Origin of the sequence: Mesorhizobium sp. 1B3, from assembly GCF_050958605.1 — a bacterium.
Lineage (GTDB): Bacteria > Pseudomonadota > Alphaproteobacteria > Rhizobiales > Rhizobiaceae.
In genome coordinates this window covers 511128-567165 of the sequence record NZ_JBJHDO010000001.1, presented here as the reverse complement: position 1 = coordinate 567165, position 56038 = coordinate 511128, and the positions used below count along the sequence as shown (strand labels likewise).

General features: G+C 63.8%; 53 protein-coding genes (1 of these 53 running past the window's edge). 27 read left to right on the top strand and 26 right to left on the bottom strand.

What is annotated here, in order from left to right; genetic code table 11:
* The first annotated feature begins 84 nt into the window (after positions 1-84).
* The 12 genes from aztA to ACCO56_RS02575 all read left to right on the top strand — a co-directional run bounded on the left by aztA (position 85) and on the right by ACCO56_RS02575 (position 14089).
* On the top strand, positions 85-903 hold the full coding sequence (aztA, locus tag ACCO56_RS02630; RefSeq protein ID WP_433637336.1) for a zinc ABC transporter ATP-binding protein AztA: 819 nt from the start codon (positions 85-87) through the stop codon (positions 901-903).
* Between the two features lie 4 nt (positions 904-907).
* Positions 908-1774, top strand: coding sequence for a zinc ABC transporter permease AztB (gene aztB / locus ACCO56_RS02625; RefSeq protein ID WP_433638315.1), 867 nt, complete (start codon positions 908-910; stop codon positions 1772-1774).
* Between the two features lie 14 nt (positions 1775-1788).
* The gene (gene aztC, locus ACCO56_RS02620) at positions 1789-2721 is read left to right on the top strand and encodes a zinc ABC transporter substrate-binding protein AztC (RefSeq protein WP_433637334.1); all 933 of its coding nucleotides are present in this window, start codon (positions 1789-1791) and stop codon (positions 2719-2721) included.
* A 105-nt stretch (positions 2722-2826) separates the two neighbouring features.
* Complete coding sequence (gene aztD / locus ACCO56_RS02615) at positions 2827-4023, top strand: zinc metallochaperone AztD (RefSeq protein ID WP_433637332.1); 1197 nt, start codon at positions 2827-2829, stop codon at positions 4021-4023.
* An 8-nt stretch (positions 4024-4031) separates the two neighbouring features.
* On the top strand, positions 4032-5213 hold the full coding sequence (gene zigA, locus ACCO56_RS02610; RefSeq protein ID WP_433637331.1) for a zinc metallochaperone GTPase ZigA: 1182 nt from the start codon (positions 4032-4034) through the stop codon (positions 5211-5213).
* A gap of 106 nt (positions 5214-5319) precedes the next feature.
* Positions 5320-6114 carry a 3-oxoadipate enol-lactonase gene (gene pcaD, locus ACCO56_RS02605; protein ID WP_433637329.1) on the top strand — a complete coding sequence of 265 codons (795 nt, stop codon included), beginning with the start codon at positions 5320-5322 and terminating at the stop codon, positions 6112-6114.
* A gap of 56 nt (positions 6115-6170) precedes the next feature.
* Positions 6171-8255, top strand: a complete 2085-nt coding sequence (locus ACCO56_RS02600; protein WP_433637327.1) for a 3-hydroxyacyl-CoA dehydrogenase NAD-binding domain-containing protein — start codon at positions 6171-6173, stop codon at positions 8253-8255.
* A gap of 56 nt (positions 8256-8311) precedes the next feature.
* The gene (locus ACCO56_RS02595) at positions 8312-9940 is read left to right on the top strand and encodes an AMP-binding protein (protein ID WP_433638313.1); all 1629 of its coding nucleotides are present in this window, start codon (positions 8312-8314) and stop codon (positions 9938-9940) included.
* Between the two features lie 10 nt (positions 9941-9950).
* Positions 9951-11135 (top strand): acetyl-CoA C-acyltransferase, encoded by a 1185-nt coding sequence (locus ACCO56_RS02590; protein ID WP_433637325.1) that lies wholly within the window; start codon positions 9951-9953, stop codon positions 11133-11135.
* Between the two features lie 37 nt (positions 11136-11172).
* Positions 11173-12375, top strand: coding sequence for a pimeloyl-CoA dehydrogenase large subunit (gene pimC, locus ACCO56_RS02585; RefSeq protein WP_433637323.1), 1203 nt, complete (start codon positions 11173-11175; stop codon positions 12373-12375).
* An 18-nt stretch (positions 12376-12393) separates the two neighbouring features.
* Positions 12394-13542, top strand: coding sequence for an acyl-CoA dehydrogenase family protein (locus tag ACCO56_RS02580; RefSeq protein ID WP_433637321.1), 1149 nt, complete (start codon positions 12394-12396; stop codon positions 13540-13542).
* A 208-nt stretch (positions 13543-13750) separates the two neighbouring features.
* Positions 13751-14089: a TIGR01244 family sulfur transferase gene (locus ACCO56_RS02575; RefSeq protein ID WP_433637319.1), complete on the top strand. Its 339-nt coding sequence runs from the start codon at positions 13751-13753 to the stop codon at positions 14087-14089.
* Between the two features lie 24 nt (positions 14090-14113).
* Here ACCO56_RS02575 and ACCO56_RS02570 read toward each other — a convergent pair whose 3' ends face one another.
* Positions 14114-14581: an Lrp/AsnC family transcriptional regulator gene (locus tag ACCO56_RS02570; RefSeq protein WP_433637317.1), complete on the bottom strand. Its 468-nt coding sequence runs from the start codon at positions 14579-14581 to the stop codon at positions 14114-14116.
* Between the two features lie 224 nt (positions 14582-14805).
* Entirely contained in the window at positions 14806-15681 is an 876-nt protein-coding gene (locus tag ACCO56_RS02565) for an MBL fold metallo-hydrolase (protein ID WP_433637315.1), read from the bottom strand.
* Positions 15682-15757: 76 nt separating this feature from the next.
* Here ACCO56_RS02565 and ACCO56_RS02560 point away from each other — a divergent pair, with 76 nt between their 5' ends.
* Positions 15758-16225 carry a MarR family winged helix-turn-helix transcriptional regulator gene (locus ACCO56_RS02560; protein WP_433637313.1) on the top strand — a complete coding sequence of 156 codons (468 nt, stop codon included), beginning with the start codon at positions 15758-15760 and terminating at the stop codon, positions 16223-16225.
* A 10-nt stretch (positions 16226-16235) separates the two neighbouring features.
* Here ACCO56_RS02560 and ACCO56_RS02555 read toward each other — a convergent pair whose 3' ends face one another.
* The 4 genes from ACCO56_RS02555 to ACCO56_RS02540 all read right to left on the bottom strand — a co-directional run bounded on the left by ACCO56_RS02555 (position 16236) and on the right by ACCO56_RS02540 (position 20431).
* Positions 16236-16739: an HPP family protein gene (locus ACCO56_RS02555; protein WP_433637311.1), complete on the bottom strand. Its 504-nt coding sequence runs from the start codon at positions 16737-16739 to the stop codon at positions 16236-16238.
* A gap of 124 nt (positions 16740-16863) precedes the next feature.
* The gene (gene tdh / locus ACCO56_RS02550; RefSeq protein ID WP_433637309.1) at positions 16864-17898 is read right to left on the bottom strand and encodes an L-threonine 3-dehydrogenase; all 1035 of its coding nucleotides are present in this window, start codon (positions 17896-17898) and stop codon (positions 16864-16866) included.
* Between the two features lie 59 nt (positions 17899-17957).
* Complete coding sequence (locus ACCO56_RS02545) at positions 17958-19148, bottom strand: glycine C-acetyltransferase (RefSeq protein ID WP_433637307.1); 1191 nt, start codon at positions 19146-19148, stop codon at positions 17958-17960.
* A gap of 80 nt (positions 19149-19228) precedes the next feature.
* Positions 19229-20431, bottom strand: coding sequence for an acyl-CoA dehydrogenase (locus ACCO56_RS02540; RefSeq protein ID WP_433637305.1), 1203 nt, complete (start codon positions 20429-20431; stop codon positions 19229-19231).
* 155 nt (positions 20432-20586) lie between these two features.
* Here ACCO56_RS02540 and ACCO56_RS02535 point away from each other — a divergent pair, with 155 nt between their 5' ends.
* The 5 genes from ACCO56_RS02535 to ACCO56_RS02515 all read left to right on the top strand — a co-directional run bounded on the left by ACCO56_RS02535 (position 20587) and on the right by ACCO56_RS02515 (position 24652).
* Positions 20587-21474 (top strand): alpha/beta hydrolase family protein, encoded by an 888-nt coding sequence (locus ACCO56_RS02535; protein WP_433637303.1) that lies wholly within the window; start codon positions 20587-20589, stop codon positions 21472-21474.
* Positions 21475-21634: 160 nt separating this feature from the next.
* Positions 21635-22096 carry a preQ(1) synthase gene (gene queF / locus ACCO56_RS02530; RefSeq protein ID WP_433637301.1) on the top strand — a complete coding sequence of 154 codons (462 nt, stop codon included), beginning with the start codon at positions 21635-21637 and terminating at the stop codon, positions 22094-22096.
* Between the two features lie 132 nt (positions 22097-22228).
* Positions 22229-24088, top strand: a complete 1860-nt coding sequence (mutL, locus tag ACCO56_RS02525; RefSeq protein ID WP_433637300.1) for a DNA mismatch repair endonuclease MutL — start codon at positions 22229-22231, stop codon at positions 24086-24088.
* 77 nt (positions 24089-24165) lie between these two features.
* On the top strand, positions 24166-24399 hold the full coding sequence (locus ACCO56_RS02520) for a DUF2093 domain-containing protein (RefSeq protein ID WP_433638311.1): 234 nt from the start codon (positions 24166-24168) through the stop codon (positions 24397-24399).
* A gap of 67 nt (positions 24400-24466) precedes the next feature.
* Complete coding sequence (locus ACCO56_RS02515; RefSeq protein WP_433637298.1) at positions 24467-24652, top strand: hypothetical protein; 186 nt, start codon at positions 24467-24469, stop codon at positions 24650-24652.
* Between the two features lie 62 nt (positions 24653-24714).
* Here the strand turns inward: ACCO56_RS02515 and ACCO56_RS02510 are convergent, their stop codons facing one another.
* From ACCO56_RS02510 to ACCO56_RS02455, 12 genes are all read right to left on the bottom strand, one after another.
* Positions 24715-25155 carry a DUF2267 domain-containing protein gene (locus tag ACCO56_RS02510; RefSeq protein ID WP_433637296.1) on the bottom strand — a complete coding sequence of 147 codons (441 nt, stop codon included), beginning with the start codon at positions 25153-25155 and terminating at the stop codon, positions 24715-24717.
* Between the two features lie 245 nt (positions 25156-25400).
* Positions 25401-26429 (bottom strand): tetraacyldisaccharide 4'-kinase, encoded by a 1029-nt coding sequence (gene lpxK / locus ACCO56_RS02505; protein ID WP_433637294.1) that lies wholly within the window; start codon positions 26427-26429, stop codon positions 25401-25403.
* Between the two features lie 15 nt (positions 26430-26444).
* A complete protein-coding gene (gene waaA / locus ACCO56_RS02500) occupies positions 26445-27767 on the bottom strand; it encodes a lipid IV(A) 3-deoxy-D-manno-octulosonic acid transferase (RefSeq protein ID WP_433637292.1) in 1323 nt (440 codons plus the stop codon).
* Positions 27764-28522 carry a lysophospholipid acyltransferase family protein gene (locus ACCO56_RS02495; RefSeq protein WP_433637290.1) on the bottom strand — a complete coding sequence of 253 codons (759 nt, stop codon included), beginning with the start codon at positions 28520-28522 and terminating at the stop codon, positions 27764-27766. Before ACCO56_RS02495 ends, waaA begins: the two co-directional genes overlap by 4 nt.
* Before the next feature lie 34 nt (positions 28523-28556).
* Positions 28557-28799, bottom strand: coding sequence for a DUF4170 domain-containing protein (locus ACCO56_RS02490; protein ID WP_433637289.1), 243 nt, complete (start codon positions 28797-28799; stop codon positions 28557-28559).
* A gap of 77 nt (positions 28800-28876) precedes the next feature.
* Entirely contained in the window at positions 28877-29683 is an 807-nt protein-coding gene (locus ACCO56_RS02485) for a 3'(2'),5'-bisphosphate nucleotidase CysQ (RefSeq protein ID WP_433637287.1), read from the bottom strand.
* Positions 29670-31013, bottom strand: coding sequence for a TldD/PmbA family protein (locus ACCO56_RS02480; protein ID WP_433637285.1), 1344 nt, complete (start codon positions 31011-31013; stop codon positions 29670-29672). The genes ACCO56_RS02485 and ACCO56_RS02480 overlap by 14 nt, the downstream gene beginning before the upstream one ends.
* A gap of 263 nt (positions 31014-31276) precedes the next feature.
* Positions 31277-32137, bottom strand: coding sequence for a patatin-like phospholipase family protein (locus ACCO56_RS02475; protein ID WP_433637283.1), 861 nt, complete (start codon positions 32135-32137; stop codon positions 31277-31279).
* A 5-nt stretch (positions 32138-32142) separates the two neighbouring features.
* The gene (locus ACCO56_RS02470) at positions 32143-33495 is read right to left on the bottom strand and encodes a M16 family metallopeptidase (RefSeq protein WP_433637281.1); all 1353 of its coding nucleotides are present in this window, start codon (positions 33493-33495) and stop codon (positions 32143-32145) included.
* Positions 33496-33504: 9 nt separating this feature from the next.
* The gene (locus ACCO56_RS02465; RefSeq protein WP_433637279.1) at positions 33505-34893 is read right to left on the bottom strand and encodes a M16 family metallopeptidase; all 1389 of its coding nucleotides are present in this window, start codon (positions 34891-34893) and stop codon (positions 33505-33507) included.
* Positions 34894-35010: 117 nt separating this feature from the next.
* The gene (gene rsmD / locus ACCO56_RS02460; protein ID WP_433637277.1) at positions 35011-35568 is read right to left on the bottom strand and encodes a 16S rRNA (guanine(966)-N(2))-methyltransferase RsmD; all 558 of its coding nucleotides are present in this window, start codon (positions 35566-35568) and stop codon (positions 35011-35013) included.
* Complete coding sequence (locus ACCO56_RS02455; protein ID WP_433637275.1) at positions 35549-37435, bottom strand: pseudouridine synthase; 1887 nt, start codon at positions 37433-37435, stop codon at positions 35549-35551. The genes rsmD and ACCO56_RS02455 overlap by 20 nt, the downstream gene beginning before the upstream one ends.
* Before the next feature lie 76 nt (positions 37436-37511).
* On the opposite strand from ACCO56_RS02455, the gene ACCO56_RS02450 reads away from it, so the two are divergent.
* Complete coding sequence (locus ACCO56_RS02450; RefSeq protein ID WP_433637274.1) at positions 37512-37964, top strand: nucleoside deaminase; 453 nt, start codon at positions 37512-37514, stop codon at positions 37962-37964.
* 10 nt (positions 37965-37974) lie between these two features.
* Here the strand turns inward: ACCO56_RS02450 and ACCO56_RS02445 are convergent, their stop codons facing one another.
* From ACCO56_RS02445 to ACCO56_RS02430, 4 genes are all read right to left on the bottom strand, one after another.
* Positions 37975-38727, bottom strand: coding sequence for a hypothetical protein (locus tag ACCO56_RS02445; protein ID WP_433637272.1), 753 nt, complete (start codon positions 38725-38727; stop codon positions 37975-37977).
* A gap of 165 nt (positions 38728-38892) precedes the next feature.
* Positions 38893-41859, bottom strand: coding sequence for an isoleucine--tRNA ligase (gene ileS, locus ACCO56_RS02440; protein WP_433637270.1), 2967 nt, complete (start codon positions 41857-41859; stop codon positions 38893-38895).
* A 258-nt stretch (positions 41860-42117) separates the two neighbouring features.
* Positions 42118-43107 carry a bifunctional riboflavin kinase/FAD synthetase gene (locus ACCO56_RS02435; RefSeq protein WP_433637268.1) on the bottom strand — a complete coding sequence of 330 codons (990 nt, stop codon included), beginning with the start codon at positions 43105-43107 and terminating at the stop codon, positions 42118-42120.
* A gap of 9 nt (positions 43108-43116) precedes the next feature.
* A complete protein-coding gene (locus tag ACCO56_RS02430) occupies positions 43117-43977 on the bottom strand; it encodes a TIGR01459 family HAD-type hydrolase (RefSeq protein ID WP_433638309.1) in 861 nt (286 codons plus the stop codon).
* A gap of 337 nt (positions 43978-44314) precedes the next feature.
* On the opposite strand from ACCO56_RS02430, the gene ACCO56_RS02425 reads away from it, so the two are divergent.
* Positions 44315-44947 carry a LysE family translocator gene (locus ACCO56_RS02425; RefSeq protein WP_433637266.1) on the top strand — a complete coding sequence of 211 codons (633 nt, stop codon included), beginning with the start codon at positions 44315-44317 and terminating at the stop codon, positions 44945-44947.
* A gap of 6 nt (positions 44948-44953) precedes the next feature.
* Here ACCO56_RS02425 and ACCO56_RS02420 read toward each other — a convergent pair whose 3' ends face one another.
* Genes ACCO56_RS02420 through ACCO56_RS02410 form a run of 3 tightly spaced genes read right to left on the bottom strand, consistent with a single transcriptional unit; the run spans position 44954 to position 48165 of the window.
* On the bottom strand, positions 44954-46489 hold the full coding sequence (locus ACCO56_RS02420; protein ID WP_433637264.1) for a DHA2 family efflux MFS transporter permease subunit: 1536 nt from the start codon (positions 46487-46489) through the stop codon (positions 44954-44956).
* A gap of 51 nt (positions 46490-46540) precedes the next feature.
* Positions 46541-47689 (bottom strand): HlyD family secretion protein, encoded by a 1149-nt coding sequence (locus ACCO56_RS02415; protein WP_433637262.1) that lies wholly within the window; start codon positions 47687-47689, stop codon positions 46541-46543.
* Positions 47686-48165, bottom strand: a complete 480-nt coding sequence (locus ACCO56_RS02410) for a MarR family winged helix-turn-helix transcriptional regulator (protein ID WP_433637260.1) — start codon at positions 48163-48165, stop codon at positions 47686-47688. The genes ACCO56_RS02415 and ACCO56_RS02410 overlap by 4 nt, the downstream gene beginning before the upstream one ends.
* A 409-nt stretch (positions 48166-48574) precedes the next feature.
* On the opposite strand from ACCO56_RS02410, the gene groES reads away from it, so the two are divergent.
* The 3 genes from groES (at position 48575) to ACCO56_RS02395 (ending at position 51253) form a co-directional block, all read left to right on the top strand.
* On the top strand, positions 48575-48871 hold the full coding sequence (gene groES, locus ACCO56_RS02405; protein ID WP_106772100.1) for a co-chaperone GroES: 297 nt from the start codon (positions 48575-48577) through the stop codon (positions 48869-48871).
* 64 nt (positions 48872-48935) lie between these two features.
* Positions 48936-50579: a chaperonin GroEL gene (gene groL, locus ACCO56_RS02400; protein WP_433637257.1), complete on the top strand. Its 1644-nt coding sequence runs from the start codon at positions 48936-48938 to the stop codon at positions 50577-50579.
* A 152-nt stretch (positions 50580-50731) separates the two neighbouring features.
* Positions 50732-51253 (top strand): class I SAM-dependent methyltransferase, encoded by a 522-nt coding sequence (locus ACCO56_RS02395; protein ID WP_433637255.1) that lies wholly within the window; start codon positions 50732-50734, stop codon positions 51251-51253.
* Positions 51254-51261: 8 nt separating this feature from the next.
* Here the strand turns inward: ACCO56_RS02395 and ACCO56_RS02390 are convergent, their stop codons facing one another.
* Complete coding sequence (locus ACCO56_RS02390) at positions 51262-51855, bottom strand: TetR/AcrR family transcriptional regulator (RefSeq protein WP_433637252.1); 594 nt, start codon at positions 51853-51855, stop codon at positions 51262-51264.
* A gap of 98 nt (positions 51856-51953) precedes the next feature.
* Between ACCO56_RS02390 and ACCO56_RS02385 the strand changes: the two genes are divergently transcribed.
* The 4 genes from ACCO56_RS02385 to hisG form a co-directional block, all read left to right on the top strand.
* Complete coding sequence (locus ACCO56_RS02385) at positions 51954-52715, top strand: NIPSNAP family protein (protein WP_433637250.1); 762 nt, start codon at positions 51954-51956, stop codon at positions 52713-52715.
* A gap of 112 nt (positions 52716-52827) precedes the next feature.
* Positions 52828-54348, top strand: a complete 1521-nt coding sequence (hisS, locus tag ACCO56_RS02380; protein ID WP_433637248.1) for a histidine--tRNA ligase — start codon at positions 52828-52830, stop codon at positions 54346-54348.
* 25 nt (positions 54349-54373) lie between these two features.
* Entirely contained in the window at positions 54374-55492 is a 1119-nt protein-coding gene (locus ACCO56_RS02375; protein WP_433637245.1) for an ATP phosphoribosyltransferase regulatory subunit, read from the top strand.
* Positions 55489-56038 carry the 5' portion of an ATP phosphoribosyltransferase gene (gene hisG, locus ACCO56_RS02370; RefSeq protein WP_433637242.1) on the top strand. The gene runs 149 nt beyond the window's last position, so the window shows 550 of its 699 coding nt (coding positions 1-550); the start codon lies at positions 55489-55491; its stop codon lies off the right edge, out of view. The genes ACCO56_RS02375 and hisG overlap by 4 nt, the downstream gene beginning before the upstream one ends.

Genomic DNA, 56038 nt, shown 5'->3' with positions numbered 1-56038 from the left:
ACAGGCGCGATCTCGGCTTGACAGATGTTATGGTATTACATATCCAGAATTCGGGGATGGAGCCCTCAAACCGAGACGGTCCCGATGACCAATGCCTGTCTGACTTTTCGTGACCTGACGCTCGGCTACAACAGCCATCCCGCGGTCCATCATCTCAGCGGTACGGTGAAGTCCGGTTCGCTGACGGCCGTGGTCGGCGCCAATGGTTCGGGCAAATCGACCTTGATCAAAGGTATCGTGGGCTCGTTGAAGCCGATGGCGGGCGCCTGCGCGATCGCGAAGGATGTGCGCATCGCTTATCTGCCGCAGCAATCCGAACTCGATCGCAGCTTCCCGGCCCGAGTCGTCGATCTTGTCTCGCTCGGCCTATGGCCGAAGCGGGGCCTGCTCGGACGGATCACCAGGGAAGACCGCGCCGAGCTGGCCAAGGCGCTGACGGCGGTGGGGCTGGAAGGCTTCGAAAACCGGCCGATCGACACCCTGTCCGGCGGCCAGTTGCAGCGCGCGCTTTTTGCCCGGGTGCTGCTGCAGGATGCCGAACTGATCCTGCTCGACGAACCGTTCAATGCCATCGACAGCAAGACCGTCGGCGATCTGATCGCGCTCATCAAGAGATGGCACGCCGAGAACCGCACGGTCATGGTGGTCGTTCACGATCTCGATCTCGTGCGCAAGCATTTCCCGGAAACGCTGCTGATGGCACGCCGGCCCATCGCCTGGGGCGGCACCGCCGAAACATTGCGTCCGGAAAACCTGTTGCGCGCCCGTCGTTTCGACGAGGCCTGGCACGACGACGCACCCTGGTGCGAGACCGATGGACCTGGCCACGATCCTGCCCACGGTCACCGGCACGGGCACCAGCATGGGCATCATCACGGCCACGACCATTCGCCGGCGGCCTGAACCCATGTACGATCTGTTGATTTCCCCTTTCGTCGAGTTCGGGTTCATGCAGCGCGCGCTGCTGGGCTCGCTGCTGTTGTCGCTCAGTTCCTGCCCCGTGGGCGTTTTCCTGATGCTCCGACGTATGAGCCTGACCGGTGACGCCATGGCACATGCCATCCTGCCCGGCGCCGCCACCGGCTTCCTGCTCTACGGCCTTCAGATCGTGCCGATGACGGTGGGCGGCCTGATCGCCGGCGTCGTGGTTGCGCTCGGCGCCGGCGCGGTGTCACGCCTCACCGTCCAGAAGGAGGACGCATCGATGGCGGCCTTCTATCTGATCTCGCTGGCGCTCGGCGTGCTGATCGTATCCCTGCGCGGGTCGAGCGTCGATCTCATGCATGTGCTCTTCGGCACGGTTCTCGCGCTCAACGACGATGCGCTGCGCCTCATCACGCTGATCACCGGCACCACCCTCGTCGCACTCGCTATTTTCTGGCGCGCCCTCGTCGCGGAATGTCTCGATCCGCTTTTCCTGCGTTCGGTCAGCCGCCTCGGCACGCCCGTCCATTTCATTTTCCTCGGCCTCGTCGTGCTCAATCTGGTCGGCGGCTTCCAGGCGCTGGGGACGCTGCTGTCGGTCGGGCTGATGATGCTGCCGGCCGCGGCGGCGCGTTTCTGGACCAGCCGTGTGGAAACCATGTGCGCGCTCGCGATCGCTATCGGCTTCTCTGCCTCCGTCGCCGGCCTGCTGCTTTCCTACCACGCGTCGCTGCCGTCAGGCCCGGCAATCATCCTGTCGGCCGGCGCCGTCTATCTTCTTTCCATGATCTTGGGCACACGCGGCATCCTTCGCGCACGCTTCGTCCGACACCGTCATCGCACCGCGTAAATACGGAGACACTCATGCTCAAAACCCTCAAGCTTGCGGCGCTCGCGAGCGTTATAACATTAACCCCCTTCAGTCTGTCGGCCGCGTCCGCTGAAGGGCTGAAGGTCGTGGCGAGCTTCTCCATCATTGGCGATTTCGCGAGGAATGTCGGCGGCGACCGGATCGACCTCACGACGCTGGTCGGCCCTGACGGCGACGCCCATGTTTACGAGCCCAAGCCCGCCGACGCCTCGACGATGGCCGAAGCGCAGGTGGTCCTCGTCAACGGGCTCGGCTTCGAAGGTTTCCTGTCGCGGCTCGTCGAGGCGAGCGGCACCAAGGCTACCGTCGTGGAGCTCACCAAGGGCATCGAGCCGCTCAAGATGCGGGAAGACGAGCATCATGGCAACGAACATGAAGAGCATCATCACCATGGCGACTATGATCCCCACGCCTTCCAGTCCATCGCCAACGCGAAGATCTACGTGAAGAATATCGCCGACGCTTTCTGCGCCGCGGACGCTGCCGGCTGCGACATCTACCGAGCGAATGCTACAGCCTACAGCGGAAAGCTGGATGCGGCCGACGCCGAGGTGAAGGAGGCGATCGCATCCATCCCTGGGGATAAGCGGGTAGTCATCACCTCGCACGATTCCTTCGGCTACTTCGAACACGCGTACGGCCTCACCTTCCTTGCGCCGGAGGGCATCTCGACCGAGGCCGAAGCATCGGCGGCGGACGTCGCAAAGCTGATCCGGCAGGTCAGGGAAGACAAGGCGTCCGCAATCCTGCTCGAAAACGTCACGAACCCGCGGCTGGTCGAGCAGATCGCGAATGAGACGGGCCTCAAGATCGGCGGGACGCTTTATTCGGACGCGCTGTCGCGCCCCGAAGGCGACGCCGCAACCTATATCGACCTGATGCGCCACAACGTCTCGACCATCAAGGGCGCGATCCTCGGGAGCTGAGATACCGCTCGGACGCGGCTGACGGCAAAGCTCCGCCGAAAGGTGGGGCGGAAGCCCATCTAGCTTGGCCGATCAATGTTACGTTATTACATTAAGGAGACCATCATGCTCGATATTTCCAGGGCAACTCTCTGCCTGGGCATCACGTTGGCAGCAACCCAGGCGCTCGCCGACGAAAACACCACCTGGCGTCTCTTCGTCGCCGATCACGCCCAGCCGCTTGTGCAGGCGATCGACGCTACGACCGGCAAAACGCTCGACCGCTTCGAGATCAAGAGCCCGGCGCGGCTTTATTCAAGCGAGAGCGGCAGCACGGTTTTCGCCGTTCAGCGTGACGCCGACGTCGTCTCCGTCATATCGAGCGGCATCTCGCTCAGCGACCATGGGGACCACGGCGACATAACGATCGAGGGACCGCGGCTTCTGTCTTCAGAAATCGCCGGCAAAAAGCCGGTCCATTTCTTCGACCGAAAGGGAGAGATCGCCATCTTCTTGGACGGCGAGGGTGCCGCCCGCATCGTCACGGAAAAGTCAATGATCGAGGGAACACCCGACATTCGAGAGGTGACGGCGCCGTCGCCACATCACGGTTTCGCCGCCGCTTTTGGCGACCACGTACTCGTGACCGAACCACACCGGGACAAGCCGGCTGACGAGTTGCCCATCGGCTTGCGGGTCCTCGATGAAGCCGGCGCGACGGTCGGCGAACTTCATGAATGCCCCGACCTGCATGGAGCGGCTGCCTCCGGCAATCTCGTGGCGGTCGCCTGCTCCAGCGGGTTGCTGATCGTCAGATCCGGCGCACAAGGGCCGTCGTTCAATTTTCTGCCCTATGGAAAGGACTTGCCCGAAGGCAAGTCTACGACCTTGGTCGGTGGCAAGGGACTGCAATATTTCCTCGGCAACTACAGACCCGATGCCGTGGTCCTCGTCGAGCCCGAAAGCGAACAGCCTTTCCGGCTCATCGAACTGCCGACCCGGCGGGTGCATTTCGCGGTCGACCCGATCCGGCCGAAATTCGCCTATGTGTTCACCGAGGACGGCAAGCTTTCGCGCGTCGACGTCGTCGCCGGTAAGATCGCCGGAACGCTCCAACTCACCGACCCCTACAGCATGGACGGCCATTGGAACGACCCGCGTCCGCGGATCGCGGTAGCCGGCGACAAGATCGCGGTGACCGATCCCCTCAAGGGCGTCATTCACCTCGTCGACGCCGCGACCTTCGCAAGATCCGGAGAGATCGCCGTCGAAGGAAAGCCCTACAACGTCGTCGCAGTCGGCGGCTCGGGCGAAGCGCATTAGGAGCCGACATGACAAGACTACCGGTAACCGTTCTCTCCGGCTTCCTGGGCGCCGGCAAGACCACCTTGCTCAACCATGTCCTCAACAATCGCGACGGCCGGCGTGTCGCGGTCATCGTCAACGACATGAGCGAAATCAACATCGACGCCGAACTGGTGCGCGACGGGACAAACCTTTCAAGGACCGACGAGAAGCTCGTAGAGATGTCGAATGGGTGCATTTGCTGCACCTTACGCGACGACCTGCTGAAGGAAGTCCGTGCGCTCGCCGAGCAAGGGCGTTTCGACTATCTGCTGATCGAGTCAACGGGTATCTCCGAGCCCCTCCCGGTCGCCGCGACCTTCGAGTTCCGCGACGAGAGCGGCGCGAGCCTCTCGGATGTCGCGCGTCTCGACACCATGGTCACGGTCATAGACGCCATGAACCTCCTGCACGACTATTCCTCGGCCGACTTCCTGCGCGATCGCGGCGAATCGCTGGGGCCCGGCGACGAGCGGACGCTGGTCGATCTCATCGTCGACCAAATCGAATTCGCCGACGTGGTCGTGCTGAACAAGATCGCGTCGGCGACGCCGGACGACCTGATGGCCGCCCGCAAGATCGTGCGTGCGCTTAATCCCGATGCCGATCTCGTCGAGGTCGACTTCGGCAAGGTGCCGCTTGACAGGGTACTCGGCACAGGGCGGTTCGACTTTATCAGGGCAGCGGAGCACCCGCTCTGGTTCAAGGAGTTGAATGGCTTCCGCGACCATGTGCCGGAGACCGAGGAATATGGAATCCGCTCCTTCGTCTACCGGGCCCGCCGCCCCTTCGAGCCGCTAAAGTTCCGTGCCTTTCTGGATCGGGAATGGCCCGGCGTCGTACGCGCCAAGGGCTTCTTCTGGTTGGCCACCCGGCCGCACCATGTCGGCGAAGTGAGCCAGGCCGGGCCGTCGGTTCGTGTGGAGCGGCGCGGTCTGTGGTGGTCGTCCGTACCCAGAGAGCGATGGCCCGACAATCCGGCCTGGATGGCCGCGATCGCCGACAATCTCGATCCGGTCTGGGGCGATCGCCGCCAGGAGATTGTCTTCATCGGCTGCCATCCGATGAACGAGCTCCGTCTGCGGGCGGAATTGGACGATTGTCTCGTCGATACGCCACGTTTCCAGCCGGAGCTGTGGAAGGATCTGCCCGACCCGTTCCTCCACTGACGTAATCCGACGAAAATGCCGCTGCGGAAATTCCGCGGCGGCGATTGACCGGCCTTCGCGATTGCAACATACTCGGTAGTATGTAGCATTACAGGAGGGCTCCAGCATGGCTTTTGCACGCGTCAACGGAGTGGTACTTCATCACGAAGTTCGCGGCGCGACAGGCAAGCCGTGGTTGGTCTTCTCCAATTCGCTCGGTACCGATTTCCGAATCTGGGACGCTGTCGTCGGACAGCTTCAGGCGGACTACCGGATCGTGCTCTACGACAAGCGTGGGCACGGGCTTTCGCAGGCCACGCCAGCGCCCTACCGCCTTTCCGACCATGTCGACGATCTGTCCGCGCTGCTCGATCATCTCGGCGTCGTTCGAGCGGCTGTCGTCGGCCTTTCGGTCGGCGGTCTCATCGCGCAAGGCATCGCAGCCTTGCATCCGGACAAGATCGCTGCCCTCGTCCTTTGCGATACGGCCCACAAGATCGGGACCGCCGCGATGTGGAACGATCGGATTCGGGCGGTCACCACCAATGGCATTGCCTCGATCGCCGACGCCGTCATGCAGCGTTGGTTTACCGAGGCCTATCGCTCGCCCGGCAATCCAGACTTCGTGGGCTATACCGCCATGCTCACACGCACGGACGTCGACGGCTACGCCGGCACTTGTGCAGCCTTGCGCGATGCCGATCTGACTGAATCGACACGGGCGCTCAAACTGCCGACGTTGGTGATGGTCGGCGACGAGGATGGCTCCACCCCGCCTGACCTCGTGCGCTCCACGTCGGACCTTATCCAGGGATCCGATTTCAGGATCGTCGAAGGCGCCGGCCATCTGCCCAACATCGAAAAGCCGGACGTGGTCGCCAGCCTCATTGCCGGTTTCCTGAAATCCGCCAGCTACGCATGATCCAATAACCGAAGCGGCCCCGGCCTTCGCGCCGTGGCGCCGACAGGGAGGAGAGAATGAATCAACCGGTCACGGTCAGCCGCGACGCCGATATAGCCGTCATCACCCTGGACAATCCGCCGGTCAATGCACTCAGTCACCGGCTGCGCGCTCCACTGATGGAAGCCCTGGAGAAGCTGGGCGACGACGCATCCGTCTCGGCCATCGTACTCACCTGCGCCGGACGCACTTTCGTCGCGGGTGCCGACATCACCGAGTTCGGCAAGCCCATGCAGCATCCTATTCTCGGCGAAATCATCGCTGCCCTGGAAAAGATCGCGAAACCGACCGTGGCGGCGATCCACGGCACGGCCCTGGGCGGTGGGCTCGAACTGGCGCTCGGCTGCCATTTCCGCGTGGCGCTTCGCGATGCGAAGCTGGGGCTGCCGGAAGTGAAGCTCGGTCTTCTTCCGGGCGCCGGGGGAACAGTTCGGCTACCCTACCTGCTCGGCCCGCAAAAGGCGCTGAAGGTCATCGTCTCCGGTACCCCCGTCGATGCAGCAACGGCCCTGGAGGGAGGTCTGGTCGAGGCGGTCTATGACCGGGATCTGGTCGCCAATGCGATCGCTTTCGCCCGCGAGAGGGTAGCAGCGGGCGGGCCTTTCAGGCCAGTCCGCGACCGAAGGGAAAAGATCGAGAATACCGATCTTGCACGCTTCGACACGGAGGCCTCCGAGCTTGCGAAGAAGGCGCGCGGGCTCGAAGCGCCGATCGCCTGCGCCCAAGCCGTGCGCAACGCGATCACGCTGCCCTTCGACGAGGCGCTCGCCGCCGAGCGCGAAGCCTTCATGCGCCTGGTGTCGGGCGAACAATCGCGCGCGCAGCGCCATCTCTTCTTCGCCGAACGGGAAGCCGCCAAGGTCGACGGTGTCGGCAAGGACATCAAAGCCCGTGAGATCCGTCGTGCCGGCATCATCGGGGCAGGCACCATGGGTGGCGGCATCGCCATGTCCTTCGTCAATGGTGGCATTCCGGTAACGCTCCTGGAAATGAGCAGGGAAGCGCTCGATCGCGGCCTTGCCACTATCGATAAGAACTATTCGATCTCCGTCTCGCGCGGCTCTCTCTCGGAAGACGCCAAGTCCCAGCGAATGGCGCTCTTCACCGGCACGACCGACTATGCCGATCTCGCCGGCTGCGACATCATCGTCGAGGCAGTGTTCGAGGAGATGTCGGTCAAGAAGGACGTGTTCGGCAAGCTCGACAAGATCGCCCGGCCAGGCGCGGTGCTTGCCACCAACACCTCGTACCTCGACGTCGACGAGATCGCCGCAGCGACATCTCGACCGCAGGACGTGGTGGGCATGCATTTCTTCTCGCCCGCCAACGTCATGAAGCTGCTTGAGATCGTGCGCGGCAAGCACACCGCGCCGGACGTTCTGGCCACGGCCCTCGCCGTCGCCAAGCGCATCGGCAAGGTGCCGGTGGTCGTCGGCGTCTGCCATGGCTTCGTCGGCAACCGCATGCTCGCGGCGCGCTCGGAGGAAGCGGAAAGCCTGCTGCTCGAAGGCGCAAGCCCGGCCGAGGTCGACAAGGTGTTCACCGACTTCGGTTGGCCCATGGGGCCGTTCCAGATGGGCGACCTCGCTGGTCTCGACATCGGGTGGCGAAACCGCAAATCGCTCGGCAAGAAGGCGATCATCGCCGATCCGCTCTGCGAACAGGGCCGGTTCGGCCAAAAAACCGGCAAGGGCTACTATCTCTATGAGAATGGCCGGACGCCCAAGAGCGATCCCGAGGTGCTGAAGCTGATCGAGGAGAAGGCGCGCGAACACGGCATCGAACGGCGCACGATCTTATCCCAGGAGATCATCGAGCGCTCGCTCTACCCGATGATCAACGAAGGTGCGCGCATCCTCGAGGAAGGCATCGCCGCCCGGGCTTCCGACATCGATATCGTCTGGGTCAATGGCTACGGCTTCCCGATCGGCAAGGGTGGGCCGATGTTCTGGGCCGAGAAGGAAGGGATCGCGAAGATCGTCGAGCGGCTCGACCATTGGCACAGCCGAACCGGGAAGGCCGTGTTCGGGCCAGCGCCACTGCTGCGCAAGCTCGCCGCCTCCGGTGGATCCTTCGCCGATGCCCGCGAGGCGGCCGCGTGACCGGCCCGCGGGGCTGCTCCGGGCCTTGGCCCTGGGCGAAGTCCTACCCGTCGGGCATGTCGCCCGACCGCGAACTCGGCACCTGGGCGGTCGGATCGCTCATTGACCGTTCAGCCGAGCGTTTCGGCAACAAGGCCGCTTTTGTCTTCAGAGACCATTCGATCAGCTACGGCGAACTGCGGGAGGAAGCCGACCGAGCCGCGGCGGCTTTCCTTGCGGCTGGTCTCGGTCCGGGCAGCCGTATCGCGCTCTTCCTGCCCAACACGCTCTACCATCCCTATGCCTTCTTCGGCGCCATGAAGGCAGGGGCGACCATCGTCCATCTGAGCCCGCTCGACAGTCCCCGCATGCTTACCCACAAGCTTTCGGACAGCGGCGCGCGGACTCTCGTCACCACCAATATCGGCGACCTTGCCGTCAAGTCCGCCGCTCTTCTTCGCGAAGGCCTCATCGATCGCGTGATCATCGGCGACGATGCCGCCTTCGGGCCCTCGCCGCTGACGGGCCCGATGCCATCCGGCGTCGGCATGACGCGCTGGTCCGATTTTATCGCCTCTTGCCCGCCCGTCGCGGAGTTGCCTCCGGTCGCCGTCGATGATCTGGCGCTTCTGCAATATACCGGCGGCACGACCGGCCTGCCGAAAGCCGCCATGTTGACTCACGCGAACCTGTCGGCCGCGGTCTCAGCCTATGACGCCTGGTCGCAAGCCGAGGACCTCTCGCGTCCCAGCGAGGAACGCGTCCTGCTTTTCCTCCCCCTCTTCCACATCTACGCGTTGGTTTCCGTAACGCTGCGCTCGCTGTTCGACGGGCAGACACTGGTCATGCACACACGTTTCGACGCAGAGACCGCGCTCAACGAGATCGAACAGGGCGCTACGATCCTTGCCGGCGTTCCAACGATGTGGATAGCGATCTGTTCGCTGCCCGGTTTCGAGGAACGCGATCTGTCCAGCCTGCGTTACTGCGCCTCCGGCGGCGCGCCTCTGCCAGTCGAAGTCGCCCGCAAGCTCAAGGCGCTCACGGGCCTCGAGCTTCTCGGAGGCTGGGGCATGACGGAGACCTCCCCGGCCGGGGCCAACATCCCCAAGAACCGGCCAGACAAGCTGGGGACGATCGGCCTTCCCCTGCCCGGCATCTATCTGGACATTGTCGCGCTCGACGATCTCAAGCGCGTGCTTCCTCCCGGCGAGGTCGGCGAGATCCGCGCCTTCGGCGCCAATGTGACAAGAGGCTACCTCAACCGCGAGGAAGAGACCCGTGCCTCCTTCTCCGACGGAGGATTCCTGACCGGCGACATCGGCTACATGGATGAAGACGGCTTCTTCTTCATCGTCGACCGCAAGAAGGACATGATCATTTCGGGCGGCTACAACGTCTATCCCCAGATGATCGAGCAGGCCATCTACGAACATCCGGATGTCGAGGAAGTCCTGGTCATCGGGATTCCCGACGACTATCGCGGCGAAGCGGCCAAGGCCTTCGTCAAGCTATGCGATGGCGCGCCCGTCCTCACGCTCGAGGCGCTCTCGGTTTTCCTCGAAGGCCGGCTCGGACGCCATGAGATGCCAAAGGCACTGGAAATCCGCTCCGCCCTGCCGCGCACTTCGGTCGGCAAGCTTTCGAAACTCGAACTGAAACAGGAAGAGGCCGCCCGCGCAAAGGTGGCAAAGATCTCTTCATAAGGAGAAGAACATGGCAGACGCCGTCATCGTATCCACCGCCCGCACGCCGATCGGCAAGGCCTATCGCGGCGCGCTCAACGACACTACCGGCGCGACTCTCGGCGGCCATGCCATCGCCCATGCGCTCACCCGCTCCGGCCTCGAAGGCGGTGAGATAGAGGATGTGGTGATGGGCTGCGCCATGGAGCAGGGAACGACCGGGCTCAATGTCGCGCGACGGGCGCTCCTGACCGCCGGCCTTCCTGTCACTGTCGCGGGAACCACGATCGACCGGCAATGTGCCTCCGGACTGCAGGCCATGGCATTGCTCGCCAACGCTATCCGCAATGACGGCGTCAAGGCAGGCATAGCCGGCGGCCTGGAATCGATCAGTCTCGTCCAGAACGACAAGCAAAACAGCTTCAAGCTGATAGACGAACGGCTCATGAAGGTGAAGCCGGAGGTTTATATGCCGATGATCGATACGGCCGAAGTCGTGGCGAAGCGGTACGGCATCTCCCGCGAGCGCCAGGACGAATATGCGCTGGAAAGCCAGCGCCGTGTCGCCGCCGCTCGCGAGGCCGGCCGCTTCGACGCGGAGATCGCGCCGATCCGCACCGTGATGGCGGTCGTCGACAAGGAGACCCAGGAGATCAGCCACAAAGAGCTCGAGCTCGCCCATGACGAAGGGCCGCGTCCCGACACGACGGCGCAAGGCCTTGCAGCGCTCAAACCGGTGCGCGGCGAAGGCTTCACCATCACCGCGGGCAACGCCAGCCAGCTCTCCGACGGCGCATCGGCCGCGGTGATGATGAGCGACAAGGAGGCTGCACGGCGGGGTCTTACCCCGCTGGGCGTCCTGCGCGGTTTCAATGTCGCCGGTTGCGAGCCGGACGAGATGGGCATCGGGCCGGTCTTCGCGGTGCCGCGTCTGCTCGATCGCCACGGCCTCAAGATCGACGACATCGGCCTTTGGGAACTGAACGAGGCCTTTGCCGTCCAGGTGCTCTATTGTCGCGACCGGCTCGGCATCGACCCCGCGAAACTCAACGTCGATGGCGGAGCCATCTCGGTCGGCCATCCCTACGGCATGAGTGGCGCTCGCCTTGCCGGCCATGCGCTGATCGAAGGCAAGCGGCGGGGCGTGAAATACGCGGTCGTCACCATGTGCGTCGGCGGCGGCATGGGCGCTGCCGGCCTGTTCGAGATCAATTGATCTCCCCTTGGCGGGAGGATGCATCGAGGAGAAAACCATGGATCTTCGCTTCACGGACGAAGAGAACGCCTTCCGGGAGGAGGTACGCCAATTCTTCCGGGACAATGTGCCGGAACATGTGCGCCAGAAGCTGATCGACGGCGAGATGGTCGGCAAGGAGGAGTATGTCGCCTGGACCCGTGTGCTCAACAAGAAGGGCTGGGCGGCGGCGCATTGGCCGATCGAATATGGCGGCACCGGCTGGGACCCGATGCGGCAATATATCTTCCTGGAAGAGCTGCAGAAATACCCGGCGCCCCAGCCGCTCGCCTTCGGCGTCAATATGGTCGGTCCGGTCATCTACACTTTCGGCAATGCCGCGCAGAAGGAACGCTTCCTGCCGGCGATCCGCAACCTCGACGACTGGTGGTGCCAGGGCTTTTCGGAACCCGGCGCGGGATCCGATCTCGCCTCACTGAAGACGCGCGCCGTGCGTGACGGGGACCACTATATCGTCAACGGCCAGAAGACGTGGACGACGCTCGCCCAATATGCCGACTGGATCTTCTGTCTTGTCCGCACCAATCCTGAAGCCAAGAAGCAGGAAGGCATCTCCTTCCTGTTGATCGACATGAAGACGCCGGGCATCGAGGTCCGCCCCATCGTCACCATGGATGGCGGCCGCGAGATCAACGAGGTCTTCCTCACCGACGTGAGGGTGCCGGTCGGGAACCTCGTCGGCGAGGAGAACAAGGGCTGGGACTACGCCAAGTTCCTGCTCGGCAACGAGCGCACCAATATTGCCCGGATTGGCATGTCCAAGCAGCGGGTGGCACGGATCCGCGAACTAGCCGCCAAGGAAATGTCGGGCGGTCGGCCGCTGATCGAGGACCAGCGATTCCGCGAGAAGCTTGCCTCGGTGGAGATCGATCTGAAAGCGCTGGAGATGACGCAATTGCGCGTGGTCGCCGCCGACGCCAAGCGCGGCAATACCGGCAAACCCGACCCGGCTTCCTCTTATCTCAAGATCAAGGGATCGGAGATCCAGCAGGCGACGACGCATCTGCTCATGGAGGTCATGGGCCCCTACGCCATGCCCTACCAGCCCGAGACGGAGGAAGGCTGGAACGAGCCGCCCATCGGCCCGGGCTACGGCAGCCAGTCGGCGCCCACCTATTTCAACGCGCGCAAGGTCTCGATCTACGGTGGTTCGAACGAGATCCAGAAAAACATCATCGCCAAGGCCGTGCTGGGCCTGTAGGAACTGCGGAAAGAACCGATGGATTTCGATCTCACCGAAGAACAGTCGATCCTCAAGGATTCGCTCGGGCGCCTGTTGGCGGACAACTACACATTCGAGGAGCGCAAACGCTTCATGGCTTCGCCGGAGGGCTGGAGCCAGGAGATGTGGGCGCGTTACGCCGAGATGGGCCTGATGGCGCTGCCCTTCGCGGAGAGCGACGGCGGCATCGGCGGTGGTCCCGTGGAGACGATGATCGTCATGGAGGCGCTCGGCCAGGCGATCGCCCTCGAACCCTACTTCCCGACGGTGGTGCTCGGCGGCGGCTTTCTGCGGCTCGGCGGAAATTCCGACCAGAAGGCGGAATTCATCGGCCAGATCGCGGAAGGCTCCCTCAAATTTGCCTTCGCCCAGGTGGAGCGCAATTCGCGCTTCGATCTCCACCATGTCGAGACCCAGGCCAGGAAGGATGGCGGCGACTATGTTCTGTCGGGCGCCAAGAGCGTGGTGGTTCACGGCGACAGCGCCGACAAGCTGATCGTCACGGCCCGCACGGCAGGTGGGCCGCGCGACCCCGGCGGCATCGGTGTGTTCCTCGTCGATGCGAACACGCCCGGTGTCTCGCGCCGCGGTTATACCATGCAGGACGGCCTGCGCGGGGCCGAGATCAGCTTCGACAAGGCCAAAGTGCCGGCGAGCGCCGTCATCGGCGACCCCGAAAACGGCCTGCCGCTGGTAAGCAGGGTCGTCGATCAGGCGATCGCGGCGCTCTCGGCCGAAGCCGTCGGCGTGATGTCGGCCATGCACGCGCTGACGCTCGATTATCTCAAGGTCCGCAAGCAATTCGGCGTGCCGATCGGCTCCTTCCAGGTGCTGCAGCACAAGGCGGTGGACATGTATGTGGCGCTGGAGCAAGCGCGCTCGATCACGCTTTACGCCACCATGATGGCCGACAGCGACGACGATTTGGAGCGTGCTCGCGCCATGCATGCCACCAAGACCGAGATCGGTCGCGGCGGCCGGCTCGTCGGCGAGAACGCGATCCAGCTCCATGGCGGCGTGGGCATGACGATGGAATATGCTGTCGGGCACTATTTCAAGCGCGCCACCATGATCGACCTCACATTCGGCGACAGCGGCCATCATCTGCGTGCGCTCGCTGATCTCCAGGGGACGCTGGCGGCCTGACGACAGTCCACAGCACCGGGCTCGATTTCGGAATCGATCCCGATGCTGTAGTCTCTTGTTTTTGCGTCCCTTTTACTGCAAATCGGCGTGCACTTTTCGGCGCGATGCTGCAGTGAAGCAGTTGCGGTTGATGCCGGCAAATGGCAAGACACGTTGCGACCGTGGGCGCGCCTGCCCAGACCGACAGTCTGCCCGTGAGGACAAATCGATGGAATACCGCCAGATCAGCGAAGACTACTCCGTCTCGCCCCAGATCACCCCGGAGGAAGTGGCCGAGATCAAGAAGGCCGGCTTCAAGAGCGTCATCTGTAACCGGCCCGACGATGAACAGCCGGGCCAGCCTTCTGCCGAAAACATTCGCGCGGCGGTCGAGGCGGCCGGCCTCGAATTCCGTTTCATCCCGGTCATCAGCGGCCAGATGACGATGGACAATGTGCAGGATATGGCAAAGGCACTCGACGAGCTGCCCGGCCCGGTCTTCGCCTATTGCCGTTCCGGGACGCGGTGCACGAACCTCTATGCCGCCGTGCAGCAGATGAAGGGCTGAGACATCGGCGCCTTTGGCAGCTGTCTATAGAGGCAGTGCGCCGGTTTCCTTGAGTGTTTCCAGCACGATCGCCGTCTTCACGTGCTGGACGGATTCGTGCGGCAAGAGCTCGCCGTTGACGAATTCCGACAGCGCCTTGAGGTCGGGCGTCACCACCTTCAGGATATAGTCCATCTCTCCGGTGAGCGCGTGCGCTTCCTGTACCTGCGGCAGCCGAGCCACCAGTTCGGCGAAACGCCGCGCGTTGTCGCGATTGTGGGTGGCGAGCGTCACCGTCACCACATTGGTCAGCGAGAAACCGAGCCTCTCACGGTCGAGCACGGCACGATAGCCGCGAATGAATCCTTCCTGCTCCAGCCGCTGGCGCCGCCGCGAACATTGCGAAGGCGAGAGGTTCACACGCTCCGAAAGATCGTTGTTGGTGAGCCGGGCATCGGCTTGCAGGAGTGAAAGAATTTTGCGGTCGAAGTTGTCGAGCTGCATCAAATTCATGCGAACCTCACTTATTTCGCCGATTCTTTGCACGACCGTTGGCATGCCGGCAAGTGCCAAGTCGAGTTGCGAAGGATCAGATTATGACCAGTGGTACCTGCTCGGCACGCATGTCCTGCTGTGGATCCTCAATAGCTCCCAGTCAGATATCGTTCCATATTGGAAGAAAGGCCGCGCCAAGCAGTCAGCGCCGTCTCGATTTGGGAAGTGTCGGCTCCATCCGCCTATGACGTCGTGTTGGCCTGATCTGCAAATGGCACGACCAGTCCGTCACGGCCGATCGTGAGTTTGCCTGTCCATGTGGCGCGCACGGCGTCGATCCACTGCACCTCGCCGATTTCCGGATCGTCGGCCGGGATCAGGTGATGAAGCACGAGATGACGGATACCAGCTTCGGCCGCGATCCGTCCGACATCCGCGGCAACTGTGTGGCTTGCCAAGAGGTGCTCCTTGAGTCGCGCACCGTTGCCGGTGCGGGCGACAAGCCTGTCGACCCCCTCCTCCAGCATCGCCTCATGGACCAGCAGGTCGGCCCCTTTGGCGAAACCGGCGAGCGCCGGGAAATAGGCGGTGTCGGCGGAAAAGACGACGGATCGCGCGCCGGCATCGAAGCGCAAGGCATAGCATTCTGTCACCGGCGGGTGTTCCACGCGCAAGGCGCTGATCGTCAGGTTATCGTGCTGTAACACCGGCCCTTCGGAGAACTCCTCGACCGAAACGAGATCGCGAAGGTCGGGCCTGCCCTCGTCTCCAATGCGGATCTCGATATCGAAATCCATCGATTGCAGGAATTGGCGCCAATAGTGTCCGGTGCCGGCGGGCCCGAACACGTTTACAGGGGTTTGCAGCCCCGCGGTCCACGCGGTGTGGAGGAGCGGTCCGAGTTCCAGGACATGATCGGAGTGAAGGTGGGTGACGAGGATCAGGTCCAGCTCCGTCAGCGCCACTCCCGCGTCGGTCAGCGCCCGCGTCACGCCGAGGCCGCAATCGACAATAATCGTCTTACCCCCGATCTCCAGCAGGGAGGAGGTCGGCCAGGGGCCGCCCGGCCGCAGCGCCGGTCCACCCTTGGTACCCAGAAGCACGACTCGGTCCTTCATTTCATCGCCCCTTCGTTTGACGCACAGGCAGATTTGTTGCAGATGTAACCATCCATGGCAACGCGGATAGTCCGGGATGAACGACAACGCCCAGCGTGAAGACGAGGCCGCCGTGTTGGCGCTGGAAGGTTTCCTCCCTTACCGGCTCAATCGGCTGGCCGACGCCGTCAGCCGGGAATTCCAGAAAATTTACAAGCAACGCCATGGCCTGACACGACCGGAGTGGCGCACGCTCGCGACGCTTGGCCAGTTCGGCACCATGACCGCGACCGCGATCGGCGGACATTCATCAATGCACAAAACCAAGGTGTCGCGGGCCGTCGCCGAACTCGAGCAGCGCAAATGGCTGGAGAGGACAGTGGACCCGGAGGATCGCCGAGTCGAACAACTCAGGCTCACAAAGGCCGGCGAGAAGATCTACCGCGAAATGGTCCCTCTGGCCCGAAGCTTCGAGAAGACGATTCTCGACAGGATAAGCGACACCGACAGGGCCGCCGTGGCCAAGGCTTTGTCGGCGCTGGAAGCGACACTCCTGCAGCGGTGAGTCCCCGGGCCTACTCGACCCGGCGCGGATACTCCTGGCGCGGCGGAATCCTGTGATGCAGGAACGCGAGCGCAACAAGGCTCACGCTGCCCAGAAGCACCACGGCGAAGAGGCTCGAGCCATAAAGCGGTGACGCCGAAGCAACGAGTGGAACGGCGCCAGCCGGCGGATGGGTGACACGCAGCGCCAGCATCATGGCGACCGCAAGCCCGACGGCAATGGTCGCCGCCCACCATACGCCGGGAAATGCCGCCACGGTGAAGACCCCAATCGTTGTCGCGATGAGGTAACCACCGAATATATTGGCAGGCTGGGCAAGCGGGCTGGTCGGCTGGCCGAAGAGGAGGACAGCGGTGGCACCCAGAGGCGCGATCAGCAGAGGCAGTTCGGTGAGCAGGGCCAAGCCCCCTACCGTGGACATTCCGATCACCGCGCCCGAGCCGGACTTCAGATGCGATAGGAACTGGCCGCCCGTCTCATGGCGGGCGACAAAAGGTCGTATATGGCGGCGCATGCAGAATCCCGAGGAAATGTGGCCGCGCAAATAGCCATCGACAAGGTGCCCACGCAACGATGGAAATTCGAATTCCTGGCGCAATTCTAGAAAATTTGCGCAGGGCCAGGGAAGCCAGCGCAGGCTACCAGTCCATCACCACCTTGCCGGAATTGCCGCTCTTCATGGCCTCGAAGCCGCTGATGTAGTCGTCGACGCCGATCCGATGGGTGATCAGACCGGAGACGTCGAGTGGCCCCTGCACGAGAGCGATCATTTTGTACCAGGTTTCGAACATCTCGCGGCCATAGATGCCCTTCAAGTGCAGCATCTTGAAGATGACCTTGTTCCAGTCGATCTCGAAGCCGGTCGGGGCGATGCCCAGAATGGCGATCTTGCCGCCATTGTTCATCGTGTCGATCATGTCCCGGAAGGCGGTTGCCGAGCCCGACATTTCCAGGCCTACGTCGAAGCCTTCCCGCATTCCTTCCTCGCGCATCACGTCGGCGAGCTTTTCCCGCGAGGCGTCGACCACGTGATGCACGCCGAGCTTGCGGGCAAGCGCGAGCCGCGTCGGGTTGATGTCGGTGATCACCACCTTGCGTGCGCCGACGCATTGCGCCACCAGCGCGCCCATGATGCCGATCGGTCCGGCGCCCGTGACGAGCACGTCCTCGCCGACGAGGTCGAAGGATAGGGCCGTGTGCACCGCATTTCCGAGCGGATCGAAGATCGCGGCGATCTCGTCCGGCACGTCGTCGGGAATCGGCACGACATTGTGCTGCGGCAGGACGAGATATTCGCCAAAAGCACCCGGCCGATTGACGCCGACGCCGAGCGTATTGCGGCAGAGATGCCCGCGGCCTGCACGACAATTGCGGCAGTGGCCACAGACTATGTGCCCTTCGCCCGAAACGCGTTGGCCGACCTTGTATTCGGTGACGGCGGAGCCGAAATCCGCGACAGTGCCGACGAATTCGTGGCCGGTGACCATCGGCACGGGGACGGTCTTCTGTGCCCACTGGTCCCAATTGTAGATATGGACATCCGTGCCGCAGATCGCGGTCTTCTTCACCTTGATGAGCACGTCGTTCGGGCCGATCTCCGGGACCGGCACCTCTTCCATCCATATGCCGGGCTCGGGTCTCGATTTCACGAGGGCCCGCATCATGTTGGACATCTTCGTCTCCTTATCCGGATCGGGAGGCGCGATCTATGCGCCAGATGTAAGAGCGAAGCTTACGAAATCACACCCAGTTCGCGGCCCACGCTGGCGAAGGCTTCGATCGCCCGATCGATGTCGGCAGGGGAATGGGCCGCCGACATCTGCGTCCTTATGCGCGCCTGTCCCTTGGGAACGACCGGGAAGCAGAAGCCGATCACATAAATGCCGTAGCCGAGCAGGCGCTCGGCCATTTGCTGCGCCAGGGTCGCCTCGCCCAGCATGACGGGAATGATCGGATGATCGGCGCCGGCGAGCTTGAAGCCGAGCTTCGTCATGCCGGAGCGGAAGCGCTCGGCGTTGCAATAAAGCCTCTCGCGAAGCCCGTCGCCTTGTCGGATCATCTCGAAAACTTTCAACGACGCGCCTGCGATGACCGGCGCCAAAGTATTCGAGAAGAGATACGGCCGCGACCGCTGGCGCAACCAGTCGACCACCTCGCGCTTGGCCGACGTGTAGCCGCCCGACGCGCCGCCGAGCGCCTTGCCGAGGGTACCGGTGATGATGTCGATCCGGCCTTCCACCCCGCAATATTCCGGCGAGCCACGCCCATGCCGGCCGACGAAGCCGACGGCATGGCTGTCGTCGACCATCACCATGGCGTCATATTTTTCGGCGAGATCACAGACTCCCCTCAGATTGGCGATGATGCCGTCCATGGAGAATACGCCGTCCGTTGCGATCAGTCGGAACCGGCAGTCGGAGGCTTCCTTCAGCCGCGCCTCGAGGTCGGCCATGTCGTTGTTGGCGTAGCGGTAGCGTCTCGCCTTGGAGAGCCGCACCCCGTCAATGATCGAGGCGTGGTTGAGCGCATCCGAGATGACGGCGTCCTCCTCGCCGAGCAGCGTTTCGAACAGGCCGCCATTGGCGTCGAAGCAGGAGGAGTAGAGAATCGTGTCCTCCATGCCGAGAAAATCGGAGATCGTCGCTTCGAGCTGCTTGTGCTCCTCCTGAGTGCCACAGATGAAGCGTACAGAGGCCATGCCGTAGCCATAACGGTCGAGCGCCGCCTTCGCGGCCGCAGCGAGTTCCTCGCTGTCGGCGAGGCCGAGATAATTGTTGGCGCAAAAGTTGAGAACCTCGCTGCTGTCCGCGACGGTGATCCGGGCCGACTGGGGCGAGGTGATGACGCGCTCCGACTTGTAGAGACCCGCGGATTTCAGGCCGTCGAGTTCGGAGGAGAGGTAGGCGAGAAACCTGGGGCTCATGGGAACCGTCCGTCAGCGGTGAATGGTGAATGGTGCGTGGCGCTCATTGCCATTCACCATTCCACCATTCACCGAGTTCTTCAGAAGAACGCCTGGAGCCCGGTCTGGGCACGGCCGAGGATCAGCGCATGGACGTCATGCGTGCCCTCATAGGTGTTGACCGTCTCTAGGTTCTGGGCATGGCGCATCACATGGTAGCCGATCTGGATACCGTTGCCGCCATGCATGTCGCGCGCCTGGCGGGCGATATCGAGCGCCTTGCCGCAATTGTTACGCTTGACGATCGAGATCATCTCCGGCGCGAACTTGCCCTCGTCCATCAGCCGCCCGACGCGCAGCGACGCCTGCAGCCCCAGCGCGATCTCCGTCTGCATGTCGGCAAGCTTCTTCTGGTAGAGTTGCGTGCCGGCCAGCGGCTTGCCGAACTGCTTGCGGTCGAGACCATATTGCCGCGCGCGGTGCCAGCAATCCTCGGCCGCGCCCATCGCGCCCCACGAGATGCCGTAGCGGGCCCGGTTCAAGCAGCCGAACGGTCCCTTCAAGCCCGCCACGTTGGGCAAGAGCGCCTCCTCGCCGACTTCGACGCCGTCCATCACCACCTCGCCGGTGATCGAGGCGCGCAGGGAGAGCTTTCCTTCGATCTTCGGCGCCGACAGCCCCGTCATGCCCTTGTCCAGCACGAAGCCGCGGATCTGTCCGTCATGCGCCGCCGACTTCGCCCAAACCACGAACACGTCGGCGATCGGCGCGTTGGAGATCCACATCTTGGAGCCCGTCAGCCGATAGCCGCCGGCCGTCTTCTCGGCCTTCGTCTTCATGCCGCCCGGGTCGGAGCCGGCATCCGGCTCGGTCAGCCCGAAGCAGCCGATCCACTCGCCTGAGGCGAGCTTAGGCAGATACTTGCGCCGCTGCTCCTCCGAGCCATAGGCATGGATCGGATGCATGACCAGCGACGACTGCACGCTCATCATCGAGCGGTAGCCGGAATCGACGCGCTCAACCTCGCGCGCCACCAGCCCGTAGGACACATAACCGGCGCCGGCGCCGCCATATTCCTCCGGAATGGTCACGCCGAGCAGGCCGGCCGCACCCATCTCGCGGAAGATCTCCGGATCGGTCTTCTCCTGAAGATAGGCCTCTTCTACCCGCGGCAACAGCTTGTCGGTGGCAAACGTCGCCGCCGCGTCGCGGATCAGCCGCTCGTCTTCATCGAGCTGGTCCTCCAGCAAGAAAGGATCGTTCCAAACGAAGGAGGAGGCCGCCGCCTTTTTTTCGATGTTCATTCCGTGTTCCGATATGTTTGCTCGATGGGACATTTTAGGCCGGGAAAGGAAGGAGGAGAAAGGCTTTTCTCTGCATGCAACGAAAGCGGCGATCTCTTGCGCGGGCCAACGGCTGTGTTACCCATTCCCGCGGGGGGAGTTTCCGGAGGAAACCTATGCCACGCCTTATGTCGTGCCTTGTCGCTGCAGCGGCTCTGATGGTCGCTACTGTGGGCGCCCGCGCAGCCGAGAAGACCGTCGACTTCACCGTCGACGGTCAGAAGATCATCGGCACGCTCAACTTGCCGGACGGAGTCGCCAATCCCCCGGTCGTGCTTCTCCTCCACGGCTTCACCGGCAGCCGCGACGAACTGGAGATTCCGGCGGCCAAGGAAGGTATCTTCAAACGCGCCGCCCGTATGTGGGCGGAAAAGGGCATCGCCAGCCTGCGCATCGACTTTCGCGGCAGCGGCCAGAGCGACGGCAAGTTCGAGGACACCACGCTGACAGGCCAAGTGAAGGATGCGCTTGCCGCTCTCGATTTCCTGGCTGCCGGAAACGAAGTCGACGAAGACAGGATGGCGCTTGTCGGCTGGAGCATGGGCGGCGCCGTGGCATCCGCCGTTGCCGCGCGGTCGGATCACGACCTTACCTCGGTATCGCTCTGGGCGCCCGGCACCAACATGCCCGCGGCGATCGCGCTGCTGCTCGGTCCGGACGTTGTCAAGCAAGGACTTGCCAGTGCCGACAAGCCCGTAACCGCCAAGCTGCCTTGGGGTGCGGAAGTAGCCCTTAAGAAAGGTTTCTTCGAAAGCCTTTATGCGATCGATCCCGTGGCGGAAATCGCCGAATATGACGAGCCGTTGCTTGTGGCGGTCGGCACGAAGGACGACGTGGTCTTCCCGCAGCCGCTGGCTGGCCAGATCCTGCTTGACTACCATGAAGGCCCCGAGGAATTGTGGGTGCAACCCATGGACCATGCCTTCAACGCGTTTCAAGGAACCGAGATGGTCGACGCCCTGATCGCCAAGACCGGGGATTTCATAGCGGCTGGGATGAAGTAGCTGCGCTTGCTGCGGATGGCCGCCTTGCGTTCTTGCTGCGGCCCCGCGAGCCTTCCAGGCCGACCGCACTGTCTGATGCTCGACGACGATCCTCTGGAGAGGAGGATCGCACGGTTCATGGTCTTTCTGTTGCCCATAAAGAGGTCTATGACCGACACCCATGAGTGCTATCGAAAATCTTACACAGCTCGGCTCTCGGGTGGAAACGCCCGCTGCGCCGGAAGACGCCGTTCTCGAGACAGTGCCTTTCACGCGTGGCGACGGCCCACCGGCGATCGTTCGTTTCACTTGCCCGGAATTCACCTCGCTCTGCCCGGTCACCGGCCAGCCGGACTTTGCCCATCTGGTGATCGACTACGCACCCGATGCCAGTCTGGTGGAATCCAAGTCGCTGAAGCTCTTCCTGACTTCCTTCCGTAATCACGGCGCATTCCATGAGGACTGCACGATCATGATCGCGAGACGCATCGTCGCCGCTACCAAGCCGCTATGGCTCCGCATTGCCGGCTACTGGTATCCGCGCGGGGGTATCCCCATCGACGTGTTCTGGCAGACCGGTGCGCCACCGGAGGGCGCGTGGTTGCCCGAGACTGGCGTGCCGCCCTATCGCGGGCGCGGCTGACGATCAGGGGCCGCCTCGCGCACGCTCGGTCTCGTTCCACAACCGAATGCGCGCCTTGGCTTACGCCTGTTTGGCTTCTACCGTTGCCGGAAAAACCGTGGGATACCTTTCCGAATCCCGCTAGAATAGCGCATGCCTATTCGTCAGCTTTCCGAAACGGTCATCAACCAGATCGCCGCCGGCGAGGTCATCGAACGCCCGGCCAGCGTGGTCAAGGAACTGGTGGAGAATGCGCTTGACGCAGGCGCGCACCACGTCGAGATCACGACGGCCGGCGGCGGGCTGACCCTCGTCCGCGTCACCGACGACGGCTCGGGGATGCCGGAAGAGGAACTCGCTCTCGCCATCGGCAGGCATTGCACCTCAAAGCTTTCCGACGACATCCATGACATCCGCTCGCTCGGCTTCCGGGGCGAGGCACTGCCGTCGATCGGCTCGGTCGGGCGGCTCACGGTGCGCTCGCGCCCGGCTGCTGCCGCAGGTGGCGCTGAAATTCGCGTGGATGGCGGCAGGATCGTCGGCCCTCGCCCGGCCGGAGCCAACCGCGGCACCCTCGTCGAGGTGCGCGACCTGTTCTTCGCCACGCCGGCGCGACTTAAATTCATGAAGGGCGAAAGGGCCGAGGCGACAGCCATATCGGACATCGTCAAGCGCATCGCCATCGCCTTCCCCGCGGTCCGCTTCACGCTCTCCGGCAGTGACCGCACGACGCTCGATCTCCCTTCCACCGGCGGTGGGCCGGAAGGCAGGAAGGCGCGCATTGCCCAGGTGCTGGGCGATGAGTTCTCCGACAACTCGTTGGCGATCGAAGCTGTGCGGGAAGGTGTGCATCTCACGGGACAAGTCTCGATCCCATCCTTCACGCGCGCCAACGCGCTGCAGCAATATGCCTATGTCAACGGCCGTCCGGTGCGCGACAAGCTGATCGCCGGTGCGATCCGAGGCGCCTTCGCCGACGTCCTGCCACGCGATCGCCACGCAGTCACGGCGCTTTTCCTGTCGCTCGATCCGGCGACTGTCGATGTCAACGTGCACCCGGCCAAGGCCGATGTGCGCTTCCGCGATCCGGGCCTCGTACGCGGTCTCATCATCGGGGCGATCCGCGAAGCATTGGCCGCGTCCGGAATCCGCCCCGCGACCACAGGCGCGGCCGCGATGGTGGGCGCGTTCCGTCCCGGACAAACGAGCTACGGCCACGCCGGTCCTGCCAATGGCCACCGAACGTTCCACGCCGGCTTCCGGGCAGCCGCGCCCTCAGGTTTCGATCTGTCGCGCTCGCCAAGTCGCCCACTCGATGCCGAGACCGTGGCGCCCGGCTTTGAGGAAATGGTGCAAGCCAGTTTCGACACCGGGCCTCTGGCCAGCGCCGACGCGCGCGCTGGCCTTGGCGAAGTCGCACAGGAGCTGCTCGCCACGCCGCTTGGCGCAGCCCGCGCCCAGGTCCACCAGAACTATATCGTCGCGCAGACGCAGGATTCACTCGTTATCGTCGACCAGCACGCCGCGCATGAACGTCTCGTCTATGAAGCGCTGAAGCAGGCTCTCGCTTCACGTCCGGTGCCGGCTCAAATGCTTCTACTGCCGGAAATCGTCGACCTTCCCGAAGACGACGCCGAACGTCTCGCCATGCATGCGCAAACGCTGAAGCGCTTCGGCCTCGGGCTAGAGCGTTTCGGTCCAGGCGCCGTCGCAGTGCGTGAGACCCCGGCAATGCTCGGCGAGACGAACGTACAGGCGCTGGTGCGCGACCTCGCCGACGAGATCGCCGAGCACGACACGGTGGATACGCTGAAGGAGCGGCTCGACGCAATTGCCGCTACCATGGCTTGCCATGGTAGCGTCCGCTCCGGCAGACAGTTGAGGCCTGAGGAGATGAACGCCCTGCTGCGCCAGATGGAAGCCACGCCCGGCTCGGGGACGTGCAACCATGGACGGCCAACCTATATCGAGCTCAAGCTCGCCGATATCGAGCGCCTGTTCGGACGCAGGTGAGCGCAGCTATGGAAAGGCAGGTATGCCTCGGCACTGCCTTGACCTTGCCTTGGATTTATGGCCGATGAGACGCCATGATGATGAACCGCTTTGAAGGCCCAGGGGCACGCGAGGCCCGCATCCGCTACCTCGACGGCGATTTCCAGGTGACCAGCCCGGGGGCCTTCGTGCGCTGCGCTGTCACCGGCGAATCCATTCCGCTCGATGAACTCAAATATTGGAGCGTCGCGCGCCAGGAAGCCTATGCGAACGCGACGATTTCGCTTCAGCGCGAACTCGAAGCCAATCCGGACCTGCGCAAACGGGGTTAGGACCCGCGCCAGATCGCGCTGTGGGGCTTTACTGCGGCAAGGGCCGCGGAGGTTGAGCTAAGCTAAGATGTCCAAGACGCTTGCCGACCTGATCGATCAAAACGGCAACCCCACCGTAGTGGTGGTAGCGCATGTCACGCATCTGACCGTTGCGGACACACGCCGAACGATGGTCCACTTCACCGGGCGTGGCGAAATAATCGTTGAAGGCTCCATCTCCGAGGTCGCCGCGAAGCTCTGGCCCACGGGCTGACACCTGCAGGGCGTCGCTTCAAATGCGACGCGCGCACTTTCGGAAGCCATGCCTAATGGAGCTCAGGCCGAGAGCTGTTCCCGCCAATGAACCTGCATCTCAGTAGGCAACTGTCCGAGGACCTTCTCGATCAGACCCGGTGACAACTTCCGCTCCAGCAGGCGGAAAACACATTGCGCCGCATGGTTGGGATCTATCTCGGGATGGCCCCGTGCGCGCTGTCGCACGTCGTCGACGAACTGACCGGGCGTTTGAAGGTCATTCGGTGTAGCCGCCGGCTTCCATCCGTCGAAAAAGATGCCGGCCAGCATGGCAGGGAACTGCGCGGCCAAGTGGGCTGCCATGTCGACGGTCAGACGGTCCCGCAGCGCGTGCAGCACCGCCCGCAAGGCTCCATAGGCCTGGTCCGCCGTCTTGAGCTTCATGTCCTCTCTCAGTTCGTTCAGCCATATGTCCGTTTCCTGAACGCTGCGGCTCAATATTTCCGGGCGCTTCTCGCTCATGAGAGATCTCCTTCCTGTCTGGTCCGGCTACGAGCGTCGGTGGCGAGGCTCTCAAAGCTGGCGCAGAACTTCCGGAGCGATGTCGATTTTTTTCTGCGCCTCCCCGGCGCCTCTGCACGGTAAGAGTAGCCTGTTCCTAACCTGAGACCGGTCCGCGCTTGGTGGTCCAACTTTTCGAGGTGAGAATGGTTCCGGGCTCGCCGCAGAGCACACCAGCCGAACGGAGCAGGAATGGTCAGGCTGGTTTAGCGCTGCGTCCGCCGCCTCCAGGTGGCAAGCGTGTCGGCGATGATGCGCTCGGGCACGTGGCCGAGATCGAACACCGCATCGATTTCGAGCAGAACCAGCCTTTTCAGGAACGATTGCGCCACCGTGGTGCCGTGCCTGAGCCGCACGGCGTCCTTCGCGGTGGTGATCATTTCAAGCTCGTCCTTTTCGGCCAGCCACGAAAGCTCCTCGAAATCCTCTTTCGTGAACGCATGATGGTCCGGGAAAGGGCGTGTCCGCACGACCTCGCCACCGGCAGCGCGCACCGTATCGAAGAATTTCTCGGGATGCCCGATCCCCGCGAAAGCAAGGAAGCGCCGGCCTGCGAGCGCTTCGGGGTTGCGCGGGCACGCGAAGGCCTCGAAAACCGGTTTGTTAGCACGGGACGCCATGCGGATAACAGTATCGGCTGCATCCCCCCGGCCCATCTTCAGCAGGGCGTCGGCGAGACGCAATTGCGCCAGCAGGGGCGCGCGCACCGGCCCGCCCGGAATGACGTGCCCGTTGCCCAGACCGCGCCTGCCATCGACCACGAGCAGCGCGTAGTCGATGTGGATACGCGCGCTCTGGAAACCGTCGTCCATGATCAGGAAATCGCAGCCGCGTTCGATGAGCAATCTGGCGCCCGCCGCGCGGTCAGGCGTTACCGCCACCGGTCCATGCTCGGCAAGCAGCAGGGGCTCATCGCCGACATGACGGGCGCTGTCGTGGGAAGGGTCGACCACATGCGGTTGCGAAAAGCTGCCACCATGGCCGCGTGAGAGGAAGCCGGGTTTCAGTCCCATGCGCAGGGCCTGATCGGCCAGCGCGATCGCCACAGGGGTCTTGCCCGTCCCGCCGACAGTGAAGTTGCCGACGCACAGCACCGGCACTGCCACCTTCTCTCGCTTGCCCGCCACCATGCGGCGCCGCGCCACTGCGCCGTAGATCGCCGAGAACGGATAGAGCACGCGGGCGCGCCAGTCCGGTCGCTCCCACCAGAACGGGGGGGCTTCGCTAGCGGCCATCCCCATCTCCCATGGTCAACGCCCGTTCCCGTTGCTCTGCCGGAGGCGGGACTGGACGCTGAGCGGATGAAGAAAGGGCTCCAGCACCTTCAGGGTCTTGGCGAGCGCGCCACGCATATCCTCCACGGTGGCCGCTCCCGCTTGCATCATCCGCTGGCGGGTCTCGGGATTCTTCAGGAGGAAATTGACCGCCCCCGCCAGCATGTCGCGATCCTTCACCAGCTTGGCTCCGCCGGCGTCGATCAGCCGCTGATAGGCCTCTCGGAAGTTTTGTACATTGGTTCCGGCAAGTACAGCCGTGTTGAGCATGGCGGGCTCCAGCGGATTCTGCCCACCCTCGGCGGTGAGCGAGCGACCGACAAAGGCGATTTCGGTCAGCCTGAGATAGAGCCCCATCTCGCCAATGGTGTCCCCGAGCAGGATGTCGGTGTCCGGCCGGACCGGATCGCCCAGACTGCGCCGCGCCACGTTCAGGCCGGCCGCGACGAACTGCTCGACAAGCGCCTCGGCACGTTCGGGATGGCGCGGCACGATAATGGTCAGAAGGTCCGGATGGCGCGGCCTGAGCAGCCCGTGGATCTCTGCCACCAGCTTCTCCTCGCCCTCATGGGTCGAAACCGCCGCCCAGGTCTTGCGCTGGGCGATTTGGGCCCTCAACTGCATCAACGCTTTTTCGTCGGCGCGCGGCGGATCTGTGTCGACCTTGAGATTGCCCGAAACGGTCACAGGCCGCGCACCGAGCGTCGCGAACCGCTCACCGTCGACGTCGGATTGGGCGATGACATGCGCCAGGTTCTCGAACAGCGCCTCGGCCAGGAAGGCACGCTTCTTCCACGACTTGAACGACCGATCGGAAAGCCTGCCATTGACCAAAACCTGCGGAACACGACGCGCGCCGAGTTCGAGGATGGTCATCGGCCACAACTCGGATTCGGCGATGATGGCCAGATCCGGCTGCCAGTGGTCGAGGAAGTTGCTCACTGCGGGCTTGAGGTCGAGCGGGACGTATTGGTGGATGACGCGATTGCCGAAGCGCCTGTCCGCGACCTGCGCAGATGTCACCGTTCCCGTCGTCAGCACCACATGAATACCGAAACCGAGGATGCGCTCGATGAGCGGCGCGACCGCATTGGTCTCGCCGACGCTGGCGGCATGCACCCAAACCAGGGGGCCTTCGGGCCGGGACTTGCGGCTGATGCCATAGCGCTCGCGACGGCGGCTGCGGTCCTCCTTCCCTTTGCTGGCGCGCCAGGCGACATAGCCGCCGATCATCGGATAGGCGGCGGCGCCCGCCCATCGGTATGTCGTCAGGATCGCGCGCGCCCAGCGTTCACTCATCGGACACCATCGACCAGCCCGTAGGCCTTCTCGGTCGCCCGATTGAGAGATGCGGTGACTTCCCGACGCTTCCTCTCCATTTCCGCGGCATCGGCGTCCGGCGCGACGTGTATCGGCTCGCCGAAGATCAAGGCGGATCGGCCGAATGGCAGGTTGATGGTGGTCTTGTCCCAACTCCTCTCGAGCACCTTGCGACGGCTTGTCGCGATGGCCGCAGGGATGATCGGACGCCCTGACAGCCGTGCCAACGTGACGATGCCGAGCCCGGCTTCGCGCGGCGTGCCGTTGGGGATGTCGGCGATCATCGCGACATTCTTGTTGGCCGAGAGCGCCCGCTTCAGAAGGATGAGCGCGCGTGCGCCACCCTTGTCGCGATGGTCGGTATCCTCGCGCCCTCCAGAGCCCCTGACGACCTCGAAGCCGAGCTTTTGCGCGACAAGCGCGTTCAGCTCGCTATCCGCGCTGCGTGAAAACATCGCCACGAGAGGCATCCGGCGAGCCCGGAATGCGGGCGCGGCTAGATGCTGGCCATGCCATAGCCCGATGATCGCGGGCTTATGATTGTCGTGCGGCCAGCCGGGATCGAACGAACCGGCGGCAGGCGGGTTTGTCCAGCGAATGATCCTTATCGCACCGGCAAGCAGCGAGGCGAGCGCGTTCTTGACGAAACGCGATCGTGCGAGCGGCTTGCGTATCCGGCGCCAGAGTGCCTTCACCGGTCTCGGCCTGGGCGCGGGTTCTTCAGCGGACTGCATGAGCGGCGCGCCTGTGGGTTGCTGCCCCATCGTCTCAGCCCGCCTTGCCTCCGGGTTCGAGCAGCCGATGAAGATGGACGACGAAGTAGCGCATATGCGCGTTGTCCACGGTCGCCTGGGCCTTTGCCCGCCACGCCGCCTCGGCCGACTTGTAGTCGGGGAAGATGCCGACAATGTCGAGCTGATCAAGGTCGCGGAATTCGATGTCGCCCAGCTTCTTCAATTCGCCCCCGAAAACGAGGTGCAGCAATTGTTTCTTGGCTTCTTGTTCGGCCATGCGCGTCTGATCCGTCTTCTCAAGAGGTGGGCAGATGATTAGATCAAATTGACGAAATTTGAAACCGCTTCCTGTCGTCACCCAGGGATAGCGGCGATCATCGCAGCCAGCCTGTCGACCAGCGTTCCGCTGCCGGCGATCAGGGCGCCATGACGCGGATCTTCTCGGGCGTAATGCAGTTCGCTTCCCCGCACGTCGACCAGTCTTCCGCCGGCCTCGCGCAGGATGAGGTCGGCCGCGGCTATGTCCCAGTCATGCGCATTGGGCTTCACGAAGGTGGCATCGAGCTCACCACTCGCCACCATGGCGACCCGATAGGCCAGCGATGGGACATACGGCCCGCGCCGGAAGCTCGCCGGCCAGCCGCCGGACGCCTGGTCGAGCAAGGCCTTCGGCCCCGCCACGAGCGGCGTTTCGCTATGCGGAGCGACCGTGACGGGAGATCCATTCCTGAACGCGCCTTTGCCCACCGCCGCCTCGAAGATCTCGCCGCGCGCCGGGCAGTCGAGGACGCCGGTCAGCGGCACGCCACTGTCGACCACGGCGATGCTGACGCACCATGTGGAATTCCCCTCCAGGAAGGCTCGGGTGCCGTCGATCGGATCGACGACGAAGGTGCGCCGGGCGGCGAGACGCGCGGGCGAATCAGCCGTTTCCTCGGAGAGCCAGCCATAATCGGGCCGTGCGGCGGTCAACGTCTCGCGCAGGTAACGATCGACGGCATAATCCGCTTCGCTGACCGGTGAATGGCCGCCTTTCAGCCATCTCTCGGGATTGCGCTGGAAATAGCGCATGGCGATCTCACCGCCCGCGCGCGCGGCATTGCGGATAAGTTCCAGATCGCCGTCCTCGTCGGCCGGGCGGACCGCTTCAGCTGCCGGCAAGGGTCATCCCTTCGATGAGAAGCGTTGGCGCGGCCGTGCCGAAATTACGGTCGAGATCATTGGCGGGAGTCATGTTCAGAAACATGTCCTTGAGATTCGACGCAATCGTGACCTCGGAGACCGGATAGGCCAGCTCGCCGTTCTCGATCCAGAAACCGGAGGCGCCGCGGCTGTATTCGCCCGTCACCATGTTGACGCCCTGTCCGAAGACCTCCGTCACATAGAAGCCGCTCTTCAGCGAGCGTATCAGCTCCTCGGGACTCTGCTTGCCGGGTTCTATGGCAAGATTGGTGGACGTAGGCGAGACCGACGAAGCGGCACGGACGCCGCGCCCATTGGTCTCGAGGCCGAGTTCGCGCGCTGCCGAAGTGGACAGGAACCAGTGCTTCAACACGCCGTCCTCGACCATCGACAGTCTCGTGCCCTCGACACCTTCCCCGTCGAAGGGACGGGAGGACGATCCGCGTACGCGAAGCGGGTCGTCGGTAACCGTCACGCCCTTCGCGGACACTTGCTTGCCCATCATGTCGCGCAGGAAGCTCGTCCGCCGTGCGACCGACGCCCCGTTGATCGCGCCGGCCAAATGGCCGGCAATGCCGCGCGCCACGCGCGGATCGTAGACGACGTTCACCGCCCCCGTCCTCGCCTTGCGGGCATTGAGCCGCTTCACGGCGCGTTCGCCGGCGTTGCGGCCGATTGTTTCGGGGGAATCGAGATCGGCGAAGTGCAGCCGCGAGGAGAAATCGTAGTCGCGCTCCATGCCGGTACCTTCGCCGGCAATGGCGCTCACCGAACCGGAGAAGCGCGTGGCCACATAGTGCCCGAGAAAGCCATGGGAGGTGGCTAGGACCAGTCCGCCGAGCCCGGCGCTGGCGCCGCTTCCTCCCGAATTGGTGACACCCTCGACCGCAAGGGCAGCCGACTCGGCCGCGAGCGCAGCCTCCTTCAGTGTCTCCGCCGACACCGGCGTCGCGTCGAACAGGTCGAGATTGCGGATCGACGTCGCCAGCCGGCCGGGATCGGCAAGACCCTGGAACGGGTCCTCGGGCGAAACCCTCGCCATGGCGACGGCGCGCTCTGCAAGCGCGGCGGGATCGGAACTGGCCGTGGCCGACACGCTCGCCACCCTTTGCCCGACAAAGACACGCAGCGAGACATCCTCGCTCTCGGACGCCTCCGTGGCTTCGACCTTTCCGAGCCGTACCGAGACGCTTGTCGAGCGCCCCAGCATGGCGACGGCGTCGGCGGCATCGGCACCGGCCTTGCGCGCGGCTTCGACAAGAGCCGACACACGGTCGGCGAGCTTCCCTGTGTCGATGGTATTGGTCATCCTGCTCTCTGCATCTTGGCTGGCACGGCGTGCCCCGCACCATCTATTGTTCCGTCCCGGCTTGTGCAATGGGTAGCCCTACCTGACCGGGCAGAAGGACACGCAGCCAGGAACTTTCCGAAGTGGGTATTTCACCATCCAAGGTGTCCTCCCAGAATGTGTGAACGCGATAGACGAATTCGCGTGAAGAGATGTCCGGCAGGACAGGGAACTCGCGACCGGTCAAAGACCAACGCCCATGGTATCAGTGCTATCCCGCTATTTCACGCATGCAGCTTCCGCCGCGCGGCGATAGCCTCGTCGACGGCCCGTTTCAACTCGTCCTTGATCGCCACGGTCTCGGCCAGCACCGCCTCGACCTTGAGGAAATCCAGCGCGCGGAACCGCGACACCGGTGGGCGCAGAAGGATATCGGGGTGCCTTGCCCTCAGCTTCGTGGCGATGATCGACTGCATCATGAGCTGGGTCGCGCCGAACATCAGGTCGATCGATGTCGGGTGGCTGCCGGAAATCTCTTCCGGCCATCCGACGACGTCGATCGCAATGACGATGTCGGCCACACCTTCCAGGAGATCGAACGGGACAGGGTTGTAGATGCCGCCATCGATCAGCAGTCGCCCGCCTCGTCGCACGGGACGGAAGACCGCGGGTATCGCAGCCGAGGCGGCAAGGGCGGACGAGAGGTCGCCTTGCTCCAAGACGGCCAGCTCATGGCCGAAATAATCGGTGGCCGTCACCCTCAACGGGATGCGGAGATCGGCGAAGCGCGCCGGTATGGCCTCCGGAAGAAACGCCTTCAGGATGCGCTCGACGTTGAATTGGCTGATGCGCAGGCCGCCATTCATCATCTCGCCGATGCTGGAGGGTCGCGCCTTCCACATGCGGCTCGCCACCTCGGCCCGATGGCCAAGAACGTCGCGCGCGTAGGTGTGAATGTCCCTGCCGGTCATGCCCGCGGCCATGCCCGCGCCCATGATGGCGCCGATCGAGGAGCCGGCGATGAAGACGGGTCGTATGCCCAATTCGTCAAGCGCCTCGATCACATGGATGTGGGCAAGCCCTCTTGCGCCGCCGCCGCCGAAGGCTACCGCAAAGGTCGGGCTTGTAGCGCTGGGGGCGGTCATTGGGCTCAGCCTTTCGGCAGTTCCGGACCGACCACCATGACTGCGGGTTCGGCCGAGAGCAGCCGCTTCGCGGCCGCCCTCACCTCCTCCAATGTCACCGCCTCGATAAGACCGGACCGCCGCTGGATGTAGTCGATGCCGAGATCGTCGATCTGCAATTCGACGAGCGTTGACGCGATCGCGGTGGAAGAATCGAGATTATTGATCGCGTAGGCGCCGACCACATATTTCTTGGCGGCGTCCAATTCCGCCTGCGTCGGCCCCTGCTCGGCCATGCGTCTGACCTCCTCCTTGATGATGTCCAGCGTCTCGGCCGCGCGGTCGGAACGGGTCGCCGTGGAAATGACGAGGCTCGTCGAATATGCGCTGTTCACCAGGGACGACCAGATACCGTAAGCCAGGCCCCGCTTCTCACGGACCTCGGCGAAGAGGCGCGAAGTGAACGTGCCGCCGCCCAGGATGTGGTTCATCAGATAGGCTGCGAAGAATTGCGGATCGTTGCGCTCGATGCCGGGATAGGCAAGCTGAAGAGTCGTCTGCGGCAAGTCGTAGGGAACCCCGATTTCCTGGTCCAGCTTCGGGGAGACCTGAGAAACAGGGAGGAGATTCGGCGCTTCGGCCAATCCGCCAAACAGCCGATCGAGCTCGGCTTTGAGCGTCTCGGCGTCTATGGCGCCGACGACGCCGACCTTGAGATTGCCGCGTGCAAACTGCCTCTCATGAAACTGTCGCAGATCGTCCGGCGTGACCGTCGCGAGCGTCGCCTCAGTCCCTTCGTCGCGTCTGGCATAGGCATGGTCGCCATATAGGGCTTCGGACCAGGCGATCTGCGCTGCCGTCTGTGGATCCCGTGCCTTGCCGCGAATGCCGGAGACGATCTGGGAGCGGATGCGATCGACCGGCTCCGCGTCGAAGCGCGGCTTTTCGATCGCCAGCTTGAGCAGCCCCAGCGCTTCGTCCTTCTGGTCGGCCAGCATACGCATCGATCCATAAAAGGCGTCGCGACCGGCGTTGAAGCGCATCTCGGCGCCGGCATCGTCGAGCTTCGTCTGAAAGGCATCGCTGTCCAGGTCGCCTGCACCCTCGTCGAGCAGCCCCGACATCAGATTGGCAAGCCCTTCCTTCCCCCGAGGATCCTGCGTGCTGCCGCCTTCGAAAGCGAAACGGATGGTGACGATCGGTACGGTGTAGTCCTCGACAAGCCAGGCCGTCACACCGCCGGGCGACTTCACCTCCTGGATCGTAACCTCGGCACGAGCCGCAACGATGACGGGAAGGGTGAGGAACACGATCGACAGCAGGAGTACGGCGAAAGAGGGGACGACACGACGGTGCATCGAAGAAAAGTGAAACGTCATTGCCGCCCCTCAGTTTTGCGCCGTTTCGGGCGGCAGGAGATAGCCGGTGACCGAACGGTCGAGATCGAGATATTTCGCCGCCACGGCCTTCACCTGCTCAGCGGTCACCGCCCGCAACCTGTCGGGCCATGCGGCGATATCCTTCACCGTCCCGCCTGTGGTCAGGGTCGCGCCGTAGATGTTGGCGAGACCCTGGGCGCTGTCGCGCGCAAAGATCATCGACCGGAGATAACGCGTCCTGGCCCTTTCCAATTCCTCCTGGCTCACGCCGTCCGTGACGATCCTGCGGATCTCGGCGTCGACGGCCGACTGGACCTCGTCCAGGGTCGCCTCTCCGCGGGGCGCGCCATAGACCGTGAAGCTCGTATCGTCGAGCGACGTACCCGAATAGCCCGCGCCCGCCGACGACGCGATGCCGCGCTTCACCACCAGTTCCTGGTAAAGACGGCTGCGGGTACCCCCGCCGAGGATTTCCGAGAGAAGGTCGAGCGCCTCGGCCTCGCCATCCTGCGACGTCGTGTAGGACGGCACGACCCAGGATTGCTGAAAACTCGGCACGGTGACGCGCTCGTCGCGCAGCGTCACCGTGCGGCGCGTGTTCTGCTCCGGTTCCTGCGGTCTGACACGCGGCGGAAGAGCCGGCCCGCGCTCGACCTTGCCGTAGGTCTTCTCAGCGAGTTCCTTGACGGCCGCCGGATCGACGTCTCCTGCCACGATCAGCACCGCGTTGTTTGGAGCGTAGTACTTGTCATAAAAAGCTGTCGCATCGATGCGATTCAGCCGCTCCATCTCGTGCATCCACCCTATTACCGGGATGCGGTAGGGGTGGTTCTGGTAGAGCGTGGCGTCCACTTCCTCGGACAGAAGCGCGTCCGGATTGTTCTCGATACGCGAACGCCTTTCTTCCAGGATCACGTCGCGCTCGGGACCGATCACTTCGTCGGTCAAGACGAGGCCGCGCATGCGGTCAGCCTCATATTCCATCATCGTGCCCAGCGCATCGGGTGAGACAGTCTGGTAGTAGGCCGTGTAGTCGTAAGACGTGAAGGCGTTTTCGCTGCCGCCGATCTCGGCGACCTTCGCGCCGAATTCGCCGGCTGCGTGTTTCTTCGTGCCCTTGAACATCAGATGCTCGAAAAAATGGGCAATACCGGATTTGCCGGCCGGCTCGTCGGCGCTGCCGACCTTGTACCAAACCATCTGGGTGACGATCGGCGCGCGATGATCCGGGATAACGACGACTTCCAACCCGTTGTCGAGCTTGAAGTCGGTGACGCTGGGCGTCGCTCGTGCCGTCTCGGCCTGGGCGGCCGGGACCAGACCGACGCCGGCGACGACCACCAGGGCCGACGCCATGTTGCGCCATGCCCGGCTCGATCGATTGCCAAGTAACTTCATCTGTTCGCCCTGTGATTGATCCGGTGTGCTTATAGGCCGCCATCCCGGGCCAGGTAAGTTAATTCCGTGTCATCTGAAGCGGCAAACAAGGCCGAACTCGGGCGAAGCGGATATCCCTTACGTCTCGGCCTCGATGAAGCGGATGATTGTCTCGCCGTAATTGCGCTCGTCGAGCACCGAAAAACCGGGCCCGGGATCGAAGGCGACGGACGCCGTCTCCTCGACGACGCAGAGCGCCCGCGGCAACAACCAGCGACCTCGCTTGGCTGCCTGCAGGGATTTTTCGCCGAAGCCCCTGCCGTAGGGCGGATCGGCAAAGACCAGGCCGAATGGCTGGATCGTGCCGGCATCGCCGAGGCTCGTCGCGTCGCGCCGGAAGACCTTTGTCCGGCCTTGCAGGCCGAAGGCCTCGACATTGGCGCGGATCAGCCCACGCCCTTCAGCCGTTTCCTCAACGAAGAGGCAATGGCTTGCGCCGCGTGACAGTGCTTCGATGCCGAGCGCACCCGTGCCGGCGAAAAGGTCGAGCACCCGGGCGCCTTCGAGACGCCCGCCAAAACGATGGGCCAATACGTTGAACACCGCTTCTCGCGTGCGGTCGGTCGTGGGACGTATTGCATTGTCGCGCGGCGTGGCCAGAGGCCTGCCGCGAAACTCACCGCCGACGATCCGCATCGCCTTTTCCCCTGCGCGGCGTCGTCGGTCCCTCGCCGCGTGGCCGGGTTCCGCCCTTGGCGCCGTCTGGGCGCTGCTTGGCGAACGGCTTGGACCCGGCCTTCCGCTCCTTGCCGGCCTTGGTCTTCGCAGCCTCGGCTTCGAGCCGGCCCTTGCCCTGCGGCCGCGCGCCGGGCGCCATCCACACATTGGCCTTGCGGCCGCCGGGAGGCTCGATCGCACGCTGCTCCCGCTCGCCGGACTTCCTCGCGCCACGCTCCGCGCGCGCGCCTGCCCTCTCGCCACGGTCCGGCCGCGTCGACAGGCGCGAAAGCGCTTCGTCGCGACTGTTTTCACGTCGCTTGCGGGCCTTGATCAGCCCGCCTTCGCCGATCGTTCCGAGCATGCCGTCGTCCGTCCTACGTGGCCGATCCTCGCGCATATCTCGCTCGGCGCGTACGGGTTTGTTCGAGAAAGGCTTGGTAATCGGCGCTTCGAAATTTGCACCGGCCTCCTCGATCAGCCTTTCCCCGAGTTGGTCGCGCAGCATCTTGCCCTTCAATTCCTGTACGGTGCCCTCCGGCAGTTCGCCGAGTTGAAAAGGCCCGTAGGAAATCCGGATCAAGCGCGTGACCTCAAGGCCGAGGGCGCCCAGGATGTTCTTCACCTCCCGGTTCTTGCCCTCGCGCAGGCCAATGGTCAGCCAGGCATTGGTACCCTGTTCGCGGTCGAGCGACGCTTCGACCGAGCCGTAGAAGACGCCATCGACGGCAATGCCGTCCTTGAGACCGGCAAGGTTCCTTTCGTCGACCTTGCCGTGCACGCGTACACGATAGCGCCTCAGCCATCCCGTCGTCGGCAGTTCGAGCACCCGCGCGAGTCCGCCATCATTGGTAAGAAGCAGCAGGCCTTCAGTGTTGATGTCGAGCCGACCGACCGTCATCAGCCGCGGTAGTTCCTTGGGGAGAATATCGAAGACGGTCCTTCGGCCTTCCGGATCGCGATTTGTCGTCACGAGCCCGGCCGGCTTGTGGAACAGGAACAGTCGGGTTCGCTCGACCGGGGGGATCAGCGTACCATCGAGCTCGATCCTGTCCTCCGGCAGGACATTGAAGGCCGGCGAGGCCAAGACCTTCCCATTCACGCTGACGCGGCCAGCCGCGATCAAATTCTCGGCGTCGCGACGAGAGGCGATGCCGGCACGTGCAAGTCGCTTGGCAATGCGCTCACCGGGCTCCGCTTCGGCAGGTTCCGCCCTGCGTACGAATGGCTTGCGGTCCTCGTTCGGACGTCCGCGCGCCGGCCGTTCCATGCGCTTGGGCCGTTCCCCCGTCGGCAATTCCGCCCGCTCTCGGCGGCCCGGACGCTGGCTGCCTTCGCCGCGCTTCTCGAACGGCCTGTCCCCGCGAGGCGGGCGGGTGCCCTCCTCCGCCGTGTCACGCCGGAAACTGCGCGGCCTGCCCTCATCAGAAGATCTATCGTTCCGACGTTCGAAGCCTTCCGGGCGAGGCCCGCCACGAAACGGCCGTTCGCGGCGCAACTCACCGTCATTGCGTTCGGTGCGTTCGAAACGGCGCGGCCCACGCTCTCCTTCTGTGCGCTTGGCGAAAGGTTGGCGCTCGGATCGCTGGCCTCGGGCCTTGCTGCCAAATGTGCCCTCGCCGGCGTCTCGCGGACGATCGTCGCGGCGAAAATCACGCTTGGGCCTGTCGCCGCCAGCGGTTTCGCCATCACGTCGCTTGGCAAAGGGTTTCTTGTCACTGCGAAAGGGCTTTTCGGAGCCGGCCTTTCCGGTTTTCCTGCGATCTCCGTCGCGCGGGCTGCCGGATTTTCCACCACTGGCTTTGGGGCCGCGTCGGAGCGGCGGTTTTTTTCGTTCGTCGTCCATAGGATCTTTGCCTTTCGAGGCGCGGTGTAGCAGTAACGTTCGGGGCGCGCGAGGGAAATGTCCGGAGGTAGAGCTGTTGACGCGGCGAGATTACATGGCGCTGGCCTTCGCCGAAGCGGAAGCTGCGGCGGCACGCGGCGAAGTGCCTGTCGGCGCGGTGATCGTTTCGGGCAGCTCGGTGCTGGCAAGCGCCGGCAACCGCACCCGCGAACTCAACGATCCGACGGCCCATGCCGAGATGCTGGCGATCCGTGAGGCCTCCGCCAAGCTATCCTCGGAGCGGCTCACCGGAGCCGATCTCTACGTCACTCTGGAGCCCTGCACAATGTGCGCGGCGGCGATCTCCTTTGCCCGCCTGCGCCGGCTGTATTTCGGAGCCGCCGACGAAAAGGGCGGCGCGGTGATCAACGGGGTCCGGTTCTTTTCGTCGGAAACCTGCCACCATATGCCGGAAATTTATTCCGGTATCGGCGAAGTCCGCGCTTCAGCCCTTCTGAGGGACTTCTTCCGGGAAAGACGGGAGATCTAACCGTTCGGGTTTAGAGCCCCGGCACCCAGTCCCGCCAGCTCGAACCCTTGGTCGCAGCTTTCTTCTGGCGGCGCTCCTTGCGCCATTCGTCCTCGCCGACATCGCCGGTCGGCGCGGACGTCGCAGGTTCGCGATAGACCAGCGGCGGCTCGCTCAGATATTTTCGGCTGGTCGGGCTACCCTGCTTGGTCTCGGCCAGACGCTTGTTGAAGGCTTCGCGCTGCTTCTCGCCGTCACCCTCACGGACCTCGAAATTGCCGCGTTCTCCGAAGCGCGCCGCCGAGGTGATGCCCCGGCTGCTTTCGCGAACTCCCGAATTGTCCGGCCCGGCCGAGGGAATCTCGAAATTGCCGCGTTCGCCGAAGCGAGCGCCCGACGTAATGCCGCTCTTGGTTTCAGTAGCCCCGGCGATCGGTGAGACGTAGGACGGGTTGTCCTGGTTGGCCGTCGCTTCCGCGCGCAGCCGCGCGCGCAACTGCTCAGGCGATTCCGGCCAGGCTGGGCTGCCGACACTCGCTATATTCTGCTGAGGAGTCGGCAGGCTGGCAGTCGCACCTTTCCCCGGCCGGACCAGTTCGGGACGAGGCTTGTAGTCGATCTGCTTCTTGTCTTTGTTCGGCGCGATCGACAGCACCCCCGTTACGTCGGAAAGCAGTTGCTCATGCGCCTGCGTTCCCGTGCCGTAAGTGGGCGAGCCCATGCAGCCGGCCAACACAAGCGCAGAAACGATCAACGGCGCGGAAACGGCCAAGCGCGCGTGCATATGCCTCATCCGGAAAGTCCCACCAGAACCGCCTCTCGCTCGAAAAACGGAAAGCATTATAAATTGTTTCAGCGACGTATGGCCGACAAATCCGGCGACAACGTGGCGTCACGTCCGGCGCGGCTTTTATCGCATGCCGCGCCGGGGCGCAACGACCGGGAGTACTCAGAGGCGACCCAGCGCCCTCAGTTCCCGCAAAGCACCGGCGTCGCGCGACGAGACGTCCGGAAATTCCGGGTCGGTGCCGACATCGTCGGTGAAGCGCCAGGAACGCGCGCATTTGCGCCCCGAAGCAAGCCCGGGCACCACGGCCACTCCCTTCACCTCGTCCAGCGTGAAGGCCTCACCCACGGGCGGGGAACCGGTGACCGAAATGGCGCTGGTGATGCTGATCTCGGCGAGGTCGACATCTTCCAGCGCCGCCAGCAGTTCGGAATCCGTGACGTGAACAGTCGGCGCCGCCTCGAGCGAGGAGCCGATCGTCTTCTTCGCCCGCTCGATCTCCAGCGCCCCGGTGACGACACGGCGAACCTGCCGGATCTTGCGCCACTTCTCCGCAAGCGCCTCGTTGCGCCATTCCGCCGGTACGAGACGGAACTGTTCCAGATGCACCGATTCTGAACCGGGATAGCGGTCGAGCCAGGCTTCCTCGGTCGTGAAGGGCAGCATCGGCGCAAGCCAGGTCGTCAGATTGTCGAACAGGTGCCTGACCACCGCGACGGCCGCCTTGCGCCTGACGCTCGAAGGCGCATCGCAGTAGAGCGCGTCCTTGCGGATGTCGAAATAGAAGGCCGAGAGATCGACGACCATGAAGTCGAGCAAGGCTTTTGCGACCCGCTTGAAATCGAAGGCGTCGTAACCCGAGCGCACCACCTCGTCCAGTTCCGACAGGCGATGCAGCATCAGCCGTTCCAGCTCCGGCATCTGGTCCAGCGCGACCGCCTCGCCTGTATCGTGGGCGAGCGTGCCGAGCATCCAGCGAATCGTGTTGCGCAGCTTGCGATAGGCATCGACATTGGTCTGCAGCACGTTCTTTCCGAGGCGCTGGTCTTCCCAATAATCGGTCGTAGCCACCCAGAGCCGCAGAATGTCGGCGCCCGACTGCTTGATGACGTCCTGCGGGACGACCGTATTGCCGAGCGACTTGGACATCTTGCGGCCATCCTCGTCCATGGTGAAGCCATGGGTGACGACCGCGTTGTAAGGCGCCCTGCCCCGCGTGCCGGAACTTTCCAGAAGCGAGGAATGGAACCAGCCGCGATGCTGGTCGGAACCCTCGAGATAGACATCGGCGGGCCATTTGAGATCCGGCCGGTCCTCCAGCGTGAATGTGTGGGTCGAACCGGAATCGAACCAGACGTCGAGGATATCCATGACCTGTGCCCAAGGCTCGTTGGCCCGCGAACCCAGGAACCGCTCTCGCGCGCCCTCGGCGAACCAGGCGTCGGCTCCCTCCTCCTCGAAGGCTGCGACGATGCGGGCATTGACCTCGGGGTCCCTGAGCACCTCGCCCTTTTCATCGGCGAAGATGGCGATCGGGACGCCCCAGGCGCGCTGGCGTGACAAGACCCAGTCCGGCCTCTCCTCGATCATGGAACGCAGCCTGGTCTGACCGCCCGGCGGCACGAAGCGCGTCGCGTCGATCGCAGCGAGCGCGCGATTGCGCAGGGTGTCCTTTCCCGCGGGCGGAGCGACGCCGTCCTCCAGTCCGAACCCGCCGAGGTCCTTGTCCATATAGACGAACCATTGCGGCGTGTTGCGGAAGATCACCGGCTTCTTGGAGCGCCAGGAATGCGGATAGGAGTGCTTCAGCCGGCCGCGCGCGAAAAGCATGTCGTGCTTGATCAGTTCGTCGATCACGGCCTGGTTGGCATTGCCTTTCTTGCCGTTGTCGTCGAGCACGCGAGCCGCCCCACCTTCACGATCCGGTCCGAAGCCCGGTGCGTCATCGGTGAAGAAGCCGGCATCGTCGACCGTGAAGGGCAGGCGTGTGTCGATGCCGCGCGCATCGAGATCACGGGCCGCGTCCATCCAGGCGTCGAAGTCCTCGCGGCCGTGACCGGGAGCCGTATGCACGAAGCCCGTGCCCGCGTCATCGGTCACATGATCGCCCGCCAGCATGGGAACGACGAAACCGTAGCCGCCGCCCAAGCCCTTGAGGGGATGGGAAAGTGTCAGTGAACCGAGCTCCTCGGCCGGAAGCGCGCGCAGACGTCGATATTGCAGCTTCGCCTTGGCGAAGGATTCTTCCGCCAGGGCATCGGCGAAGATCAGCTTCTCGCCCGGACGCGGGCCGAAGTCGTTCTCGGCCGCGGTTACCTCGTAGAGGCCATATTCGACCCGAGGCGAATAGCTGACCGCCCGGTTGCCGGGGATCGTCCAAGGCGTGGTCGTCCAGATGACGACCGCAGCGCCAAGCAAATCCTTGCCGGGCGCGGCACCCGATACCGTGGACAAGACCGGGAACTTCGCCCAGATCGTGTCGGATTCGTAGTCCTGATACTCCACCTCGGCCTCGGCCAGCGCGGTACGCTCGACCACGCTCCACATCACGGGCTTGGAGCCGCGATAGAGCTGGCCGGACATGGAGAATTTCAAGAGTTCGCCCGCAATGCGCGCCTCGGCATGGAAGGCCATGGTCGTGTAGGGATTCTTGAAGTCCCCCACCACGCCCAATCGCTGGAACTCCTCCGTCTGGACCTTGATCCAATGAGTGGCGAAATCGCGGCATTCGCGGCGAAATTCGTTGACCGGGACCTCGTCCTTGTTCTTGCCCTTGGCCCGGTACTGCTCCTCGATCTTCCATTCGATCGGCAGGCCATGGCAGTCCCAACCCGGTACATAGTTCGAATCGTAGCCGCGCATCTGGAAGGAACGCGTGATGATGTCCTTCAGAACCTTGTTGAGGGCATGGCCGATATGGATGTTGCCGTTGGCGTAAGGCGGTCCATCGTGGAGAACGAATTTCTCACGGCCGGCGGCATCCTCGCGCAGCCTGCGATAGAGATCCATCTCCTGCCAGCGCTTGACGATGGCAGGCTCCTTCTCAGGCAGCCCGGCGCGCATCGGAAAATCCGTCTGCGGCAAATAAAGTGTCTTCGAATAGTCGATCTTCTCGGCGGTATCGGTCATGGTTCTGCCATATGCGTTGCCCGGCGGCCAAAAGCCTCGGGCGTCCAACTAACATAATTTGGAGCAAGCGCGAGAGGGCGCGCGGAAATCCCGGCGGTTCCGGCGGCTTCAGGCCGCCCGGAACACCGGGCTGGTAATTCGTATCGCGAAGGACGCGCGCATGGTCATGACCGGCTATTTAGCGGAGCCGGGACGTGTTGGAAAGCCCGGTTTTGCGCCGTTGCCCGGATCAGAGCAAGAAAGCAGGAAATGTCGCTTTCAGGGAAAGGCGACCGTCAAGTCGAGCGCGGACAGAGGCCTGACGCCCGCGAGCATGGCGCGCGCTTCGGCTTCGTCGCGTTTCATCTGGGCAACCAGCGCGTCGAGGCCATCGAATTTCTCCTCGCCGCGGAGATAGCCGAAGAAGGAGACGGCGCAGGTCTCACCATAAAGGTCGCCGGAAAAGTCGAACACATAGGTCTCGAGCAGCGGCGCGCCGTTTTCGTCGACCGTCGGCCGCCGCCCGAAACTGGCCACCCCGTCGAACAACGTGCCGTCAGCCTTCCGAAAACGCACCGCATAGATGCCGTGCTTCAAGGTCACGCTGGGCGAAAGCATCATGTTCGCCGTGGGGAAACCGAGCGTTCGCCCAAGCCGCTTGCCCCCGGTCACCTGGGCTTCGACCGTATAGCGATAGCCAAGCAAACCAGCCGCTTGCACGACTTCGCCTTCGGTCAGCAATTGGCGGATGCGGCTTGACGAGATGACCTCGGCGCCTTCGTCGCGGAAAGCGTCGACCAGCGTGACGCCGAAACCATGCTTCTCGCCGGAGGCCATCAGGAAGGCCGGGCCGCCTTGTCGGTCTTTGCCGAAATGGAAATCGAACCCCGTGACGACATGACTGATCCCGAGACCGCGATCGAGCACGCCGATCACGAAGTCCTCGGCGGAATTCGAGGCGAAGTCGCGCGTGAAGCGCTGCTCGACCATCGCGTCGAAGCCAAGCTCGGCGACCAGTTGCGCCTTGACCGGCGGCGGCGTGAGGATGAACAGGGGCACGTCGGGGCGGAAGACGGTGCGCGGATGCGGGTCGAAAGTCAGCACGAGCGCCGGAACGGCACGGCGCTGGGCTTCGGCAAGCGCCTTGCCCAGAACGGCCTGGTGGCCGCGATGGACACCGTCGAAATTGCCGATCGCCACCACCCCGCCACGGAGCGGCGCGGGAAGCTGAAAAGGATCGGCGATGCGTTTGAAACCGGACCGCTGCACGGATCAGACCTAACGCAGTTTAGGGATATAGGCGGCCGGCCGATGGCCATGCTTGTCGAGGAACGCCGCCAGCAACTCGGCGTCGGGCGCATCGGGGTCGCCATAGTCGCGCACATGGATGCCGGCCGAAACGAAAAGCACGTCGAGGCCGTTGCTCTCGCCGCCCTTCACGTCGGTCAGGACACCGTCACCTATCGCCAGCACCTCGCTCCGCTCGACCGGCCGGCCGAGTACCTGCGCCGCTTCCTTGAGCGCCAGCTCATAGATCGGCCCGTGCGGCTTGCCGGCGACCAGCGTGCGGCCGCCGAGTTGGGCGTAGTCGCGCGCCAAGGCCCCGGCGCACCAGATCAGCCGGTCGCCCTTTTCGACCACGATGTCCGGGTTGGCGCAGATGAGGGGGAGGTTGCGGGCCCGGAAACGACGCAGCATATCGGCATAATCGTCGGGAGTTTCGGTGTCGTCGTCGAACAGGCCCGTGCAGACCACGCCCGCGGCTTCGAACTCCTCAACAATCTCCACCTCCAGCCCGTCATAAATGGCGAGATCGCGTTCGGGACCCAGATGGAAGATCTTGCGCGGCCCTTCCACGATCAGGTCGCGGGTGGCGTCGCCCGAGGTGACGATCCGGTCCCAGGCCGCGTCAGGCACGCCGATCGCGGCGAGCTGGGCGACAATGCTCGTGTTCGGGCGCGGTGCGTTGGTGATCAACACGACGGCGAGCCCCTTCTCCCGCGCTCGGGATAGAGCTGCCGCGGCCCTGGCGAAGGGCTGCACGCCATTGTGGAGCACCCCCCACACGTCGCATAGGATCACGCCGTAGCGATCGGTCAGGTCGTCGAGGGATTTAATTGCGGGGGGCGTGAAGGCCATGCTGATGCAGTCCGTCTGTCGGTCGTTGTCGAGAATGTAGGTCGGAGATGACCGGCACGCATCGGCATTATCCGAACGCGCCCTCCCTGTCACCAGCCTTCCCTGGACAGCTCCCGGTTTAGATCGAAACAGTCCTGCCCGCGGTTATCGATCCGATGCGTGCGCCGATCCCGGTTAACGATCCCTTGACGGCGCAGATTTGGAAACAACGTTCCCATCGTCGGCTGATCCCGAGTAATTCCAAGCCTTGTCGGAGACTACCGGCGCATTCATAATCGAGTGCCTTTTTGGCGCCGACCGGCGAAGGTGCCATCGAGGCGGACGCTGGGGACATCCGATGCCTGAAATTCCCAACCTGATCGCCTTCGCCCTCATCGCGCTGGGCATGGTTCTGACACCAGGCCCGAACATGATCTATCTCGTTTCGCGCTCGATCTCGCAAGGGCGGCTGGCGGGGCTGATCTCGCTCGGTGGCGTGGCGCTGGGCTTCGTGTTCTATGTCCTCTCAGCGGCGCTCGGCATCACCGCGCTGCTGGTCGCGGTTCCCTATGCCTACGACGCACTGCGTCTTGCCGGCGCGCTCTACCTGCTGTGGCTCGCCTGGCAGGCGATCCGCCCAGGCGGACGCTCGCCCTTCCAGGTCAAGGATCTGCCCAAAGACAGCCCGCGACGATTGTTCTTGATGGGTTTTCTCACCAACCTCCTCAACCCCAAGATCGCAGTGATATATCTTTCCCTGCTGCCGCAGTTCGTCACGCCCGAGAACGGCAACGTCCTCGGGCAGTTGCTGACGCTCGGAGCGACTCAGATAGTGATCAGCGTATCCGTCAACGCGATCATCGCCGTCACGGCGGGCTCTATCGCCGTCTTCCTGACAGGGCGCCCCTTGTGGGCCGTGGTCCAGCGTTGGCTGATGGGCACCGTCCTGGCCGGGCTGGCCGTCAGAATGGCGACCGACGCGCAACGGTGAAGCGCATCAATCCATGTGAGCGGCGGGCGCGCCCGAGGCGATCTGGGTGCGCGGCCTGCGCAGGAGGAACACGAGAGGCAATGCGCAGAGTGTGACGATCATCATCAGCTTGAAATCGTCGACGTAGGAAATCATCAGCGCCTGCTGCGTGACTAGGCCGTTGAGCTGAGACAAGGCCGCGGGATCACCACCTGCGGCGGCCGGCGAGGTTTCCCATAGAAGCGGATTGAATGGCGAGATCGCGGAAATCAGTTCTTCGTGGTTGACCTGCGTGTTCCGGGTCAAGAGCACCGTGACGATCGAAATACCGATCGACGAGCCGATATTGCGCACGAGGCTGAACAGCGCGGTGGCGTCGGTACGAAAGCGGGCCTCGAGCGTGGCGAAGGCAACCGTCGACAAGGGCACGAAGACGAGGCCGAGCCCCAGCCCCTGCACGATGCCGCTTTCGATGATGAGATAGCTGTCCATCTGAGGCGAGAAGCCGGTCATCACGTAGAGGGAGTAGGCGGTAAGGATGAGGCCGGTCACGACGAGATAGCGCGGGTCGACCAGACGCACCAGCCGGCCGACCAGGATCATCGATATCATCGTGCCGATGCCGCGCGGCGCCATGACCAGGCCGGTGGTGATGGTGGGATAGCCGAAGATGTTCGACAGCATGGGCGGCAGCAGCGCAAGACTGGCCAGAAGGATGACGCCGATCACGAAGATGAAGACCAGGCCGGTGACGAAGTTCCGGTCGGTGAAGATCCTCGGATCGATAAAGGCGTTCTCGGCCGTCATCAGATGAATGATGAAAACCCAGAAACCGGTGATCGACAGGCCGAGCTCGATCCAGATTTCGGCCGCCGAGAACCAATCGACTTCGGCGCCGCGGTCGAGCATCAATTGCAGCGCGCCGACGCCCAGAGACAGCATGGCAAAGCCGAAGAAGTCGAACCCGCGCAGGCGCCTTGCGATGCTCGGCAGGTATGCGGCCGAGCCAAGAAAAGCGATGATGCCGATCGGCAGGTTGATGAAGAACACCCAGCGCCAGTTGAAGCTTTCGGTGAGCCAGCCGCCCAATGTCGGACCGATGATCGGGCCGACCATGATGCCCGCGCCCCACATCGCCATGGCCTGGCCGTGGCGCTCCTTCGGGTTGATGTCGAGCAGGAAGGTTTGGGATAGCGGCACGATGGCCGCCCCGAAGACGCCCTGCAGCAGGCGGAACGCGACCATGCTCTCCAGGCTCCACGACATCCCGCAAAGCATCGAGCTCACGGTGAAGCCGACCACGGAGCCAAGAAACAGTTCCTTGCGGCCAAACCGGTCGGACAGCCAGCCGGTGAGCGGCGTCATGATCGCCGCGGCCACGATGTAGGACGTCAATACCCAGTTGATCGTATCCTGGGACGCGCCGAGATCGCCGACCATGGAGGGCAGCGCGACATTGGCGATGGTGGTGTCGAGCACCTGCATCACCGTGGCCAGCATGATCGAGATCGTGATCAGGCCACGGTGAGGGAACTCTTCAGCAGTAGCGGAAGTCTGGCTCATGACGATCGTGCCGCCCTGCGGCTTTGGTCCTGAATGGCGGCTCTTACAAGTTTACTCTGCGGCGATGGCCGAACTGAACAGGTTAGCGAAGCCTCGGCTGACCCCGGTATCGACCTCCACGGTGGCGCTCATGCCCGTGCGCAGCGCCAGTTCGGCGGCCCCGCCGTCGAGCTTCAGCCGCACCGGGATGCGCTGCGTGACCTTGACCCAGTTGCCGGTGGCGTTCTGGGCCGGCAGGAGCGAGAATTCAGCCCCAGTGCCGGCGCCGATCGCCTCGACTGTCGCCTCGAAACGATGCCCGGGATAGGTGTCGAGGACGACCTCGGCCTTCTGGCCCGGTTTCATATTCGTAAGCTGGGTTTCCTTGAAATTGGCTTCCACCCAGGTGTCGCCCGTCTCGACCAGGCTGAAGAGCGGCGTGCCGGTGGCGACAAACTGGCCGAGCTTGAAAGACGAAGCCTGCGAAACCATGCCATTCGCGGGGGCCCGCACCGTGGTCTGGTCAAGCTCGTAGGCCGCTTTGTCGCGCGCCGCGAGCGCCGAAAGCACCGTGGGATGCTTGTCCGTCGCCATATCGGGATCGCCGCCCATCGCCGCGCGCGCGCTGGCGATGCCCTGAAGAGCGGCGCTATGTTCCTCCTCGGCCTTGTCGAGGTCGCGTTGCGCGACGTCGAGGGACGACTTCGCGCTGATGCCCTTGCCGGCAAGCTCGGTCGCCCGGTCGTACTGCGCCTTCGCATAGTCGAGTTCACCGGCGGCGACCCGCTCCTGAGCCACGGCCTGACTGTACGCGGCGCGCAACTGCTCGACCTGAAGCCGGGCCGCGGCGAGCGAGGCGTCGGCCTCGGCGAGCGCAATGCGATAGGGCTCGGAATCGACCACGAAAAGCACGTCCCCCGCCTTGACTATCTGGTTGTCGGCGACCTTGACCTCGATGATGCGACCCGCCGCCTCTGACGCGATCGACACCTTGGCCTGGCGCAGATTGGCGTTTTCGGTTTCCTGATAGCGCCCGCCGGTCACCCAGACATAAGCACCGCCCGCCGCCAGAATGACCGGCAGAAGCGCCATGAGAACCATGCGGCCTGCCTTGCGCTTCTTTTTGGGTGCTGGTTGCACCACTTGCAGCGTCGTCACGGCAGGCGATGCCTGTGTCTTCGACTCGGGGTCCGCCCCGTTGGTTTTTTCCACCGCGCTCATGCTACTTTATCCTTCGAAACCCCACCCCCTCCGCAGGCCGGCGTATCGGCCTCGGAGAGATTGTTCACGATCGCGGTCAGTCCCTCGATCGTCGCCCTGCGAATCGGTGCTGGCAGACCGGCCAGCGCTTCCTCGTAAACCTCGCCCGCCATGCTCTTGACCTCCGCAAAGGCATCCCGGCTCTTGGCGGTCGGGAAAATCATACGCACGCGGCGATCGTTTGCGTCCTGCCGGCGTTCGATCCAGCCCCCCTCCTCCATTCGATCGAGCAGGCGCGAGACGCTGATCGGCTCGATTTCCAGAAGCTCGGCCAGCCGCGCCTGCGCCACACCCTCGTCCTTCACAAGGCGCACGAGCAACCGCCACTGCGCCGCCGAAAGGCCGTAGCCGGAGGCGCGCGTCTCGAAGCGCTTGCGCATCAGGCGCGCCGCGTCGTGAAGAAGAAAGCCCAATCTCTCCGTGCCGTCCAAAATCATGAGCGGGATATATTATGAGCATGCTCATTAAACAAGGGCACGTTCTCGCGAGTGACTTGCCTTAGGAGAGAAGCCGCCAAGGCCCACCATGATCGGTCGGTTTATCGACCCGACGAGAGCAAGGCCAACATTGCGGGAAACAGCAAACGGCGCTTTGACGGCTACATCCGACGATCAGTATCCGGTCGGCGCCCGCCCGGGCCGATGCGTCAATCATGCTCGAAGGAGGGCCGGAAACCAAAAATCAACATCGCTGTCCTACCGGCGTTCTCTTCGTCTTGACTCTCCAAATGCCAGGGCCTATCTCAGCGCCGCGATTAGCACTCCACGACAGCGAGTGCTAATCGTTGTCCGGTCTGCCGGACGGAGGAACCCTTTCTTCTAAACATCCGATCGAGGATTTTCAAAGATGGCAAAGTCGAAGTTCCGCCCGCTTCATGACCGAGTGGTCGTCCGCCGGGTTGAATCCGAGGAAAAGACGAAAGGCGGCATCATCATCCCCGACACCGCCAAGGAGAAGCCGCAGGAAGGCGAGATCATCGCAGTCGGTTCCGGCGCGCGCGACGAGAGCGGCAAGCTCGTCCCGCTGGACGTCAAGGCCGGCGATCGCGTCCTGTTCGGCAAGTGGTCGGGCACCGAAGTGAAGCTCAATGGCGAAGACCTTCTGATCATGAAGGAATCCGACATCATGGGCATCATCGGCTGATCGCCGATATCCATCCGCACCATCAATCCTAGATTTTCGGGCGAAGAGCCCAGGAGCTTAAAACATGGCTGCAAAAGACGTAAAATTCTCCCGTGATGCCCGCGAGAAGATGCTTCGCGGCGTAAACATCCTCGCCGACGCGGTGAAGGTCACGCTCGGTCCGAAAGGCCGCAACGTCGTCATCGACAAGTCGTTCGGCGCCCCGCGCATCACCAAGGACGGCGTCACCGTCGCCAAGGAGATCGAACTGGAAGACAAGTTCGAGAACATGGGCGCGCAGATGGTCCGCGAAGTCGCTTCGAAGACCAACGACATCGCCGGTGACGGCACCACGACCGCGACCGTCCTGGCCCAAGCCATCGTCCAGGAAGGCGCGAAGGCCGTCGCCGCCGGCATGAACCCGATGGACCTGAAGCGTGGCATCGATCTCGCCGTCGCCGACGTGGTCGCTGACCTCGTCAAGAAGGCCAAGAAGATCAAGACCTCCGAGGAAGTCGCCCAGGTCGGCACGATTTCGGCCAACGGCGAAGACGCGATCGGCAAGATGATCGCCGAGGCCATGCAGAAGGTCGGCAACGAGGGCGTCATCACGGTCGAGGAAGCAAAGACCGCCGAGACCGAGCTCGAAGTCGTCGAAGGCATGCAGTTCGATCGTGGCTATCTCAGCCCGTATTTCGTCACCAACCCGGACAAGATGGTTGCCGAGCTGGAGGATGCCTACATCCTTCTCCACGAGAAGAAGCTCTCCAACCTGCAGGCCATGCTCCCGGTCCTCGAGTCCGTCGTGCAGACCTCGAAGCCGCTGCTCATCATCTCGGAAGACGTCGAGGGCGAGGCTCTGGCCACGCTCGTCGTCAACAAGCTGCGTGGCGGCCTGAAGATCGCCGCCGTCAAGGCTCCGGGCTTCGGCGACCGCCGCAAGGCCATGCTCGAGGACATCGCCATCCTCACCGGCGGCCAGGTCATCTCCGAAGACCTCGGCATCAAGCTTGAGAATGTCGGCCTCAACATGCTCGGCCGCGCCAAGAAGGTGTCGATCTCCAAGGAGAACACGACCATCGTCGACGGCGCCGGCAAGAAGGCCGAGATCCAGGGCCGCGTCGCGCAGATCAAGCAGCAGATCGACGAGACCACCTCGGACTACGACCGCGAGAAGCTCCAGGAGCGTCTGGCGAAGCTGGCCGGCGGCGTTGCCGTCATCCGCGTCGGCGGCGCGACCGAAGTCGAGGTCAAGGAGAAGAAGGACCGCGTCGACGACGCCCTCAACGCGACCCGCGCGGCGGTCGAGGAAGGCATCGTTCCGGGCGGCGGCGTCGCGCTGCTGCGCGCTTCGGCTGGCCTGAAGACCAACGGCGTCAACGCCGACCAGCAGGCTGGCGTGAATATCGTGCGCCGTGCCCTCCAGGCTCCGTGCCGTCAGATCGCTGCCAACGCTGGTGCCGAGGCTTCGATCGTTGCCGGCAAGATCCTCGAGAACAAGACGGCCACCTACGGCTACAACGCCCAGACGGGCGAGTATGGCGACCTGATCGCCCTCGGCATCGTCGACCCGGTCAAGGTCGTCCGCACCGCGCTGCAGGATGCCGCGTCGGTCGCCGGTCTCCTGGTCACCACCGAGGCCATGATCGCCGAAGCGCCGAAGAAGGACGCTCCGGCTCCGGCAATGCCGGGCGGCGGCATGGGCGGAATGGGTGGCATGGACTTCTAAGTCCAGCCATCTCAAGATACGGAAAGGGCGCCCTCGCGGCGCCCTTTTTGTTGCGGACGCCGTCGCGCCGCACATGGCCTCGGGGCGCAGCTCGCAATTCCCTTTCACCCCTTTGTCGCGTAGGTTGTCCCTCGCGCGTAAGGGGGCATCTCATGGCCGACAAAGTTCCCGACAGGCTTTCCTGGGCCGCCGAAGTTGTCGCGCCCGGTCCCGCCGACCGGATCCTCGAGATCGGTTGCGGCCATGGCGTACTGCTTTCTCTGCTCGCCGACCGGCTGACCTCCGGAACGATCACCGCGCTTGACCGGTCCGATAAAATGGTGGCGGCCGCGACCAAACGAAACGCCCCCCACATTGCTTCCGGCAAGGCCGTCATCCGCCAGGCGGAGCTGTCGGCCGCGGACTTCAAGGGCCGGCTTTTCGACAAGATCGTCGCGGTGCGGGTCAACGTCTTCTGGATGGATCCGGCCAGGGAACTGGCTGCCGTGCGACGGCTGCTCGAGCCGTCCGGCTTGTTCTATCTTTTTTTCGACCCGCCCTCTCCCACTCAGGCCGAGCCGATTGCCGCGAAACTCACCGCCAATCTCGAGAGCAACGGGTTTCGCGTGCTGCGCAAAGCCTTCACCGTTATCGGCGCCGGGAAGGGCGTCTGTGTCGTCGCGGAGCCTTCATAGTACTGCGTTCAGTTCCAATCCGACCGACAGCACACCCTCAAAATGGTTGCGTCCTGGTCGGCCTTGGCCATCGCCATTGCTCCTGAATAAGTAGCGATGACCAGGCTGGCGAACCGCTCGGGATCGGTTCGTTCTTCAATGCCCGCCTGCTGGTCGGCGCGCATCTTGTCCGCCACCGCGTTTCGCCAGCGTCCGAACAAGAGCGAGATCGCGGCACGGAAATCGGGATCGGCGAGCGACAGCTCATGGGCGAGATTGTTGAGCGGGCAGCCTCGCACGAAACCCTGCCGGTCGAGTTCGTCGGCGATGGCCATGAACACGCTCCGAACGCCCTGGCGCGCGGACCCGGCCTCCCAGATCGGTTTGATCCAGGTTTCCTCGACAGCCTCCGAGACCCGTTCCGAGATCACCGCGAGCCCGATCGCCTTTTTGGTTGCGAAGTGATGGTGCAGGGCGCCGCCCGAGATGCCGGCAGCCTCGACCAAGTCGCCAATGCTGGTCGCGTGGTATCCCTTCGTCTGGAAGGCTTCGGCGGCTGCGTCGAGCACCTTGCGGCGCGTGCCTTGTGGGTCGTTGGTGCGGATGCGTCCTTCTCTCGGCATTTTTTCCTCTCCTCTCCAGGCAGAGATAACAAATTGACAAAACCGGACAACCCGTCTGTTATTAAAAACAGGATAATCGGTTTGTTTGGAGGAGAGATATGTGTTCTGGAACCGGCCCTGAGGCATGCTGCCCCATTATCGAACTGCGCGAATACACGCTCCACCCGGGCGCACGGGAGACTTTGATCGCCCTTTTCGACCGGTATTTCGTCGAAGGACAGGAAGGAACCGGCATCAAGGTGATCGGCCAATTCCGCGATCTCGATCGCGAGGATCGCTTCGTCTGGTTCCGCGGGTTCGAGAGCATGGCCGCGCGCAGGACGGCGCTCGCCAATTTCTATGGCGGGCCGGTCTGGGCGGCCCACAAGGACGCAGCCAATGCCACGATGATCGATTCCGACAATGTGCTTTTGCTGAAGCCGGCTTTTACGAGTTCCGGTTTCGATCTCGGCGGCCTGACGCGCGCTCCGCGGGAAGCCGCGATGGAGCAGCGCCGCGACAATGGCGTGGCCCTGCTTTCCGTCCACCACCTCCGCCCTGAAAGCGCAACGGATTTCTCCTCGATATTCCGTGCTGAAATCATGCCGCTGCTGAAGGCCCTGGGTGCACCGGCCGCGGCATGCTTCGTCTCCGAGCATGCCGAGAACGATTTCCCTCGCTTGCCTGTCCGGCAAGGAGAACACGTCCTCGTGACAGTCCAACTGTTTCAGCAGCGCTCCGATCTCGACTGCCACCGACGGGCTATCGCCGCCGATGCCGGCTGGCGGGCGACCGAGGAGAGGATCGCACCCTTCCGCTCGCGAGAACCTGAACATTTCAGGCTGACGCCGACGGCAAGGTCGCTGCTCGGCGGGAACTAGGCAGCGCCACGCCCTTGCCGCCCCGTCCTGCATCGGTTAGGACACGCGCGCCGCACATGAGGTCAAATTGACCCTATGCCGCACAACCACATTGGAATTCAAGCAAGCGACAATGGCCGACAGATCGGAAAAAATGAAGGCGCGGTTGCCGCGCGGTTTCGTCGACCGGTTCCCGGAAGACATCCGCGCCGTCGAGAAGATGATGGCGACGATCCGGGAAGTCTACGAGCTCTACGGGTTCGAGCCGGCCGATCAGCCGCTGATCGAATATACCGACGCGCTGGGCAAGTTCCTTCCCGATCAGGACCGGCCGAACGAGGGCGTGTTCTCCTTCCAGGATGACGACGAACAGTGGCTGTCGCTGCGCTACGATCTCACCGCGCCGATGGCTCGCTTCGTGGCCGAGAATTTCGAGCGCCTGCCCAAGCCCTATCGCAGCTACCGCTCGGGCTGGGTGTTCCGCAACGAGAAGCCGGGCCCCGGCCGCTTCCGCCAATTCATGCAGTTCGACGCCGACACGGTCGGCACACCGGGGGTGGCCGCCGACGCCGAGATGGCGATGATGATGGCGGACGTCATGGAGGCGCTCGGCATCGGGCGCGGCGACTACGTGATACGCGTCAACAACCGCAAGGTGCTCGATGGCTTGCTGGAGGCGATCGGTCTCGGCGGCGACGAGAACGCCGGACGCCGGCTGACCGTGCTGCGGGCGATAGACAAGCTGGACAAATTCGGCGTCGCAGGCGTCGAGGAGCTGCTGGGCGCGGGCCGTCTCGACGAGAGCGGCGACTTCACCAAGGGTGCAGGCCTTGCCGCAGAACAGATCGACCGCGTCGTCTCTTTCGTCACTGCTGTCGTCGATGCGAGCACGAGCAACCAGGCGACCGTCGGCAATCTGAAGCGCGCGCTCGGCGATTTCCCGCAATGCGAGGCCGGCCTGGGTGAGCTCGAACAGATCGCCCTGCTTTGCGATGCTGCAGGTTACGGCCCCGATCGGGTCAAGATCGATCCCTCCGTCGTTCGCGGCCTCGAATATTATACGGGCCCCGTGCTGGAGGCTGAGCTCCTCGCGGAAATCCCGAACGAGGACGGCCAGATCGTTCGCTTCGGGTCAGTCGGCGGCGGGGGACGTTACGACGGGCTCGTCTCGCGCTTCCGCGGCGAGCCCGTGCCGGCCACCGGTTTCTCGATCGGTGTCTCGCGGCTGATGACGGCGCTGAAGAATCTCGGAAAGCTCGACACTTCCGAGGTGGTCGCGCCGGTCGTCGTGCTGGTTATGGACAAGGATACGGACAGTCTCGGCCGATACCAGAAAATGGTCACGGCGCTGCGCAGCGAGAAGATCCGCGCCGAGCTCTATCTCGGCGGGGCCGGCATGAAGGCACAGATGAAATATGCCGATCGCCGCGGCGCGCCCTGCGTGGTCATCCAGGGCGGCGACGAGCGCGCCGCCGGAACCGTGCAGATCAAGGACCTCGTCGAGGGCGCGCGGCTGTCGGAAGAGATCACCGACAACAAGGAGTGGCGCGAAAGCCGCCCCGCGCAGATCACCGTGCCGGAGAACGAGCTGGTGAGCGCGGTGCAGAAGATTCTCGCGGCCCAGGCCGAGGAGCGGGAAGGCTCGCGGGCATGAGCAGCCCCCTCTGGCCCGCCAACTCATGAAGCCGCGCTATGCTTTCGCGTCGGACATCCTCGCGCTTTTTGCGGAGCGCGGAACGGATGCTGTCGATGTGCCGATCATCCAGCCCGCCGATCCTTTCCTCGATATGGCCGGCGAGGACCTGCGCCGACGCATCTTCCTGACCGAAAGCGAGACCGGCGCAACGCTTTGCCTGCGGCCTGAATTCACGATCCCGGTTTGCCTCGACCACATCGCCAGCCAAGCCGGCACGCCACGCCGCTATTCCTATCTCGGCGAGGTTTTCCGACAGCGCCGTGAGGGCGGCAACGAATTCGTGCAGGCCGGCATCGAGGATCTCGGCGACACCGACACGGCCGCCGCCGACGCGCGCTCCGTGTCGGATGCCCATGCGCTGCTGAGCCGCGTGCTGCCAGGCCAAGCCTTGTCGATCGTGCTCGGCGACCAGACGACCTTCGAGGCGGTTCTGGCTGCCCTTGGCCTGCCGCGCGGCTGGCGCATGCGGCTGGCCCGCGCTTTCGGCTCGGCCACCATGCTGGAGGCCGCCCTTGCGGATCTTGCCAATCCCACGCGCAACGGCACCCTACCCGCCGCCGTCGCGGCAATCGTAGCGGAAGGCGATCACGAAAAGCTTGCGGCCCATGTCGAATCGAATATGGCGGCAGCCGGTTTTTCCGCCTCGGCCAGCCGCACTCCCGCCGAGATTGCCCGCCGTTTGATGGAGAAGGCGGAACTCAGAAGCGTACGCCTCTCGCGCGAGGCGTTCGAAGCGCTGAAGGATTTTCTGTCGATCAAGGTTCCGCTCGAGGGCGCAACGGATGCGCTGGAGAAATTTTCGGCAGCCGCAGGCCTGTCCCTAGGCGGTGCCCTCCAAAACTTCGCCTCCCGAGCCGAGGCGATCGCCGGTTACGGCCTGCCCGCCGGGATGGTCACCTATGACGCCGCTTTCGGCCGCCCTCTCGACTACTACACGGGACTGGTCTTCGAGATTTCGGCAAGCGGTGGAGAGCGCGTGTTGGCCGGCGGCGGCCGCTACGACCGGCTGCTCACGCTGCTCGGCGCGCAGGCGCCGATCCCCGGAGTGGGCTTCTCCGTCTGGCTCGACCGGATCGGCGCTCTGCGGGAGACTGTCCGATGAGCATAACGCTTGCGCTGCCGTCCAAGGGCCGGCTCAAGGAGCAGGCGCTCGAACTTCTTGCCAAGGCAGGACTGCCGGTCGAACTGCCCGGCGACGATCGCAAGTATCGCGCCAGGATCGCTGGGCGACCCGACATCGACGTGGCTTTCCTGTCCGCCTCCGAGATCGCTGGCGAGCTTGGGCAAGGAGCTGTCGACCTCGGCATCACCGGTGAGGATCTGCTGCGAGAAACCATTGCCGACTGGGAGGTGCGCACGTGCATTGCCGCCCGGCTCGGCTTCGGCAGAGCCGATGTCGTGGTGGCCGTGCCGGAAGTCTGGTTCGATGTCGACACCATGACCGATCTCGACGACGTCGCCGCCGACTTCCGCCTGCGTCACGGACGGCGACTGAGGATCGCCACCAAATATTGGCGCCTTACTCAGCAGTTCTTCTCCCACAAGCACGGCATCCAGGTCTACCGTATCGTCGAGAGCCTCGGGGCGACGGAGGGCGCCCCGGCCACCGGCTCGGCCGACGTGATCGTCGACATCACCACGACTGGCT

Excerpts from the sequence above, each read along its gene's own strand:
- ACCO56_RS02555 (WP_433637311.1), bottom strand. The coding sequence starts at position 16,739 with ATGCGCCGCCATATACGACCTTTTGTCGCCCGCCATGAGACGGGCGGC.
- ACCO56_RS02565 (WP_433637315.1), bottom strand. The coding sequence starts at position 15,681 with ATGAAGGACCGAGTCGTGCTTCTGGGTACCAAGGGTGGACCGGCGCTG.
- pimC (WP_433637323.1), top strand. The coding sequence starts at position 11,173 with ATGGATCTTCGCTTCACGGACGAAGAGAACGCCTTCCGGGAGGAGGTA.
- mutL (WP_433637300.1), top strand. The coding sequence starts at position 22,229 with ATGCCTATTCGTCAGCTTTCCGAAACGGTCATCAACCAGATCGCCGCC.
- ACCO56_RS02590 (WP_433637325.1), top strand. The coding sequence starts at position 9,951 with ATGGCAGACGCCGTCATCGTATCCACCGCCCGCACGCCGATCGGCAAG.
- waaA (WP_433637292.1), bottom strand. The coding sequence starts at position 27,767 with ATGAGTGAACGCTGGGCGCGCGCGATCCTGACGACATACCGATGGGCG.
- aztC (WP_433637334.1), top strand. The coding sequence starts at position 1,789 with ATGCTCAAAACCCTCAAGCTTGCGGCGCTCGCGAGCGTTATAACATTA.
- ACCO56_RS02420 (WP_433637264.1), bottom strand. The coding sequence starts at position 46,489 with ATGAGCCAGACTTCCGCTACTGCTGAAGAGTTCCCTCACCGTGGCCTG.
- aztB (WP_433638315.1), top strand. The coding sequence starts at position 908 with ATGTACGATCTGTTGATTTCCCCTTTCGTCGAGTTCGGGTTCATGCAG.
- ACCO56_RS02445 (WP_433637272.1), bottom strand. The coding sequence starts at position 38,727 with ATGCACGCGCGCTTGGCCGTTTCCGCGCCGTTGATCGTTTCTGCGCTT.
- lpxK (WP_433637294.1), bottom strand. The coding sequence starts at position 26,429 with ATGGCCGCTAGCGAAGCCCCCCCGTTCTGGTGGGAGCGACCGGACTGG.
- ACCO56_RS02515 (WP_433637298.1), top strand. The coding sequence starts at position 24,467 with ATGTCCAAGACGCTTGCCGACCTGATCGATCAAAACGGCAACCCCACC.
- ACCO56_RS02545 (WP_433637307.1), bottom strand. The coding sequence starts at position 19,148 with ATGAGCCCCAGGTTTCTCGCCTACCTCTCCTCCGAACTCGACGGCCTG.
- aztD (WP_433637332.1), top strand. The coding sequence starts at position 2,827 with ATGCTCGATATTTCCAGGGCAACTCTCTGCCTGGGCATCACGTTGGCA.
- ACCO56_RS02490 (WP_433637289.1), bottom strand. The coding sequence starts at position 28,799 with ATGGCCGAACAAGAAGCCAAGAAACAATTGCTGCACCTCGTTTTCGGG.
- ACCO56_RS02385 (WP_433637250.1), top strand. The coding sequence starts at position 51,954 with ATGTGTTCTGGAACCGGCCCTGAGGCATGCTGCCCCATTATCGAACTG.
- ileS (WP_433637270.1), bottom strand. The coding sequence starts at position 41,859 with ATGACCGATACCGCCGAGAAGATCGACTATTCGAAGACACTTTATTTG.
- ACCO56_RS02470 (WP_433637281.1), bottom strand. The coding sequence starts at position 33,495 with ATGACGTTTCACTTTTCTTCGATGCACCGTCGTGTCGTCCCCTCTTTC.
- ACCO56_RS02510 (WP_433637296.1), bottom strand. The coding sequence starts at position 25,155 with ATGAGCGAGAAGCGCCCGGAAATATTGAGCCGCAGCGTTCAGGAAACG.
- hisS (WP_433637248.1), top strand. The coding sequence starts at position 52,828 with ATGGCCGACAGATCGGAAAAAATGAAGGCGCGGTTGCCGCGCGGTTTC.
- ACCO56_RS02480 (WP_433637285.1), bottom strand. The coding sequence starts at position 31,013 with ATGACCAATACCATCGACACAGGGAAGCTCGCCGACCGTGTGTCGGCT.
- ACCO56_RS02495 (WP_433637290.1), bottom strand. The coding sequence starts at position 28,522 with ATGCAGTCCGCTGAAGAACCCGCGCCCAGGCCGAGACCGGTGAAGGCA.
- aztA (WP_433637336.1), top strand. The coding sequence starts at position 85 with ATGACCAATGCCTGTCTGACTTTTCGTGACCTGACGCTCGGCTACAAC.
- ACCO56_RS02570 (WP_433637317.1), bottom strand. The coding sequence starts at position 14,581 with ATGAATTTGATGCAGCTCGACAACTTCGACCGCAAAATTCTTTCACTC.
- ACCO56_RS02595 (WP_433638313.1), top strand. The coding sequence starts at position 8,312 with ATGTCGCCCGACCGCGAACTCGGCACCTGGGCGGTCGGATCGCTCATT.
- ACCO56_RS02600 (WP_433637327.1), top strand. The coding sequence starts at position 6,171 with ATGAATCAACCGGTCACGGTCAGCCGCGACGCCGATATAGCCGTCATC.
- ACCO56_RS02430 (WP_433638309.1), bottom strand. The coding sequence starts at position 43,977 with ATGGCCTTCACGCCCCCCGCAATTAAATCCCTCGACGACCTGACCGAT.
- ACCO56_RS02410 (WP_433637260.1), bottom strand. The coding sequence starts at position 48,165 with ATGATTTTGGACGGCACGGAGAGATTGGGCTTTCTTCTTCACGACGCG.
- ACCO56_RS02465 (WP_433637279.1), bottom strand. The coding sequence starts at position 34,893 with ATGAAGTTACTTGGCAATCGATCGAGCCGGGCATGGCGCAACATGGCG.
- rsmD (WP_433637277.1), bottom strand. The coding sequence starts at position 35,568 with ATGCGGATCGTCGGCGGTGAGTTTCGCGGCAGGCCTCTGGCCACGCCG.
- ACCO56_RS02425 (WP_433637266.1), top strand. The coding sequence starts at position 44,315 with ATGCCTGAAATTCCCAACCTGATCGCCTTCGCCCTCATCGCGCTGGGC.
- groL (WP_433637257.1), top strand. The coding sequence starts at position 48,936 with ATGGCTGCAAAAGACGTAAAATTCTCCCGTGATGCCCGCGAGAAGATG.
- queF (WP_433637301.1), top strand. The coding sequence starts at position 21,635 with ATGAGTGCTATCGAAAATCTTACACAGCTCGGCTCTCGGGTGGAAACG.
- groES (WP_106772100.1), top strand. The coding sequence starts at position 48,575 with ATGGCAAAGTCGAAGTTCCGCCCGCTTCATGACCGAGTGGTCGTCCGC.
- ACCO56_RS02520 (WP_433638311.1), top strand. The coding sequence starts at position 24,166 with ATGATGAACCGCTTTGAAGGCCCAGGGGCACGCGAGGCCCGCATCCGC.
- tdh (WP_433637309.1), bottom strand. The coding sequence starts at position 17,898 with ATGTCCAACATGATGCGGGCCCTCGTGAAATCGAGACCCGAGCCCGGC.
- ACCO56_RS02535 (WP_433637303.1), top strand. The coding sequence starts at position 20,587 with ATGCCACGCCTTATGTCGTGCCTTGTCGCTGCAGCGGCTCTGATGGTC.
- zigA (WP_433637331.1), top strand. The coding sequence starts at position 4,032 with ATGACAAGACTACCGGTAACCGTTCTCTCCGGCTTCCTGGGCGCCGGC.
- ACCO56_RS02415 (WP_433637262.1), bottom strand. The coding sequence starts at position 47,689 with ATGAGCGCGGTGGAAAAAACCAACGGGGCGGACCCCGAGTCGAAGACA.
- ACCO56_RS02475 (WP_433637283.1), bottom strand. The coding sequence starts at position 32,137 with ATGACCGCCCCCAGCGCTACAAGCCCGACCTTTGCGGTAGCCTTCGGC.
- ACCO56_RS02390 (WP_433637252.1), bottom strand. The coding sequence starts at position 51,855 with ATGCCGAGAGAAGGACGCATCCGCACCAACGACCCACAAGGCACGCGC.
- pcaD (WP_433637329.1), top strand. The coding sequence starts at position 5,320 with ATGGCTTTTGCACGCGTCAACGGAGTGGTACTTCATCACGAAGTTCGC.
- ACCO56_RS02575 (WP_433637319.1), top strand. The coding sequence starts at position 13,751 with ATGGAATACCGCCAGATCAGCGAAGACTACTCCGTCTCGCCCCAGATC.
- ACCO56_RS02560 (WP_433637313.1), top strand. The coding sequence starts at position 15,758 with ATGAACGACAACGCCCAGCGTGAAGACGAGGCCGCCGTGTTGGCGCTG.
- ACCO56_RS02455 (WP_433637275.1), bottom strand. The coding sequence starts at position 37,435 with ATGGACGACGAACGAAAAAAACCGCCGCTCCGACGCGGCCCCAAAGCC.
- ACCO56_RS02395 (WP_433637255.1), top strand. The coding sequence starts at position 50,732 with ATGGCCGACAAAGTTCCCGACAGGCTTTCCTGGGCCGCCGAAGTTGTC.
- ACCO56_RS02580 (WP_433637321.1), top strand. The coding sequence starts at position 12,394 with ATGGATTTCGATCTCACCGAAGAACAGTCGATCCTCAAGGATTCGCTC.
- ACCO56_RS02375 (WP_433637245.1), top strand. The coding sequence starts at position 54,374 with ATGAAGCCGCGCTATGCTTTCGCGTCGGACATCCTCGCGCTTTTTGCG.
- ACCO56_RS02540 (WP_433637305.1), bottom strand. The coding sequence starts at position 20,431 with ATGAACATCGAAAAAAAGGCGGCGGCCTCCTCCTTCGTTTGGAACGAT.